This window comes from Actinomadura sp. 6K520, assembly GCF_004349245.1.
Classification (GTDB): Bacteria; Actinomycetota; Actinomycetes; order Streptosporangiales; family Streptosporangiaceae; genus Spirillospora.
This window is the reverse complement of the sequence record NZ_SMLC01000009.1, coordinates 1-57671: the sequence shown is the minus strand read 5'-3', so window position 1 is coordinate 57671 and position 57671 is coordinate 1. Positions and strand designations below refer to the sequence as shown.

Here is a 57671-nt window from a genome sequence, read left to right as displayed (position 1 = left end):
CGGCGAACACCCAGCCCGACCAGCCGACGTCGCCGAGGAACGTCGGCGACAGCAGCGCCCCGAACACCAGCAGCGCGGCGAGCTTGAGCAACTCGGCGACCAGCTCGCCGAACTCCTCGAACGACTCCTTGTACTGGTCGCCGACCGTCGCCACGGTGACACCGGCGGCGAACGCGGCCAGGAACAGGTTGCCGTGCGTGGCCTGCGCCAGCGCGAGCACCAGCAGCCCGATCGCGACGGCGTTCAGCGGCTTGTACTTGGGCGAGACCGCGAACAGCCGGGTGCGCTCCAGCGCGAGCGCGGCCAGCGGAACCAGCACGCCGATGGCGATCCCGACCGCCAGTTCGCTGGCGAGCGCGCCGATGTGCAGATCCTCCGAGCCCTGGGCGATCGCCAGGAACACGATGACGAACGGCAGAATGAGCCCGTCGTTGATGCCGGACTCCACGTTCAGCAGGTGCCGCAGTCGCGGCGGCACCTTCTCGTTGCCGACCAGCGCCGCCGCGAACACCGGGTCGGTCGGGGTCAGCACCGCCGCGATCAGCAGCGACTCGATCCAGCCGAGCCCCACCACGTAGTGCGCGAGCGCCGCCGTGATGAGGAGGGTCAGCGGCAGGCCCCAGCCCAGCGCCCGTCCCGGCAGCCGCCAGGCGCTGCGCACTTCTTTCCAGCCCGCGTGCATGCCGTCGGTGAAGAGGACCGCGAACAGCGCCAGCTCGGCGAGCGTGTTGACGATCTCGTCGTCCGGGCTGAGCGTGATGACGTCGCCCACGCCGTCACCGAGCAGGAAGCCGCCCACCAGGAAGAGCGCCGCGGTCGACAGGACGGTGCGGTGGGCCAGGCTCGACACCAGCACCGCCAGCAGCAGCATGGCGGCGAAGACCAGGAGGAGGTTCGTCATCACCGGGATCTTTCAGTAATCGACGGACGTTCATGCCGACCGGTTCCCCGGCGCATCGGCCCACGACTTTAACGGGCGCGATTCCCGCGACATAACTCCGGGTTCGTCCGTTCACCGGCCCGCATGGGCGGTCGGCGGCACGAGCGTCAGCGAGGTCCGGACCGGGGGCCCCGCTGCCACGCGGGGCGTGTGCCGCTGAGATGCCTGGCGGTGTTGACGAGGCCGACGTGGGAGTACGCCTGCGGGGTGTTCCCGACCTGCCGCCCGGCAGCGGTGTCGTACTCCTCGCTGAGCAGGCCCACGTCGTTGCGCAGGTCCAGCAGGCGCTCGAACAGCTCGGTGGCCTGCTCGGTCCGGCCGATGCCGTGCAGGGCGTCCGCGAACCAGAACGTGCAGGCCAGGAACGCTCCCTCGGCACCGGGAAGACCGTCGACGCCTCCGTCGGCCTCCGTGTCGTAGCGCAGCACGAAGCCGTCCCGGTACAGCTCCCGCCGCACGGCGTCGACGGTGCCGACCACGCGCGGGTCGTCCCAGGGCAGGAAGCCGACCTGCGGGATGAGCAGCAGCGCCGCGTCCACCCCGCGGGATCCGTAGAACTGGGTGAACGTGCCGCGGTCCGCGTCGTAGCCGTGCTCGCACACGTCGGCGTGGATCCGTTCCGACAGCGCCCTCCACCGGTCGGCGGGCCCGTCCAGCCCGAACCGCTCCACGGCCCGGACGGCACTTTTCGCCCCGGCCCACGCGAGCACCTTGGAGTGCACGAAGTGGCGGCGGGGACCCCGCACCTCCCACAGGCTGTTGTCGGGGTCGCTCCAGTGCCCCTCCAGGAAGTCCATCAGGGCGCGCTGGACGTCCCAGGCGTCGTCGTCCGCCTCGATGCCGGCCAGCCGTGCCAGGTGCAGCCCTTCGAGCACCTCTCCCCAGGTGTCGAGCTGGAACTGCCCGGACGCGGCGTTGCCGATCCGGACCGGCGACGACCCCTCGTAGCCCGCCAGCCAGTCCACCGTGAACTCGGGGAGCCGCCGCGTCCCGTCGATGCCGTACATGATCTGCAGGGAGGAGGGATCGCCGGCGACGGCGCGCAGCAGCCACTCCCGCCACGCCTTCGCCTCGGCGGCGAACCCGGTGCCGAGCAGCGCCTGCAGCGTGAACGTCGCGTCGCGCAGCCAGCAGAACCGGTAGTCCCAGTTGCGCGAGCCGCCGAGCCGCTCCGGCAGGGACGTGGTGGCGGCGGCGACGATGCCGCCGGTCGGGGCGTAGGTGAGCGCCTTCAGCGTGATCAGCGACCGGCGGACGGCCGCGTTCCACCGCCCCTCGTAGTCGCAGCCGCGCATCCACTCCGACCAGAACAGCTCCGTGTCCCTCAGGGCCCGCTCCGCCTCGACCGCCTTGGGACGCGGTTCGTGCGACGGCTTGTACGTCAGGACGAACGGGACCCGGTCCCCGGCGGACACCGTGAAGTCGCCGTACGTGGTCAGGTCCCGCCCGTGCAGTTCGACGGGCGTGTTCAGCCATGCGGCGTCCGGCCCCGCGATCGCGTTCCGCTCACCGTCCCGGTGCCGCACCCACGGCACGATGCGCCCGTAGTCGAAACGCAGCCGCAGCGCCATGCGCATCGGCACCCGCCCGCCGAGGCCCTCCACGATCCGGACGACGTCGGCGGCCTCCCCGCGCGGCGGCATGAAGTCGATGAGCCGGACGGCGCCCTCCGGCGTCTCCCACTCCGACTCCAGGACCAGCGTGTCCTCCCGGTACCGGCGCCGCGTGCACGTCCCGCCCGACGCGGGCGCCAGCCGCCAGAACCCGGCGTGCTCGTCACCGAGCAGCGACGCGAAGCACGCCGGGGAGTCGAAGCGCGGCAGGCACAGCCAGTCGATCGATCCGTCGCGCCCCACGAGCGCCGCCGTCTGCGTGTCCCCGAGCAGCCCGTAGTCCTCGATTCGCAGCGCCAACCCGACCCCTTGCACGTCGCCGTCGTTCCGGCTGCACGTACCCGTGGGAGCGGATCTACGCCTTGCCCGTGCGGCTTGTGGAACGGAAGCCGGCACGGCGACCTGGGAGCTGCCGCCGTGCCGGCCGTCCGTGGGGGGCGGGGATCAGGGGGTGCTGCAGGCGAGCGCCGGGTCGGAGACGTCGCCGTCCGGTGCGCTCGCCGTGAATCCGAACGAGGCGGACGCGCCCGCCGCCAGGTTCGAGTTCCAGCCGACCGGCTTGACCGTGACGACGTTGCCGTCCCTGGTCGGGGTCCCGTTCCAGAGGGCCTGGACGTCCTGGCCGGAGTTCATGGTCAGCACGGCCGTCCAGGAGCTGACCGCGCTGCTGCCGGCGGTGATGGTGACCTGGCCGTTGAAGCCGTCGTTCCACTGCGAGGTGCGGGTGTAGGTGCAGGTGACGCTGCCGTCACCGGGGTCTCCCGGGTCGCCCGGGTCGCCGGGGTCGCCGCCGAGGGCTTCGAGTGTCGCGTCGTACGCGGGCTTCTTGTTGTAGTTGTCGTCGAACAGCAGGGCCGCGCCCTCGCCCTCGAACACGTCGGGGACCCAGGAGTACTTGTCGGTCACGCCCCAGACGGTGATGCCCTTGCAGGCCGAGACCGCCAGGCACGCGGAGGTCACCGCGCGGTAGTCGCTCGCCTGCTGAGCCAGCTTCTGGCTGTCCGGCGGGGTCTGCATCCGGATGTCGAGCTCGGTGATGTAGACGTTCACGCCCAGGTCGGCGAAGCGCTGGATGTTGGCCTGGATGTCACCGGGGATGCTGCCCACGATCAGGTGCGCCTGGAGGCCGACGCAGTCGATCGGGACGCCGCGGCGCTTGAAGTCCTGGACCATGGCGTAGACGGCGTCGCTCTTCGCGTTGCGTCCGTCGATGTTGTAGTCGTTGTAGCAGAGCTCGGCGCCCGGGTCGGCCGCACGCGCCGCCCGGAAGGCCTCCTCGATGTAGCCGTCGCCGATGACGCGCTGGAAGACCGTGTCCCGCCGCGCGCCCGAGCCGTCCTGGAACGCCTCGTTGACGACGTCCCAGTACTCGATGTCGCCCCGGAAGTGGCCGGCGACGTTCGAGATGTGGTTGCGCATGACGTCCAGCAGCTCGGTACGCGAGGAGATGCCCTCGACCCAGTCCGGCAGCTGGCTGTGCCACACGAGGGTGTGGCCGCGCACCGCCATGCCCTGGGACTGCGCGTGGCTGACGAGCTGGTCGGCCGCGCCGTAGTTGAACGAGTCGCGGGACGGCTCGGTCGTCTCCCACTTCATCTCGTTCTCCGGCGTGAGCTGGTTGAACTCACGGTTGAGCGTGTTGACGTAGGCGGACTCGCCCATGTGGCTCTGCGCGGCGGCGGTGCCGAAGACGCGGCCGGTGGCGGCGGCCGCCTCCTTCAGCGTGCTCGCCGCCGAGGCGGGCGGCGCGCCGGCCACCAGGACGGCCAGGAGCAGTGTCGCCGCTCCGAGCACCGCGGTGAGGGCTCTTCTCATGGTTTCGTTCCTCCTTGGGGGTGGGCGGGGGGTTCAGCGAAACCCGGCCCTCCGGCTTTCGGGGGGCCCGAGATAAGAGGTCCTGAGTCCTCCGGTGTCGACCACGATCTTCTGCAGGACGACGGTCGGGTCGACCATCCAGAACTTCAGGGTGTGCGTCCCCGGTTCGGTGACGGTGTGCGTCGTGACGGTGCGGTTGACGTTGTCGGAGGTGTTCCTCTCCCATTGCTTGTTCATGGTCGTGTCGTTCGCGCCGGTCGCCTCGGTGATGTTCACGACCTGCGGTTCCTGGCCGTCGATCGAAACGGCGTACTTCAGGCCCCCGGTCGAAAGGACGCTGTTGCGCGGCGACAGGTACGCCCAGACCTGCACGGGCCCGGTGGTGGTCAGCGTCATGTCGTATTCGAGGCGCGGCCCCTTGCCCGGCTCCTGGCCGGGCGCGGTGACCGGGAACGGCTCCATTCCGGCGTCCGTCCGGCCGAGGCCGGGGATCCGCTTCCAGTGCGCGCCGCCCGCGCGGGTCGCGCGGGTGAAGCCGTCGGCGTCCATGGAGACGTAGCCGCCCGCTTCGACGAAGCCGCGCGCCTTGAACGATTTCGGCTTGTCGACGACGGCCTGGACGGTGACGGTCCGGCCGTCCGCACCCGTGATCTCGATCGGCACGCGCGTGGTCCCCGTGGGCGCCCGCCGCCAGTCGACCGACACGGTCGCCCGTACCTGCTTGTCCACCCGGCCCTTGGCGTGGGACACCTTCACCCAGGGCTTGCCGGGCGTGATCCGGTAGTCGAACGGGTCGGTGCCGCGGTTGAACACCTCGATGTACTGCGGGGGCGCGCTCTGGTACGGGCTGAACTCGGGCAGGACGGCCTCGGTCTCCGCCTTGGGCCACCACTCGTCGGAACCGTCGATGGCCACGCCCATCTCCGAGCCGTCCGGCACCTCGATCCGCTTGAGATGCGGGTAGATCTCGTCCGGCAGGGCCACGTGGTCCTTCTCGGGTTGCTGCCAGGGCGCGTTCGGGCCGTACCGCTCCACGTTCCCGTAGCCGATCTTCGGCTGGCTCTGGAAGCCCTCCCATTTCCCGCCGGCCAGTGCGTGGTCGTAGTAGTGCGACATCGCCTGGTCCTCGTCGAACCTGGCCTCGGCCTCGTCGGCGTAGTCGTTGGTGGCCGCCCGCCCCTGTTCCGCGTAGCGGATGTTCGTGAATTCGGCCTCGCGCAGCGCGTAAAGGTTGGCCGTCGCCTTCACCTGGTAGTACACGAGCTGGTAATAGGCGTCCTGTAGCTCGTCCGGTATGCGGCGGCGTATTCGTTCGGCCTTTGCGGCGAGCCGCTGCCAGCGTGCGGTGACGCCGTCCATTTCGCGGTACCGGTCGAGGTAGAAGGGTGTTTCCTCGTCGTCGTAGACGACGGCGCTCGGGTCGGTGGAAAGGTCCTTTTCCGGGTCGAGGGTGATGCGGCGGTTGAGCAGTTCCGGCTTGCGCAGCGCCTGCAGATTCCCGTACTCGCCGAGGACTTCGGCGATCTCCTTCGCGGGCCCGTTCCCGAAGTTCTGCGCAGCGTATTGCCGCTCCCACTCGCCCAGCCTGTGCAGCGGCCAGCGGTCCGGGTCCCATGCGTAGTCGAGGAAGAACTGGGTCGGCAGCTCGTTGCTCTTCATGTCGCCGACGTTCGCGACCCACAGGTTGCGGATGCCGTGCTGGTAGGACTGGTGGAGCTGCTCCCACGTGTTGCCGAGCTGCGCGGTGTCGACCCACTTGTAGTTGCGGCCGCCGCCCACGTAGTCGAAGTGGTAGTAGAGCCCGTATCCGCCGGCCCGCTCCGGCAGCCCCTGCGCGGGCATCTTGCGCATGTTGCCCCAGTTGTCGTCGGTGAAGACGACGGTCACGTCGTCGGGGACGCGCATGCCCCGGTCCCAGTACCGCTGGACCTCCTTGTAGAGCGTCCACACCTGCGGGGTCTCGGACGCCGCCTTCCCGGTGACGTCCGCCAGGATTCCGCGCTCGGCGGCGATGATGTTCTCCATCAGCTCGATGCCGTCGCCGTCCGGCAGGCTGACGTCGCCGTTGCCGCGCATGCCGATGGTGACGACGCCCTCGAAGTCCTCGTCGACCATCCGCTCGATGCCGTCCCGCCAGTACTTCTTGACGGCGTCGGCGTTGCGGCGGAAGCTCCACTCGCCCGTCCCGCCGTACGGGTCGCTGCCCGGCTTGGTGATCTCGCCGTCCGCGTCCCGCTCCGCCGGGGTGGCGTGCCGGTTCCACTCCTCGATGCCGCGCATCATCGGGGCCTCGTGGGACGTGCCCATGACGACGCCGTACTTCTTCGCGGTCGCGTGGTTGAGCGGGTCGTCCTCGGCGAAGGCGCGTCCCCACACCGCGGGCCACAGGTAGTTGGCCTTGAGCCGCAGCATGGTCTCGAAGATCTTGGCGTAGAACTCGTGGTTGAAGCCGTTGGGGTAGCCCTCGGCCTTCCCCGGCCCGAAGAACCGCGGCGCCCACCGGTTCAGCGCCGGGTTCTCGTCGTTGATGAAGAAGCCCCGGTACTTCACCGCCGGTGTGCCCTGCGTGTGCCGGCCCGGCTTCACGTAGATGTTCTCGTGCCGGGGGGACGGGACGTCGGCCCAGAAGTACCAGGGGGAGACGCCGATGTTCCTGGAGACGTCGTAGGCCCCGAAGATGGTGCCGCGCTGGTCGCTGCCGGCGATGACGAAGGCGCGCCGCACGCCCGGCATCGGGTGGTCCACCACCTGTTCGACGGTGGTCTCCCACTTGCCCTTGACGCCCCGCACGTCCAGCTTCCCGGACGAGACGAGCCGGTCGATGAGCGGGCTCTTGCCGATCGTGCCGATGATGACGACCGCGCTCGCGGCCGGGACCCTCCCGTCGGCCGACAGCGCGGGCCGCTCGCCGCTCACCCGCTCGATGTCGGCCCGCAGGTCCCCGGCGACCCGCACGACGCCCGGGTGGTCGGCGTCGCTGACGACCAGCGGCGCGGCCCTGCCGTCCGCGACGAGGGGGAAGTGCCCCCGGCCGTCCCGGAACGCGATGTAGGACGCGGGGTCCGGTTCGCCGTGGCCCTGCCCTCCGCGGCCGGCCGGGAGCGCGGCGGCGGGCGGGGCGGTGAAGGCGATGACGGTCGGGACCAGGGCCAGGAACAGCTTCGACTTCCACATCCGACGCGGTCTGCCCATCGGCTGTCTCCTCACTGCGGGAGCGGCACGGGCATCTCGAAACATTTCGATATTTTTCGAGAGCCGACTGGAAAATAGCCTCAGCCGTCTCTCGCGTCAACCACCTCTTTCCCTCGAATCAAGCCATGCGGTGTCTGATCTGGACGCATGCCGATGCGGGGATGGGTTCGAAACATTTCGATGTGACCGGAACGATCTTTCTGGGGCCGAGCGTGGCCAAGTCGGCACTTTTCACCACGCGGGGCCGTTGGAACGCAATATGGTTATGCGGGAACGGCTGCGACCCTCGCGGTGGTGGGCCGGCGAGCGCTAGAGAGGCCCGACTTTGACCCACGAGGACCCGGCCCGCATCGACCTGCACGTGGACGTCGCCCATCCCGCCCGGATGTACGACTACTACCTGGGCGGCAAGGACAACTACGAGGCCGATCGCGCGGCCGCCGAGGCCGCGCTCGACGCCGCCCCCGAGATCCGCGCCATCGCCCAGGAGAACCGCGCCTTCCTGCACCGCGCCGTCCGCCACCTGGTGGATTCCGGGGTCCGGCAGTTCCTCGACCTCGGCGCCGGGCTGCCGACCCAGCGCAACGTCCACGAGGTCGCCCAGGAGACCGCGCCCGACACGCGCGTCGTCTATGTCGACAACGACCCGATCGTCCTCGTGCACGCGCGGGCCCTGCTGAGCGGGCTGGGGCGGACGGCCGTCGTCCAGGCCGACGTCCGCGACCCCGAGCGGATCATCGCCGACGAGCAGGTCCGGTCGCTGATCGACTTCGACCAGCCGCTGGCGGTCATGCTGGTCTCGGTGCTGCAGTTCGTCCCCGACCGGGAGCCGCACGACATCGTCGCCCCGCTGCGGGACGCGATGCCCAGCGGCGGCTACCTCGTCCTGTCGCACCCCACCCAGGACTTCCGCACCAGCCAGGTGAACGAGGTCGCCAGCACCTACAACCGCGCCAAGGCCCCGGCCGTGGCGCGCCGCAAGTCCGAGATCGAGCGCATCTTCGACGGCTTCGAGCTGCTGGAGCCCGGCATCGTCCAGACCCCGCTCTGGCGGCCCGACGGCCCGGTCACGCCCAACCTCGATCTCATCTGGATGTACGGCGCCGTCGGCCGGAAACCCTGACCCCGGCCGCCCTTCCGACCCGACCTTTACCCCGGAGAGGTGACATGGACGTCATCGAGGCCATGAAGACAACGGGCACGTGCCGCTACTTCCGCGGCGACCCCGTACCGGACGAGGTCCTGATGACGGCGTTCGACGCCGCCCGGTTCGCGCCGCAGGGCGGCAACCGGCAGCCCGTCCGCTGGGTCGTCGTCCGGGACAAGGACCGCAAGCGGCAGCTCGCCGAGTGGTACCTCGGGCCCTGGAAGGCGTACCTGGACGGCATCGACACCGGCGAGATCGGCGTGGGCGCCCTGCCGAAGGCCGTCACCGACGCCGACCACTTCGCCGAGCACCTGCACGAGGTCCCGGCCATCGTCGTCCTGTGCGCCGAGATCGACGGCCTCCACCCCACCGACCTGGAGCTCGACCGGTTCAGCGTCGTGGGCGGCGGGTCCATCTACCCGACCGCGCAGAACTTCTGCCTCGCGCTGCGCGCCCAGGGCGTCGCCAGCGCCCTGACGACCCTCCTCGTCCACGCCGAGCCCAAGGTCAAGGAGCTGCTGGGCATCCCGGACGGCGTCATCACCGCCGCCCACATCGCGGTCGGCTACCCCGAGCACGGCTTCCCCGCCAAGCTGACCCGCACCCCGGTGGAGGAGATCGTCTTCGACGAGTCCTACGGCACCCCGATGCGCTGACCCGGTGCCGCGCCGACCCGGTGCCACGCTGCCGGTACCCTCATGCGGCGGGGCCGGGCGGCGGGGCGCGTGGTGCGCCCGCCGCCGCGCCGGGCCGTGGGGGATGCCGTGCGGACGCTGATCATCGACAACTACGACTCGTTCACCCACAACCTGCTCCAGTACGTGGCGGAGGCCGGTGCCGAGCCGGTCGTCGTCCGCAACGACGAGGTGGCGCGGACGTCGCGCCGCGCCCTGCGCCGCCTGCTGCGCCCGTTCGACAACGTGATCATCTCGCCCGGCCCCGGCTCGCCGGAGCACGACGGGGACTTCGGGATCTGCGCGGCGGTCATCGAGCACGCCCGGATCCCGGTCCTCGGCGTGTGCCTCGGCCACCAGGGGATCTGTCACGTGTTCGGCGGGCGTGTCCGGCCCGCGCCGCAGGTCCGGCACGGGCGGACGTCACCGGTGGAGCACACGGGCGCCGACCTGTTCCGGGGCCTGCCCTCCCCGTTCTCCGCGGTCCGCTACCACTCGCTCGCCGCCGCGGACCTCCCGCCGGTGCTGGAGACGGTGGCGTGGACGCCCGACGGCGTCCTGATGGGGGTCCGGCACACCCGGAGACCGATCTGGGGCGTCCAGTTCCACCCGGAGTCGGTGTGCACCGAGCACGGCCGCGCCATCATCGGCAACTTCCTCGACCTCACCCGCGAGCGCCTCGGCCGGAGACGGCCCGTCCGCGCCGCCGCGCCGTCCCCCGCCGCCCGGCCACCCGCACCGGCCGCCGAGCGGGACCGGACCGCGAGGTACCGGGTCATCGCGCGCCAGGTCAGCACACCGGCGGTGGCCGAGGACGTGTTCGGCGCGCTGTTCGCCGGGTCCGACCGGGCGTTCTGGCTCGACAGCAGCCGGACCGGTGAGCACGGCGGGCGCTTCTCGTTCATGGGGGACGCGGCCGGCCCGCTGGCGCGGGTCGCCACCTTCGACGTGGCGACCGGGGGCCTGACCGTCGAGTCGGCGGGCGGGACCACGCGGCTGGAGCGGGCGTCCTTCTTCGACTGGATCGACGCCGACCTGCGCGCCCACGCGGCCGAGACCCCCGACCTGCCGTTCGGCTTCCGGCTCGGCTGGGTCGGCTACCTCGGCTACGAGCTCAAGGCCGAGTGCGGCGGGGCGCGGGCGCACCGCTCCCCGCATCCCGACGCCGCCATGATCTTCGCCGACCGGGCCGTGGCGTTCGACCACCGGGACGGGAGCGTCCACCTGCTGGCCCTGTGCCGGCAGGTGGACGGTGCCGGCGACGAGCGCGCGGCGCGGGCCTGGCTGGACGCCGTCGAAACCCGCCTGGCCGGGCTGCCCGCCCGGTCACCGGGCACGCCGGCCCCCGCCGTCGACCCGCCGGTGCCCGGCGGGCTCGCGCTGCGGCACGGCCGGCGCCGCTACCTCGACAAGATCGCCGCCTGCCGCCGGGAGATCATCGCCGGGCAGACCTACGAGGTCTGCCTGACCAACATGCTCACCGCGCGGGTGCGCGCGGACCCGTGGGACTTCTACCGGCTGCTGCGCAGGCGCGACCCGGTGCCGTTCGGGGCGCTGCTGCGGTTCGGCGGCCTGTCGGTGCTGAGCGCCTCCCCCGAGCGCTTCCTGCGCGTCTCGGCGGACGGGCGGGCCGAGTCCAAGCCGATCAAGGGCACCCGGCCGCGTTCCGCCGACCCCGCCGAGGACCGGCGGCTGCGCGCCGAACTGGCGGCGAGCGTCAAGGACCGCGCCGAGAACCTCATGATCGTCGACCTGGTCCGGCACGACCTCGGCGGCGTCGCCGAGACCGGGTCGGTCGAGGTCGACCCGATCTTCGACGTGGAGAGCTACACCACCGTCCACCAGCTGGTGAGCACGGTCCGCGCCACCCTCCGCCCGGACGTCTCGGCCGTGCGGTGCGTGCGGTCGGCGTTCCCCGGCGGCTCGATGACGGGGGCGCCGAAGATCCGCACCATGCAGCTCATCGACCGCCTGGAGGAAGGCCCGCGCGGCGTGTACTCCGGTGCCCTCGGCTACTTCTCGCTGTCGGGCGCGGCCGACTTCAGCATCGTGATCCGCACGGCCGTGGCGTCCGCCGGGCGCGTCGAGTTCGGCGTCGGCGGCGCCATCACCGCCCTGTCGGACCCGGACGCCGAGTTCGCGGAGACCGCGGTCAAGGCCGCGCCCCTGCTCCGCCTGCTCGACGCGGCGTTCCCCGCGGATCAGCCGGCGGCGAAGTGGCGGTTCGCCCAGGCGGACAGTTCGGCGCGGGCCGCGGCCAGCTGAGCGGGCGTCACCGGCGTCCCGGTCGTGGTGTTGGCGACGAGCGCGAAGTGCACCGCCGCGGGCGAGTCGCCGGCCGGGGTCAGCTGCAGCCGGTGCGCCGAGGACGAGCCGGGTTCCGGCGTGGCCTTCACCGGGCCGGAGGCGGGCACGCCGGTGAGCGCGCCGAGATCGCTGACGACGGTGGTCCCGCCGGGGGCGAAGGACCGCGGGAGGTGCAGGTCGGTGGGCGCGCCCGTCGCCGACCCCCGCCACACGAGGACGCCGTACTGGCGGCCCTCGACCAGGGCGGCGACACCGGGCATCGAGGACGGGACGGTGAGCCAGGGCTGCTGCCGCCCCGTCCCGCCGTATCCGGAGCGGGCCAGGTCCTCGAACGCGAACGCCAGGGTGTCGCCGTTCACCGCGGCCGGGTAGAGCCTGTCGAGGACACGCTGGTCCAGTCGGAGCGTGACGGTGCCCGCGTCGTCGGCGGTGACGACGGAGTGGTCCTCGTCGTTCCACGCGTCGCCCTCGGTCTGCACCTTGCGGGGGTTGCCGTTCATCAACTCGTGGTGGCGGCCGCTGTAGACGTCCCAGTGCCACTGGAGCGCCGACAGCACGGCCCCGCCGCCGGACGGCCCGTTCCACCAGCCGCGGCCGGGAACGCCGTAGTCCATCGCCTGGTACATCCCGCGGACCATCCACGGGGTGCGGCCGTCGTCGAGCTTGTTGCCGAACTCGGAGACGATCGGCGCGGTGCCCAGTTCGGCGGCGCGCCGCCGGATCTCGTTCATCGGCGCGGCATAGGTCCCGTCGGACGCGGGGGAGGGGTCGAGCGTCATCCGCGCCCCGTCGTAGTAGTGGGTGTTGAAGACCATCCGGGTGCCGAGCCGCCCGACCGACGTCATGCCGCCCTGCTCGAAGAATCCGGTGTTCCAGAAGACCAGCGGTTCCACGAAGGCGGGTTTGGCCGCCCAGCCCGCCTCGTCCATCGCGGCGCGGAACCGGTGGTAGAAGGGCATCAGGTGGTTCTTCTCCCAGTCCAGGCCGGAGCCGCCGTCCAGGCCGCCGTCGAACGGCTCGTTGAAGGGGTCGAACCCGATGATGGCGTCGAACGCCGGCCGGGGGAGTTCCCGTTCGAGGTGGGTCATGGTCGCCTTCGCCTGCGCGAGGAAGGCGTCCTGGACGCCGATGGGCCCGGCCTCCGTGGCGAGGACCCGGTTGCGCCAGAAGTCGTGGGCGGCCTGGCGCACGGCGCCGTTGTTCATCATGTTCTGCCCCCACAGCAGGCAGATCCCGCACGACTCGCGCGGGTAGTCCCCGGCCTCGATCACCCATTCCGGGGCGCCGTCCCCGGTGTACCAGCTGCCCTCGTGGAACAGGTGCGAGGAGTACAGGTCCTGGTGGTAGTCGAGCAGGACGCGGATCCCGCGGTCGGTGAACTCCCTGATCTGCGCCGCGACCCTGTCGAGGTAGGCGTGGTCGATCCGGTCGGGCGCGGGCTGGACCCCTTCCCAGCTGATCAGGAAGCGGATCGCGTTGGCGCCGGTCAGATCCCGCATCGCCTGCGCCGACCGGGCGGCGTCCGCGGTGGTGCGGAACGGCAGGAGGTCGTTCTCGTAGAGCTTGGTGCTGCCCGAGACGTTGAAGCCGCGCAGCGTCACCTCGCGTCCCTCGCCGTCGCGGAACTCCCAGGCGCCGTCGTCCGGCGCGACGACGATCGCCCCCGGCGGGTCCATCGCCGCCGCGGGGGTCGCGGTGACGGCGGGCAGGCCGGCCACCGCCAGCAGGACCGCGGACAGGAGCCGGACGGGGACGCGGGACGCGCGGAACGCGGGCATGGCGGGGGCCTTTCGTCGCCGGGGCCCTCCACTGTGCAAGAAGGTTCTTGCATGCGCAAGAGCTATCTTGCATCCGTGTCATCCACCACGCGTGAGCGCATCCTCGACGCGGCCCTGGAGCTGATCCAGCGGCGCGGCTTCGGCGGCACGACCGTCACCGACATCGAGGAGCTGGCCGGGCTCTCCCCCGGGAGCGGCAGCTTCTACCGGCATTTCGGTTCCAAGGAGGACGTGTTCGGCGAGGTCTTCGAGCGGGAACTGGGCCGCGCCCAGGAGCACCGCCGCGCCTTCGAGCGCGGACCCGTCACCGGCGACCCGCGCGAGGCGCTCACCCGCCGCCTCCTGCAGCAGCTCGACTACCTGACGCGGGTCAGGCCGCTGATCACGCTGCTGGCCCGCGAGCACGGCCGGTTCCCCGAGCTGACCCGCAAGGTCCGCGGCGCGCTGCTGGACGAGGGCATCGCCGAGGAGGCCGAGCACCTCACCCGGGACCTGCCGGCGCTGCCCGGCGAGGAGGACGCGCACGCGCTCCTCGCGGTCGTCGTCTCCGCCCTGTCCGGATACCACCTGTCCCGGGAGTTCTTCGGCCGGCCCCCGGCCGACGTCGACCCCGCCCGGTTCGCGGCGGCCCTGGCGGCGCTCCTCACCGCACCCCGCGACTGAGCGTCGAGCGTCAGCCGGGGAGCTTCGCGAGGCCGCCGTAGGCCGACACCGCGGCCGGGTCGGGGGCCGGCGGATCGTCCGGATCGCGGCGCCACCGCGACACGAGCACCACGCCGGGCGGGACGAGTTCGAGCCCGTGGCCGGCGAAGACGAGCCGCTCGAACTCCGCGGCGGTCCGCGCGAGAGTGCGCACGCCGTCGTCGCGGTACCCCGCGGACGCCCAGCGCAGTCGCGGCTCGTGCTCGTCGGTCACGTGGCTGGCGAGGACGTAGCTGCCCGGCGGGAGGGCCTCGACGAACGTCCGGATGATCTCCGCGGGCCGCTCCTCGTCCGGGATGAAATGCAGAATGGCGCTGAGTATCAGCGCGATCGGCTCGTCGAAATCCAGGACCTGGTGCACGAGATCGCTGCCGACGATGGCCTCCGGAGCGCGGATGTCGGCGTCCAGGTAACCGACGTTCCCCCGGGGGTCGGAGACCATCAGGGCGCGGGCGTGCGCCAGCACGACCGGGTCGTTGTCGACGTAGGCGATGCGCGCCTCCGGCGTGACGCCCTGCGCGACCTCGTGCACGTTCGGCGAGGTCGGGATGCCGGTCCCGATGTCGAGGAACTGCCGGACGCCGGCCTCGGCGGCGAGGTACCGGACGCCGCGGAGCAGGAATCTGCGGTTCTCCTGGGCGCCCACCCGGATGGCCGGGAAAGCCTCCTCGATGTTGTCCGCGGCCCTTCGGTCGGTGGCGAAATTGTCCTTTCCGCCCAGCAGATAGTCGTACACCCGGGCCGACGACGGATGGGTCGCGTCGACGAGGGGCCGCCGGGGATCGCGCGCCATGCTCTCGGCCGGCGCGGCTCTGTCTTCTCCTGGGGATGACACGTTCCGGTAACTCCACGCTCCTGACGGCGGCAGAGGGGAGTAGCTTAACGTGGCGGACAATGCCGGAAGGGAAACTCCGGGTACCGTCGCCTCCCGTAATCGGACGATCGGGGAACGTGATGAGGATCGCCATAGCCGGCGCGTCCGGCCGGCTCGCGCGGGCCACCGCGGAATACGTGCTGGAAAAGGTCTCCCCCGATGACGTCGTCCTGGTCACCAGGAATGTGGACGCCCTCGCCGGGTTCGCGGGCAACGGGGTGACCGTGCGGTACGGCGACTACGACCGGCCGGAGTCGCTCCCCGCCGCGTTCGAGGGGGCGGACCGGCTGTTCCTGGTCAGCCTGCACGAGCTCGGCCGCCGCGTCACCCAGCACCGCAACGCCATCGACGCGGCAGTCGCGGCCGGGGTGCGGCACATCGTGTACACCTCCTACATCATGGCCGACCCGGCCGACCCGGACTGCCCGTCCACGGTCGTGCCCGACCACCTGCGCACCCACGAGCTGCTGGACGCCTCCGGCCTGGAGGTGACCTACCTGCGCATGGGCCTGTTCGCGGAGACGCCCGTCACGCAGATCCTCCCCCCGGCGATCGCCCGCGGCATGCTGGTGGACAACACCGGCCACGCCAAGGGCGCCTTCGTGCACCGCGACGACTGCGCGGCCGCCGCCGCCGCGGTCCTGGCGTCCGCCGGCCACGAGGGCAGGACGTACGACGTCACCGGGCCCGAGCTGCTCGGCTTCGACGACCTCACCGCGCTCGCCGCCAAGATCTCCGGCCGACCCGTCGGGTACCGCAGCGTGCCCGACGACGAGTTCGACGCGCAGTTGCGCGCCGCGGGCGTGCCCGACGACGTGCGGGGCATGATCGTCTCCTTCGGGGTGTCGCTGCGCGCCGGCTACGGGGAGCCGCTCACCGACACGGTGCGGCGGCTCACCGGCCGCCCGGCCCGCCCCGTCAGCGACCTCATGGAACGGCACCGCGACCTGCTCGCGGGTTCCTGACGCGAGGTTCCCGACGCGAAGGCGCAGCTCCCGGCGCCGCCCCGCTGAAACGACGTGGGCGGGGTATTGACAGCGCCCATTGTTAGCGCAAACATCGGCGAAACGGCCAGCGAGCGCCCGCCCCGGCAAGCATCCCGCGGGCATTTCCGGCCTGCTATTGAAAGCGCTTCCAAGCCGGAGGGTGAGGAGAAATCCGTGGACGACCCGAGAGCATTCGACCGCCGTACCGTCCTGCGGACGCTGGCCGCGGTGCCGGTCGCCGCCGCCGGCGTCGCGGCCTGGCCGGGCACGGCCGCGGCGGCCCCCGCCTCGCCCGGTGTCCGCTACACGAACCCGCTGATCCGGCAGCGCGCCGACCCGCACATCGTCCGGCACTCCGACGGCCACTACTACTTCACGGCGACCGTGCCGGAGTACGACCGGATCATCCTGCGCCGCGCCACGGGCATCCAGGGCCTGGCCGGCGCGAGCGAACGGGTGATCTGGCGCAGGCACGCGTCCGGTGAGATGGCGGCGCACATCTGGGCGCCCGAGATCCACTTCATCGACGGCCGGTGGTACGTCTACTTCGCCGCCGGGCGGTCCGACGACATCTGGCGCATCCGCATGTACGTCCTGCGGAGCTCCGGCGCCGACCCGTTCACCTCCACCTGGACGGAGATGGGCCGCCTGGTCACCCCGTGGGACACCTTCTCCCTGGACGCGACCACCTTCACCCACAACGGGACGCGCTACCTGGTCTGGGCACAGAGCCCACCGGGCAGCGACGTCAACTCCAGCCTCTACATCGCCCGCATGAGCAGCCCGTGGACCATCACCGGGACGCCCACACTGCTGAGCACGCCGACGCTGCCGTGGGAGACGATCGGATACAAGGTCAACGAGGGCGCCGCCGTCCTCGTGCGCAACGGGCGCGTGTTCATGACGTACTCGGCGAGCGCCACCGACGCCAACTACTGCATGGGCCTGCTCACCGCCCCGGCCTCGGCGGACCCGCTGAACGCCTCGTCCTGGAGCAAGAGCCCCGACCCCGTCTTCACCAGCAACGACGCGACGAGCCAGTACGGCCCGGGGCACAACTCCTTCACCGTCTCAGAGGACGGCCGGAGCGACATCCTCGTCTACCACGACCGTGACTACCGCGACATCAGCGGCGATCCGCTGAACGACCCGAACCGGCGCACGCGCGTCCAGAAGCTCTACTGGAACGCCGACGGCACGCCCAACTTCGGCATCCCGGTGAGCGACGGCGTGACCCCCTACCGGCTGTCGTCCTACAGCAGCCCCGGACGCTACGTCCGCCACTACGACTTCCGCGCCAGGCTCGACGCGGACGTCGCCATGCTCGCCGACTCGCAGTTCAGGATCGTCCCCGGGCTCCACGGCGACGGGACGGTGTCGCTCGAATCCGCCAACTACCCCGGCCACTACCTGAGGCACCGCAACTACGAACTGTGGGTCGACCGCGCCGACGCGACCGCGCTGTTCGGGGCCGACTCCTCCTTCCGGCAGCGGACCGGGCTCGCCGACGCGGCCGGGATCTCGCTGGAGGCGGTCAACTTCGCCGGCCGGTACGTCCGGCAGCGCTCGTCCCTCCTCTACCTGGAGACCGCCGACACCGCCGCGGCCCGCGGCGACGCGACCTTCTACCTCGAATAGGACCCCGCCCCCCAAAGGCCCGCCCCTCCGGGCGGGACGTGGTGGGCCGGGACGCCCCGATCGCCGTGAACAGGTGACAACCGGGCGGATCGGCTGCCAGGCTTTCCTCGGTGCGGTGAAGGGGACTTCGAGGAGGCGACGGCTGTGACCGTCTCGATGGTGAAGGGCCAGCGGATCTCGCTGGAGAAGCCCGGCGGTGTGCTGAGCATGGTCCGGATGGGGCTGGGCTGGGACGCGGTGAAGAAGAAGGGCTTCTTCGGCTCGCGGGAACGGGAGATCGACCTCGACGCGTCCTGCGTGCTCTTCGCCGACGGGAGCATCGCCGACGTGGTCTACTTCGGCAAGCTCGTCAGCGACGACGGCTCGGTCCGGCACACCGGCGACAACCTGACCGGGGCGGGCGACGGTGACGACGAGTCGGTGATCGTCGATCTGAGCAGGCTTCCGGTGCACGTCACGTCGCTGGTGTTCACGGTCAGCTCCTTCAACGGGCAGACGTTCGACGAGGTCGAGAACGCCTTCTGCCGGCTCGTGAACGAGCAGGACGGCGCCGAGATGGCCCGGTACACGCTGACCGGCGGCGGCGCCCACACCGCGATGGTGATGGCCCGCGTCTACCGGCACGGCGACGGCTGGAAGATGAACGCGATCGGCGAGCCGTGCCACGGGCGCACGTTCGAGGACATGCTGCCGACGATCGCCGGTCTCGCCTGACCGCCGATGACCGAACTCGCCCCGGGCGCCAACGTCGCCCTGCCCGCCCGGCGGGTGACCGCCACGGTGTCCTGCGCCGTCCCCGTGGACGTCAGCGCCCTGCTCGTCGGCCCTGACCTGCGCGTCCGCTCCGATTCCGACCTGGTGTTCTTCAACGCCCCGGAGGCGCCGGGCGTGCGGTGGGCCGACGGCGGGGGCCGCCAGCGCGTGCGGCTCGACCTGGACGCGGTGCCCTCCGACGTCCACGCGGTGCTGGTCGCGGTGAGCCTGTCCGGGGCCGGGTCGTTCGGGTCGATGCCGCCGCCGCAGGTCAGATTGGCGGGGGACGGCGACGCACCGGCGGCCCTGTTCACCGTCCCGGGGCTGGGCCCGGAGAAGGCGATCATCGGACTGGAGATCTACCGCAGGTCCGGGCAGTGGAAGGTGCGCGCCGTCGGGCAGGGCTACGCGGGCGGGCTCGCCGAGCTGGTCGAGGCGCACGGCGTCGAGGTGGACGACCCGGGGGAGGAGACGGGCATGGGCACCGCCCCGGCGGGCCCCGCCGTCGGCGCACCGCCGCCCGCGCAGCCGCCGCCCGCGCAGCCGCCGCCCGCGCAGCCGCCACCCGCGCAGCCACTGCCCGTACCGCCGCCGCGCACGCAGCCGCCCCCGGCCCAGCCGCCGCCGCAGCGGGCCCCCGCGCCGCAGCCGCCGTCCTCCTCGGAGGTCGGCTACCTCGAACGGTGCTGGCTGATCTGGGAGGACGCCAGCCGCTCGCTGGCCTCGTTCCGCGCCGCCACCGAGCACGCGCTGCGGCTTCGCAACGAGGAGATCGCCGGCCGGGCGCCGCGCGGCCGGTTCGAGGAGCTGATGAGGGCGGCGGACGAGCGGCTGCGCACCGACGCCGCCCAGCTGCGCGACGAGCTGGCCCGGGTGGAGCCGCACGTCACCGCGGAGGTCGCGCCGTTCGACGCGCCGTCGTGGCTGACCTGGCGGCCGGGCACCGACCTGGCCGAGGGGATGCTGGTGGGGCGGCTGACCACCGAGGAACTGCCCGGCCTGCGGATACCGCTCGTCCTGCGGATGCCCTGGCGGCGCGGCGTGTGGATCGCGCGCGGCACGATGCCCGGCGACTCGGCCGGCTACGCCTGGTCGCTGGTGACCCGGTTCCTGGCCGCCGTCCCGCCCGGCCTGGCCGGCCTGGAGGTCATCGACGCGGCGGGACTGTCGGGCGCGGGCTGGCTGCACGGGTTCGACCCGGTCACCAGCGCCCGCCTGCTGGGCGGCGGGGTGGCCACCGGCCCGGCGGCGTCCGAGCGGCTCCGCCGCCTGCTCGACCTGGTGGACCTGCGGCGGATCGGCGGCGACCTGCCCGCCGCGGCCGCGGACGGCCCCCCGGTGCGGCTCGTGGTGATCCTCGACGCGGGCGCCGCGGTCGCTGGGGAGGAGGCGCACCAGGTGCTGCGCCTCGTGGAGGACGGCCCGCTCGCCGGCGTCCCGGTGCTGCTCGTGGAGACCGACACCCCCGCCGCGGAGACGGTGCGCGCCATCCGCGTCCGGCAGTCCTGCAACGACCTCCCGTCCAGCGAAGGCATGATCGGCGACTCATGGGTCGGCGCGGGCTGGACCCTCACCCCGGAGGTCCTCCCGGACACCGCCGCTGGCACCCGCGCCCCGGCCCTCCTGACCCACGTCCTCACCGCCCACGCCCGCACCATCGCCGCCCACGACTAGCTGTACTGACCACAGAGGTCCAACGGCTTGGCGGCCCGGTGGACGTCCGTGGAAACCGCACGCGTGGCTGGACCGGCCGGCGGGCCGGGGCGGACATCACATCCGGTCAGCCGATGGAGCAGGTGTTGGCCACGTCACCGGAGGTCTGGCGCGGGATGGTGGCGCTCGGCGGGGGTGCCTGGCCGCCGTGCGGGGCCGTCCAGCGTTCGAGGGCGTCGAACGCCGTCCGCATGCACGGCAGCAGCGGCCGCATCCGGTCGGAGAACATGTCGTACTCCAGGTCCAGGTGCGAGGCGCCCTCGATCCGGTAGTAGCGGTGCAGCTCGCCCCGCCCCTGCTCGCGGATCCTCGCCGCGTACGCGTCGCCGTGGACCTTGATCGGCAGCAGCGAGTCCAGCGTCCCGTGCACCGTGATCATCGGCTTGCCGATGCGGCCGGTGTGGCCCTGCTTCCGCACGGTCCGGTGCACGCTTCTGGGGCGCTCGTGGTAGCGGTAGTCGGTGTCGCAGTTCGGCGTTCCGCTCTCGCAGTACGGGATGCCCGCCTGCAGGTCGCCGTCGTAGGTGGGGTCGATCTCCTCGCGGTAGATGCGCTGCGTGTTGTCCCAGATGACCGTGTAGTTGAAGTCCCAGAGGAACTCCGAGCCGGGCGCGAAACCGGCCTCGATCATTCGGGCGTGCGCCCGGGGGTCGCCCGTTTCCTTGTACTCGGGGTAGTTGCGCAGCGCCGTCGGCAGGTAGGTGAGCGCGTTCGGCCCGTTGTCGCGCGGCCAGTACGTGCCTTCGTTGTCGATTCCGCCGTCGTAGAGCTCGGGGTGGTTCTCCAGTGCCCAGCGGACCAGCTGGCCGCCGTTGGAGATGCCGGCCGCGTAGGTCCGGCGCGGGGCCTTGCCGTAGTGGCGGGCCACGGTCACTTTGGCGGCGACGGTGAGCTGGGTCATCCGGCGGTACCACTCCCGGATGGCGTCCCCGGGGCGCCTGCCGTCCTTGAAGAACTCGTTGCCGTTGTTGCCCTTGTCGGTCGAGGCGAACGCGTACCCCTTGGCGAGCACCCAGTCGGAGATGGTGAAGTCGTTGGCGTACTGGCGGCGGGTGCCCGGTGCCCCCGAGACTACGAGCCCGCCGTTCCAGTTCTCCGGAAGGCGGATCACGAACTGGGAGTCGTGGTTCCAGCCGTGGGTGGTGTTGAACGTGGAGCTGTCCGGAAAGTAGCCGTCGACCTGGATGCCCGGGATGCCGCTCGGATTCCGGGTGGCGGCGGCGTGCAGTCCCGTCCACTGGGCGGGGTCGGTGTGGCCGGACGTGACCGTGCCGGTGGTGGTGAGGTCGTCCAGGCAGGCGGCGACCTGCTTCTGTGCGCCGGAGACCTCGATCCTGTCCATGCGGTGGCAGCGGGTGTCCGCTTGGGCGGCCGGGACGGCGGCCGCCGGCGGGGCCGCCAAGAGCGTCACCACCGCGGCCGAGAAGACGGATGATCTGCGGAGAATGGACATGTGCGGCTCCCTGGGGTGGGGAACGGATTGATCGGTCGGTCCGTGATGGACGCCATGCTGTGTGACTGCTGACGGGCCCGGCCACGTCGCCGGGCACCACTCTTGACCGGCGCCCTGTGGTGAGCGCCTCCATGCCCGCGGGCGGTGGATGCGGCCCGCTCGCGCCCACGACGGGCCGGCCCCCGTTTTTCTGCCGCGGGCCTTCCGCGCGGTGTGGAAGTCATTCATATGAGCCCGGCCGAATGTGTGTTTCGGTCGCCTGGTCGCTCACCTGGCCGCCACCTAGCGTTCACGTCCACGGCGTTCCGAACGTGTCTCGGATCACCGCATGGCGCACGAGGAGGTCGCATGACAGGAGGGCCCACGGAGACCGGGCACGGCGCCGGCGCCGGTTCCGTCCCCGTCCTGAAGGCGCGGGGCCTGGTCAGGGAGTTTCGCGGCTTCCGGGCCGTGGACGGCGTGGATCTGGACGTGGCCGAGGGCGGCGTGCACGCGCTGGTCGGCCCCAACGGCGCCGGCAAGACCACCCTGTTCAACCTGCTCACCGGCTTCCTGAAGCCGACCGCCGGCAGCGTGCTGCTGGCGGACCGCGAGGAACTGGCCGGGCGCAGTCCCGAGGCGATCAGCCGGCTCGGCGTGGCGCGCTCGTTCCAGATCACCAGCCTGTTCGCCGAGCTGACCCCGCACCAGCACGTGGGTCTGGCGCTGGCGAGCCGCACCGGGCTGGGCTGGCGGTTCTGGCTCTCGGACCGCAAGCTCGACCGCTTCGCCGACCGCGCGGAGGAACTTCTCGACCAGGTCGGGCTCGCCGACCAGGGGACCGTCCCGGCGGGCTCGCTGTCGTACGGCCGCAAACGCGCGCTGGAGCTGGCCCTGGCCCTCGCCCTCGACCCGACGGTACTGCTGCTCGACGAGCCGACCGCCGGGATGGGCGTGGAGGACGTGGACCGCACCATCGAGCTCGTCCGCAAGATCCGCGCGGGCCGCACCGTCGTGCTCGTCGAGCACAACATGAACGTCGTCGCCAGCCTCGCCGACCGGGTGACCGTTCTGCAGCACGGCAAGGTGCTCGCCGAGGGCCCGTACGCCGAGATCCGCCACGACCCCCGGGTCGTCACCGCCTACCTCGGAGACGCCCATGCTGCGCGTTGATCGCCTGTCGGCCTGGTACGGGGAGGCGCAAGCCCTGCGCGAGGTGTCGATGCGGGTCGACGAGGGCGAGATCGTCACGCTCGTCGGCCGCAACGGCGCCGGCAAGACCACGCTGCTGCGCTGCCTGATGGGACTGCACGGCTCCTATGGCCGGACCACGGGCACCGTCTCGCTGTCCGGCGAGGACGTCACCGGCCTCGCCCCCCACCGCAGGGCCCGCCGCGGCCTGGGCTTCGTCCCGGACGATCGGGGTGTCTACGCCACCCTCTCGGTCGAGGAGAACCTGCTGCTCCCGCCGAGGAGGAAGGTCGGCGGGCCGGGCGGTCCGGAGGCATGGCCGCTGGAGCGGGTGTACGAGACGTTCCCGATGCTGCGGGAGCGGCGCCGGTTCCCCGGGACGAAGCTGTCGGGCGGCGAGCAGCAGATGCTCGCGCTGGCGCGGGTGCTGCGGACGGGCGCCCGGCTGCTGCTGTGCGACGAGCCCACCGAGGGCCTGTCGCCCCTGATCGTCGCCCAGATCGGCGACATCCTCCGCGAGGTCAAGGCCGCGGGAGTGACCGTCCTGCTGATCGAGCAGAACGTGCACTTCGCCGTGACCGTCGCCGACCGCCACTACCTGCTCGCCGAGGGCCGCATCGTCGAGTCCCTCGGCAACGACCAGGTCCGCGAACGCGAGCACGAACTACTCGACTACCTCGGACTGTGACCGTCCTCCGGGCGAAGCACCGGGGTCTGGGGTGCGCCCCCCGAAACGACTCTGACGACGATCGGCAGCATGGAACAGAGGAGACCTGATGAGACTCGTGGGCTGGACCGGCGGCCTCGCCGCCGCAGGGCTGTTGCTGGCCGGGTGCGGGGGCGGACCGGCCGGCGGCGGGGGCGCGATCAGCGACGACAAGGTGGTGCTGGCCGTCCTGAACGACCAGTCGGGCATCTACGCCGACACCTCGGGCACCAAGACGGTCGAGGCCGTGCAGATGGCGGTGGCCGACTTCAAGGCCAAGTACGGGGACAAGGCGGTGACCGACGAGATCGAGGTCCTCTCCGCCGACCACCAGAACAAGCCGGAGATCGCCAACTCCAAGGCGCAGGAGCTCTACGACCGGCAGCGGGCCGACGTGATCCTGGACGTGCCGACCTCCTCGGCGGCGTTCGCCGTCGCCAACATCGCCAAGAACAAGAAGAAGGTGTTCATCGACGTCGGTGCCGCGAGCACCGAGCTGGAAGGCGAGCAGTGCAACAAGTACACCTTCCACTACGGCTACAACAGCTACATGCTGGCCCACGGGACCGGTACCGAGGTGACCAAGGACGGCGCCGACAACTGGTACATCATCTACCCGGACTACGCGTTCGGGGAGGACATGCAGAAGACCTTCACGAAGGCGATCGAGGCCGCCGGCGGCGGCGTGGTCGACACCGACCCGACGAAGTTCCCCAACGACAACTTCGCCACGTTCCTGCTCAAGGCGCCGGACCTCGACCCGAAGCCGAAGGTGCTCGGCACCATGCACGCCGGCGGTGACCTGATCAACCTGGTGAAGCAGTACAACGAGTACAAGCTCAAGGACAAGGGCATCGATCTGGCGGTCGGGCTCCTGGTCATCACCGACATCGAGTCGCTCGGACCCGACGCGCTGGCCGGGACCCGCTACACCGACATGTGGTACTGGAACCTCGACGACAAGGCCCGTGCCTGGGCCGACGAGTTCCAGGCGAAGGCCGGCCAGCGTCCCACCGCCAACATGGCGGGCAACTACTCGGCGGCCATGCAGTACCTGGAGGCCGTGCAGCGGGGCGGCACCGACGACTCCGACAAGGTGGTCGCGCAGCTGGAGGGCCACGAGTTCGAGGACATGTTCGCCCGCAACGCCTCCATCCGCGCCGAGGACCACCTGCTGCTGCACGACGCGTACCTGGGGGAGGTCAAGCCGTCCGGCGAGGTCAAGGAGGAATGGGACTTCGTCGAGATCCTCAAGACCATCCCGGCGGCGGAGGCGTTCCAGCCGCGGCCCGACGCGGCCTGCAAGCTGTAGGGGCCCGGCGTGCTCCAGCAGGCGTTCAACGGGTTGGTGGGCGGGGCGTTCTACGCCCTGCTCGCCCTCGGCCTCGCCGTCATCTTCGGGATGCTCGGCGTGGTCAACCTCGCGCACGGCGCGTTCTACATGCTAGGCGCCTTCGGCGCGTTCATCGCGCTCGACACGTTCGGGTTGAGCTTCTGGGTGTCCCTGGTGCTCGTCCCGCCGCTGCTGGGGGTCGCGGGGATCGTCCTGGAACGGTTGTTCATCCGGCGGCTGACGCCGCTGGATCCGCTGTACAACCTCCTTTTCACCTTCGGGCTGGGCCTGATCCTGCAGGACCTGGTGAAGCGGGAGTACGGGGTGAACTCCCAGCCGTACCGCAGGCCGTCCGGACTGGACGGCACGATCGACCTCGGGCTGTTCACCTATCCCGCCTACCAGGTGTTCGTGCTCGGGACGGCGGTGGTGGTGTGCCTCGGGGTGTGGCTGGTGCTCACCCGTACCCGTGTCGGGATGATCGTCCGGGCCGCCACCGAGCGGCCCGAGCTGGCCCGGGCGCTGGGCATCGACGTCGGCCGGTGGGTGACGCCGGTGTTCGGGTTCGGTGTCGCGCTGGCCGCGTTCGCCGGGGTACTGGCCGCGCCGATGCGGGCGATCAACCCGCTGATGGGCGCCGACCTGATCATCACCGTGTTCGCGGTGGTGGTGATCGGCGGGCTGGGCTCGGTGTTCGGCTCGGTCGTCGCGGGCTTCGCCATCGGGGTGGTGTCGGCGCTCGGCAACCTGTACGTGCCGGCGCTCTCGCAGACCCTGGTGTTCATCCTCATGGCCGCCGTGCTGCTGTGGCGTCCGGCGGGGCTGTTCGGACGTGAGGAGGCGTTCAGATGATCCTGTCCAGGCTGGCCCGCTCGGGCCGCGGCGGGACGGTGCTGCTGGTGATCGGGCTCTTCGCCGCCCTGGCCCTGCCCTGGCTGATCTACCCGCCGGTGGCGCTGGACATCGCCTGCTGGGCGCTGTTCGCCGCGTCGGTGGACCTGCTGCTCGGCTTCACCGGGCTGCTGTCGTTCGGGCACGCCGCGTTCTGGGGCGGGTCGGCCTACTGCACCGGCCTGATCGCGCTGCACACCGGCATGCCGTTCCCCGTCGCCATCGCGGGCGGCGCGGCGTTCGCGGCGCTGTTGGCACTGCCCATCGGCTTCCTGTCGGTGCGGCTGACCGGCATCTACTTCGCCATGGTCACCCTGGCCTTCGCCCAGATGATCTACTTCATCGCCAACCAGTGGCGGGACGTCACAGGCGGCGAGAACGGGTTGCAGGGCATTCCTCGGGAGCTGTTCGGCCTCGACCTGTCCGACCCGTTCTACTTCTACTACGCGGGCCTGCCGTTCGCGCTGGCCGGGCTGTTCGCCGCCTGGCGCATCGTCCGCTCCCCGTTCGGCCGGGTGCTGGTGTCGATCCGCGACAACCCCGCTCGCGCACGCGCCCTGGGCTACCCCGTCGACCGCTACAGGCTCGTGGCGTTCGTCCTGTCCGCCGCGCTCGCCGGGACGGCCGGGGGCGTGTTCGCCATCGGCCACGGCTTCGCCTCGCTGGAAGGGGTCTACTGGACCACCTCCGGGCAGGTCGTGATGATGGTCATCCTCGGCGGCATCGGCACGCTGTGGGGCGGAGCCGTCGGGGCGGCCCTGATCGTCCAGCTCCAGGACTACCTGGCCGGCGCCGGGTTCCAGGAGACCGGGATCGTCACGGGCACGATCTTCATCGTGATCGTGCTGCTGTTCCGCCGGGGCATCTGGGGGACGGCCGCCGACCTGCCGGTCTTCCGGCGCGCGGCCGCCCCGTCCGGCGGCGCGGCGGAGGAGCCGAGGAAGCCCGTCGACACGCCGGCCTGACCCGGCCCGTCGCGATCCCGGCCACCCCCCGCTCTCTTGACCGGCCCTCGCTTGTTGACCGGGTCAGCCCCGGGGGCCCGGGCTCTGGAGATGGTGCAGGCGCAGCGCCAGCTGGATCTCCAGGGCCCGGTCGGGCTCCTGCCAGCCGTCGCCGAGCAGGCGGCCGACGCGGTTGAGTCGCTGGGTGACGGTGTTGACGTGGATGTGCAGGCGCTCGGCGGTCCTGGACAGGCTGCCCCCGGCGCCGAAGTAGCCCTCCATGGTCCGGACGAGGGACGTCCCGCGGCGGGCGTCGTAGTCGAGCACCGGGCCGAGCGTCGCCCGCAGGAAGCCGCCGACGTCGCGGTCCGCGCCGATCAGCAGGCCGACGAACCCCAGCTCGCGGGCGGCCGCGCCGCCGTCGCCGCGGCCGAGGGCCAGCAGCGCGTCGGCGCAGCGCTGCGCCTCCCGGTGGGCGGCGGGAAACCCGGCGGGGTCGCGCACCGGCCCTGCCGCGCCGACCGTGACGGGCACCGCGAGCGTGGCACCCAGCTCCCTGGAGATCCGCTGTGCCGTCTCGCCTGGCTCGTCCCCCGGCAGCAGGAGCACGACCTCCTCGCTGTGGGCCGCCGCCAGCCCGTGCGACACGGCGGCGTGCGACGCCGCCCAGAACGCGGCGCGCCTGCGCTGCTCGGGCGAGGCGCAGCGGACCGCGAGCACGACATGGGAGGCGTCGAGGTCCACGTTCACCCGGCGGGCCCGCGCTTCGAACGCCTCGGTCCCGTCCGCCCGGCCGCTCAGCAGGTCGTCCAGCAGCTCGCCCCGCACCCGCCCCTCCGCCTCGGTCGCGCTGCGCCGCAGCAGCAACAGCAGCGCGGTGACCAGGGCGGCGCGTTCCAGGATGCGCCGATCCGCGTCGGAGACCTCCTCCGCCGTGCGCAGCGCCAGTGTGCCGAGCACCTCGTCTCCGGTGGATATCGGGGCGATCCACAGGTCGCCCCGCCGCACCGTGCGGCCCCTGGCCCGCGCGGAGTGCGCGGCGGCCATGACACCGGAGAACTCGTCCTCGGTGAGCGGGGCCGGGTCGCCGGAGGCGGCCAGCGGACGGCCGTCGGCGTCCAGGACGTGCAGCGACCCGCCCAGAACCTCGGTGACCACCGCGGCCACCTCCCCGGCGCCGCCGCCGCGCACCACCAGGGCGGTGATGCGGTCGTGCGCCTGGGCCGCCCGCTCCACGGCCGCGCTGCGCGCCCTGACCTTCGCGCCGGCCGTGTTCAGCTCCTCCAGCGCCCTGCGGTTCTCCGCCAGCAGCCGGGCGTTGTCGATGGCCACGGCGGCGTGCGCGGCCAGCGAGCCCAGCAGCACCGCCTTCTCCTGGTCGAACGGACGCTCGCTGCGGTTGGCCGCGTACAGCACGCCGATCACCCGGCTGCCGAGCCGCATCGGCACGCCCAGGATCGCGACAAGACCCTCCTCGGCCACCGCCTCGTCGATGAAGGTGCGGTGCCGGAACTGCGGGTCCTTCAGGTAGTGGTCGCTGCTGTAGGGCATCGCCGTCTGTGCCACCAGCCCGCCGAGCCCGTCGCCCAGCGGGACCCGCAGTCGCCGGAACGCCGCCGAGACCGCGCCGTCGGTCACCCTCATGCGGGTGTCGCCGGGCTCGTCGTCGTTCAGCGTCATGTAGGCGACGTCGGCGTTCAGCAGCCGCCGGGCGCGGTGCACGATCGCCTCCAGGATCGCGTCGTGGTCGCGCAGCGCGGCCAGCTCGCCGGCGGTGTCGAAAAGCGCGGCCAGCTCGGCCTCGCGGCAGGCGTACCGCTGCATGATGGCGCGGACGCGCAGCGCCGCGAGCTGGGCGGCCTCCAGTTCCGCCAGCGCCTCGGGGCCGGCGCCCGCCGCGCGGGCCGCCACCAGCGGCCCCTCGAACTCGGCGGGGGAGGCCTCGCGGGCCAGCAGGTCGAGGAAGACGGTGGGCGGCGTCGGGGTCATGGTCGGGTGCAGCGTCACTGCCCAGTTCATCGGTGCTCCGTCCGTCCGTGTCCGTACGTCAGCGGCTGGTGGGCGTCACAACGAGATGCCTCCGTCGACGGGCAGCACGACGCCGGTGATGTAGGAGGCCTCCTCCGAGGCCAGGAACGCCACGGCGCCGGCTATCTCCGACGGGTCGGCGAAGCGGCCCAGCGGGGTCTCGGCGGTCAGCTGCGCGAGCTTCTCCGGGGGGATGGAGGCGATCATGCGGGTCTGCGCGTTGGGCGAGATCGCGTTCACCGTGACGCCGAACCGTGCGAGCTCCTTGGCCGCCGTCTTGGTGAACCCGATGATCCCGGCCTTGGCCATGGCGTAGTTCGACTGGCCCGGGTTGCCGCGCAGGCCGGTGTAGGAGGTGACGTTGATGATCCGTCCCCCGCCCTGCCGCCGGAAATGGGGTACCGCGGCGCGGGTGAACCGGAAGGTCCCGCCGGCGTGGACCGCCATGACGGCCTCGTAGTCCTCGTCCGACAGCTTCCACAGCACGCCGTCGCGCAGGATGCCCGCGTTGTTGACCAGCACGTCGATGCGGCCCGCGCTCGCCACGACCCGCTCCACCACGTCGGTGACCTGGGCGGTGTCGGAGACGTCGGCGACCAGGCCGACCGCGCCGGTCTCGCTCTCGGCGACCCTGACCTCCGCCGCGTCGGAGTCGACCAGGTACACCTTCGCGCCGGCGTTGTGGAAGTGCTCCCCGATGGCCCGGCCGACGCCGCGGGCCGCGCCGGTGACGACGACGATCCGCCCGGCGAAGTCGAACGTCAGATTCGCCATCTCTCTCCTTCGGCCGCTGGACCGCAACTAACTAAGCGCATAGTCAGGTCTGCGGGGTGTTCTTGTCAACAAGCCGGCCCGGCGGCCGGGTCTCTCACGGCCGGGCGCGGTCCTGCTCCTGGTAGCCGGACGCCTGGAGCCGGAACAGCCGCGCGTACCGCCCGCCCGCGGCCAGCAGCGCGTCGTGCGGGCCGTGCTCGGCCACCCGCCCGTCGGCCAGCACGACGATCGTGTCCGCGTCCCGCACGGTGCTGAGCCGGTGCGAGATGAGCAGGCCCGCCCGCCCGGCGCGGTGCTCGCGCATCCGCCCGTGCAGCTCGGCCTCGGCCGCGGCGTCCAGGCCCGCGCTCGGCTCGTCCAGGATCAGCAGGTCGGTCCGGTCGCGGAGGAGGGCGCGGGCGAGCGCGACCCGCTGCCACTGCCCGCCGGAGAGCAGCACCCCCGTGCCGGGATCGTCGTAGGCGGGCACGTCGAAGGCGCGCGAGAGCATGGTGTCGTAGCCGCGCGGCAGCGCGGCGAGGGCCTCGTGGATCCCGGCGCGGCGCGCGGCGGCCACGATGCGGTCCCGGTCGCCGAGCGCCGCGGGGTCGCCGAGGCCGATGTTGTCGGCGGCGGTGAGGTCGTAGCACACGTAGTCCTGGAAGATCCCGCCGATGCGGCGCCGCAGTTCCTCGACCGGCAGCTCGCGCAGGTCGACGCCGTCCCACAGCACCGCGCCGCGGGTCGGGTCGTAGAACCGGCACAGCAGCTTGACCAGCGTGCTCTTCCCCGCGCCGTTCGCCCCGACCAGCGCGGCCGTCCCGCCCGCCGGGATCGTCAGCGACACGCCCCGCAGCACCCACGGCAGGTCGTCGCCGTAGCGGAACCAGACGTCCCGCAGCTCGACGCCCTCGCGGAGCGGCCGGACGGTGCGGGCCCGTCCCCGCGGTGCCGCCAGGTCGGGTTCGGCCTCGACGACGTGGCGGTAGTGGCCGAACAGCAGCATCGCCTCGTGCGTGCGGCCCGCGCTGCTGATCATGATGGCCAGGCCGTCCTGGACGCCCGCGACGGCCGCGACGAACATCGCCACGTCCCCCACGGTCAGCCGGCCGTTCCGCGCGGCGTCCACCGCCCACACCAGCCCCGCCCCGGCGACCACGGCGCCCAGCGCGCCGTGCAGGCCCTGGACGAGCAGCTCCCGGCGGTCCATCCGGCGGCGCTGCGCGTTGATCCAGCGCAGCTCCGCCAGCATCCGCGCGCCGAACAGCCCGCCCAGCCCGTACAGGCGGACCTCCTTGGCGGCGCTCGTGCTGTTCAGCAACTGGGCGTAGAAGAACTCGCGCCGGGTGGCGTGCCCGAGCCGTCCGTGGACGCGGGCCCGGTAGCGGCTCAGCCGGACCTGCCCGTGCAGCGCGACCAGCCCCGCGAGGCCGACGGGCAGCAGCATCCACGCGTTCAGCACGGCGAGGGTGCCGAGGAAGCCGCCGAGCATGAGCGTCCCCTGCAGGCCCGCGAGCGTCCCGCCGACCACCTCCGCCGGCCCGGACGACCCGGTCTCCCCGGCGAGCGCGAGCCGGTCCTGGAACCGCGGGTTCTCCAGGTGCCGCAGCCCGGGCAGCCGCGCCACCGCCGCGTAGAGGCGCCGTCGGCACAGCAGGTCGATGGCCCGCTGCAGCTCCGCCTCGACGTAGGGGACCGCGTGCGGCAGGACGGCCGCCGCCACACCCGCCAGGGCCAGCAGCAGGACGGGTACCAGCAGCGGGCGCCCCGGCTCGGCCAGCCCGTCCAGGATCGTCTTGGTCAGCCAGGCCAGCGTCACCGGGACCGCGCTCGCCACGACGGCCAGGACGACCCGGAGCAGCAGCCGTCCGCGCCCGGCCGACCAGGCGAGCTCCGCCACCGCCCGCAGCGAGCCCGCCGCGTACCGGGGCCGTTCCTCGTTCATGCGGGTGCCCGGCTCACGCGGGCGTGTCGTCCGCGACCGGGAGCTGCTCGGGGAGCGCGTAGCTGGCCACCACCACGTCCCCGGCCAGGACGGCGAACGCGGGAAGCGCGCCGACGCCGAACGCCTGGACGAGCGGCCCGCCCTCCTCGTCCTCGGTCAGCACCCGCGCCACCGGCGCCAGCTTCGCGCACAGCTCGTCCCGTCCCGGGCCCTTGCCGAGCACCACCGCGAGGACGCCGTCCCGGCCGCCGGGGGCCGCGCCGGCGCGGGCGAGGAACTCCGGCAGGCTGTGCTCGCACGACTGGCATCCGGGCGCCATGAACGCCAGCAGGGTGGTGTCCCGCAGGCCGGCCCTGGAGACCGGTTCGCCGTCCACGGTGGCGACGGCGAAGTCCCCGACCCGCTCGCCGGGCGCGATCTCCAGCGGCGGGGGATAGCCCCGCCCGGCCGGCGCCCGGCCCGGTTCGGCCAGCAGCCGGCCCTGCTCGTTGAGCCGCCGGATCACCGCGAGCGTGAGCGCGATGTCGACCAGGCACAGCACACCGACGACCATGATCGCGGCCGTGGACACCGTCATGGGGCCTCCTCGCTGGTAACGGCCAGGGGCCGGACGAGATCGGCGATCTCCTCCAGCTCGGTCAGCAGCAGCGCGGTCGCCGCGCCGGCGACCGCGGCGAGCACCGCCGCCGCGTCGAACGGCGGCGGCCCGTCCCCGGCCACCGCCGTCACCGCGCCGCAGGCCGCGGCCGCCAGCAGCACCAGGTTCCGCGCGACGTGCGGGACGCCCGGCGGCCGGCGGCCGGCGCCGAAGCACCGGCACGGCACCCGCACCCGGCGGCGGATCATCGACACCACCGCCGCGGTGAAGCCGGCCAGCAGCAGGGCGGCGGCCAGGAAGCCGGCCGGGACGAGCGGCGGGACCAGCAGCGCCGCCGCGGTGGCCGCCTCGGCGGCGACCGCTCCGGCGGCGGCCGGGGCGGCGAGCGGCGCCGGAACCCGCACGGCGCCGGACAGCCAGCGCCGGAAGTCGGCGAAGGCGGCCCGGCCGGCGGCCTTCGCGGCGCAGGAGCGGGCGAACGCGACCGCGACGACCGCCTGGCACCCGATCGTCAGATACGGCATCGCCCCGGCCACGCCGCCCGCTCCCTTCTCCGGTGCACTCAGTACCCGACCTGCACCGCGTCCCCGCGCCGGAACGGCCCGCCCCGCTCCAGCAGGTCGGCCATCCGCGCGGCGAGCGGCAGGCCCAGGTCATGCTCCATCCACATGAACTGGCCGGCCGGGTTGACCTCCAGGAACACGTGCTCGCCGTCGGGCGTGACGATGAAGTCGACCGCGGCGTACACCGCGTTCAGCTCCGCGAGCAGCGCCTGGGTCCGCTTGACGACCTCCTCCGGCAGCGGGTGGTACTCGCCGTAGGGCAGGACGGCGACCTCGCCCGCCTCGCCCCGCCAGTCCACCCTGGTGGAATCCATTTCCTGCGAATTGATCGTCACCGGGAAATAGGTGTTCCCGATGACGGTGAGCCGGACCTCGTACGCCTTTTCGATGTACTCCTGGAACATGCACATCGTGTGGCCCACCCGGTCCAGATTCTCCTTGATCTCGTCGCCGACGACCGCGGTGAGGAGCCCGCCCGGGAATGCGCCCGGGTAATGGATCACCCCGCCTATCTGCGATTTGTAGACGATCGGGGCGCCGGCCCGCTCCAGCAGGTCCGCCACCTCCCGCGGATCATTGGTGAGCAGCGTCCGCGGCACGCGGAACCCGAGCCGCTTGGCGAGCTCCAGCTGGTACGGCTTGAGCTCCCCGATCGCGTCGATGTCCGGCCGGTTGACCCAGAGGCAGTCGGTCGCGCGCAGGATGCCGCCGATGGCCTGCATGGCCTCCTTGCGCGCGAACAACCGCTCCGGTTCCGGCATGTCCGGCCCGAAGTCGAAGCCGGTGGGCCGGCGGTACCACACCCCCGAGAGCCGGTCGAGGTCCAGCTCCCGGTCCCGGTGGCGCAGTATCCGCCGGCCGCCGTCGCCGAAGTCCGAGGTGGTGAACGTCAGCCGGCGCGGGAAGTAGCTCAGGTCCACGCGCACGACCTCGGTGCCCCGTTCGGACAGGGTCGTGATGACCGGATCGACCGTCGGGTCGAACTCCTGGGTCAGGATGAGGACCCGGGGATCGGATGCCGTCATCGGGTCACTGGCACGTGTCGTCCCGGCAGCGGTCCGATCCCGCATAGCAGCTGGTGTTGGTGTAGGTGGCGATGCCCGCCGTCGGCATGCCGGGAGGCGCGACCCAGGTCTGGGTCTTCTCGTCGTAGTGGCCGGGCATCCGGTCGGCGGCCTGGCCCTCCCAGTCGGCGGAGTAGAGGTAGGCGAGCGGCTGGAGGCGCGGGTCGGCCGGCTCCTGCGGCTCGACGTGCACCCCTTCGAGGAAGGAGAGCGCGGTGTGCAGCGGCTCTCGGGTCAGGGTGTCGGACATGGACCAACCTCCTTCGTCACCGCGTGCGCGGCGACCTTCGGCCTCCCGTCATGGCGCGGGTGCCACGACGGAGCTCAAGGGGCGGGGCGTGCCGCCGGAACCGTGCGCTCAGGGCGGAACCGCGTCGGACGGTTCGGTGATGCCGGGAATCCCCGTCACCTCCCCGGAGAACCGCCACACGAGGCCGGCCTCGTCGAAATGGCCGGCCGTGAAGACGAGGTCGTGCTCGGGCTCCCCCTCGGAGACCACCTCGTACAGGTAGGCGAGCGGCGTGCCGCGCGCCTGCCTGCGGTGCGCGCGGACGTCCGCCGGAACGGCCCGCACCACCAGCGAGCCCTCCTGGATCTCCGGGCGATCGAAGCGGAGGAACGCCGGGCCGCCCGGCAGCGGGTGCTCGTCGTGGGCGCCCGCGCGGGGGTCCCCGGGACCTGGGCCTTCGATCACGGACGCATGGTGACCGATGACCGCTCTCAGTCCGCTCTCAGTCCGCTCTCACCCGCTGCGCGACGCCGATTCGGCGGCGGCCGTGCATTACGTCCGCCAGCCGCTCGCCGAGGTCGTGGAGACCGTGCGCCGCGGCCTGCTCGACGACCGTCGCGAGCGCCTCGTCCTCCGCCTCGAACCAGGCGGCCGCCCAGGGCGCGGGGCCGGGTGCGCGGGCGGCCAGCTCGGCGCGGTGCAGCCAGCCGCCGTACGCGCTGCGCAGCGCCGCCTCCCGCGTCCGGGGCCGCTCCGCCGCCAGCGCCAGCTCCCGCGCGTGGAGCGCGAGCAGGCCGGGCATGCCGTACCGGACCTGGCCCGCCGCGTCCTCGCCCAGCGGGTCCAGCAGCGCGGCGTCCGCCAGGGCCTCCAGGTGGGCGCGCGCCGCGTCGGGGCCGGTGCCGAGGGCCGCGGAGGCCGCCCACTCCGGGAAGGTCGCCGTGCGCAGCAGCCCGAGCAGCCGGAACGCGCGCCGGTGGGCCGGGTCGAGGTCCCGGTAGTTCTCGTGCAGCCGGGGCCGCACCGCGATGCCGCGGACGGCCAGCTCGTCCATCCTGCGGTGCTCCGGCCGCAGCCGCTCGGCGAGCCGGGCCGGGCTCGCCCCCGGCCGGCGCGCGAGCCGCGTCCCGGCGATCCGCACCGCCAGCGGCAGCCGGCCGCACATCCGGACGATGTCCGCCGCGGCGGGATCGGCGGTCACCCCCTCCCGTCCCGCGGCGCGGCCGAGCAGCGTCAGGGCGTCGGCGCGGGGCGGCGCGTCCAGCCGGAGCGTGCGCGCGCCGGTCAGCCCGGCGAGCGGGGCGCGGCCGGTGACCAGCACCGCGCAGCCGGGCGTTCCGGGGATGAGGGGGTGCAGTTGCGCGTCGTCCATGGCGTCGTCGAGGAGCAGCAGGATGCGGCGGCCGGCGGCGCGGGAGCGGAACAGCGACGATCTCTCGTGCAGGGAGCGCGGGATGCGGGCGTCGGCGACGCCCAGGGTCCGCAGGAAGGCCGCCAGCACCTCCGCGGGGTCCACGGGCCGGGAGCCGGGGCCGCGCAGCACCGCGTACAGCTGCCCGTCCTCGAACCGCGCCGCGGCGCGGTGGGCCACGTGGACGGCCAGTGCCGTCTTGCCGACGCCGGCCGTTCCGTGGATCACCAGCAGCAGCGGACCGCAGCGGTCGCGGCCGGACCCGAGCGAGGCGCACAGCACGGCGAGCTCGTCCCGGCGGCCGGTGAAGTCGCAGAGCGTCGCGGGCAGCTGCCGCGGCACCGGGGCGAGCTCGCCGTGGCCGTCCAGCGCCGCCGCGTGCGCGTCCAGCACCTCGCGGGACGGCGGCACGCCCAGTTCGTCGGCCAGCCGCCGCCGCACCCGCTCGACCTGGCGGAGCGCCGCCGCGTTCCGGCCGCAGGCCGCCAGCAGCCGGATGAGCCGCGCCTGTAACGGCTCGTCGTAGGGGGCCCCGGCCGCGGCGTCCGCCACCGGCGCGAGCGCGGCGCCCGGCCGGCCGAGCCGGAGCGCCAGGTCGGCCAGCGCGCCCGCGCAGTCGATCCGCGCCTGCTCCAGTTCCCGCACGGCCGGGTCGGCGGCGACGGGCTCCGGGCGGCCGCCCAGCACCGGCCCGCGCCATTCCCGCAGCGCGCCGGCCAGCAGGGCGAGCCCGCGCTCCGGATCGTCGGTGCGGGCGTGCGCGGCGACCAGGGCGCGGAACCGGCCGACGTCGACGGACCCGGCGGGGACCGCGAGCCGGTAGCCCGATCCCGCGTGCTCGAGCCGTGCGTCCGGTCCCACGGCGGTGCGCAGCCACGTCCGGAGCCGGGTGGCGGCGCACTGGAGGGCGCGGCGGCTGCCCCGGTCCGCGCCCCAGGCCAGTGTGAGCAGCCGGTCCTCGCCCACGATGTCGCCGGGGGTGAGCAGGAGCGCGCTCAGCAGGGCCCGGACGCTCGGCCCGGGCAGCGGCACGAGGCGCCCGCGGGAGCGCACGGCGAGTTCCCCGAGAACGAGGAATTCCACGTCCTCCGGATCAATGCCGCCTGGATCCGGGTCGCCAGGGTTTCCGGTCAGAAGGTCGTCGGCGGGGTCGGCCATCGACAGCGCCCTTCGTCGTCCCAATCGAGATCGACGCTAGTACGGTGCCCGATGGCGATCCAGGCTTTTGAGTCGCCATTTCTTTTTATGTCTCCGGCGCATGGGAATGAGTGATCCGCCGTGCGCAAGGAGTGGCCTTCCGGAAAATGCCGGACGCGCCGCACTGATTTCGCGGTGAAGACGGTTTCAGCGGGCCGTGTCGGGGGCCACCAGCTTCAGTGCGAGGTCGGCGTAGAACTCGCCGAGCTGCTCGGGCGAGTCGGCGCCGTCGAGCCGGTACCAGCGGACGAGGTCGATGCTCAGCGACAGCATCGCCCGCGTGACCCGCTTGACGTCGACCTGCGCGAACGAGCCGTCGGCGACCCCGCGGACGACGGCGTCGCGGAAGAACTCGTTCGTCCGGTGGCGCAGTTCCAGCACCTCGTCGTAGTGCTCGGCCGTCAGGCCGGCGAGCTCCATCTGGCAGACGCGCGCGACCACGTGGTGGCGGGCGTGCCACGCGGTGTACGCGGCGATGATGGCGCGGAGCCGGTCCGCCGAGTCCGCCACGGCCAGGATGGACGGGTTCTGGACGCTCGCGAGGGCACTCTCGTGGCCGACGCGGATGATCTCGTAGAGCACCAGCTCTTTCGACGGGAAATGCACGTACAGCGCGGCCGGGCTGAGGCCCACGCCCTCGGCGATGTCGCGCGTGGTCGTGGCGTGGAAGCCATTGGCGGCGAAGCAGCGCACAGCCGAGGTCAGAAGGCCGCGTTGAACCTCCCCCAGCTCCCCCCTCCAGAGGTCGGGGGAGTGGTCCCGCAGCCTGGGGTCTTCTGCCAGGTCCTGTGCGGTGAATCGGGCCTGCCGTCTGGCCATCCGCCCCCTCGCCTTCTTCGAAGTGCCGACGATGTGCATGGTCCCAGAAGCGGTTCACGGTGGCGTCGTCGCACGTCGCCGCCACGGTGAGTATTCGTCGTGACCCTTGACACCGAGCATCCTACTTGGTGACTATGCGCTTATTCACTGTATCGGCGACCCCGATGAGCGTTCAGGAGACCCCCAGGAGCAGCGCGAGACCCGGCGACTTCGAGACCGATTCTCAAGGGAGGACGACAATGACGGAGATCACCACCGTTGCCGAGGGGTTCCGGTTCCTGGAGTCGCCGCGCTGGCGCGACGGGCGGCTCTGGTTCTCCGACTTCTACACCCACGAGGTCACGTCCATGCGCGAGGACGGATCCGACCCGCGCGTGGAGGCCCGCGTCCCTGAGCAGCCCTCCGGGCTCGGCTGGCTCCCCGACGGGCGGCTGCTGATCGTCTCCATGCGCGACCGCAAGGTCCTGCGCAGGGAGCCCGACGGGACGCTCGCCGTCCACGCCGACCTCGCCGAGCACGCGACCGGGCACGTCAACGACATGGTCGTGGACGCCCGGGGCCGCGCCTACGTGGGCAACTTCGGCTTCGACCTGATGGGCGGCGATCCGCTGGAGACGGCCGCCCTGCACCGGGTCGACCCCGACGGCGGCGTCACGCAGGTGGCCGACGACCTCTGGTTCCCCAACGGCGCCGTCATCACCCCGGACAACGTGCTGGTGGTGGCGGAGACCTTCGGCAACCGCATCACCGCGTTCGACGTCACCGGCGACGGCGAGCTCGCCAACCGGCGGACGTGGGCGGAGTTCGGGCCGCTCCCGTCCGACCGGGGGGTCGCCGAGATGCTCGCCCGGTTGCAGGCCGCGGGCGACGGCGTCTGCCTCGACGCCGAAGGCGGGCTCTGGGTGGCCGACGCCATCGGCGACCGGCTCGTGCGGGTGCTCGACGGCGGGGAGATCACCGACGAGATCAAGCCGGGTACCCCGGTCTACGCGTGCGGCCTCGGCGGCGCCGACGGCAGGACCCTGTACGCCTGCGCCGCGCCCGACTTCCACGAGCACGCCCGCATGGCGGCGACCGAGGCCCGCATGCTCGCCATCCGCGTAGCGGTCCCCGCCGCGTCCTAGCCGTCGACCTGCGGCGTGTTTCGGCGACCGGCGTGTTTCGGCGACCCCGCCCGGGTGTTCCGCCGGCTGTGCCGCGGTGCTCGTCCAGCCGGAAGGCGGGGGCGGCCGGAACCGCCCCCGCCTCTCGTGCCGCGGCTACCGGGCGAACGCCTGGAGCTCGGCGGCGCGGACGAGACCGGCCCACCGGGCGGCGGCGCCGCAGTCGGTGTCGGAACGCGGGTCGTTGTCCTGCTCACCCGCGTACGCCGGGGCGCCGGTGCACTGGCTGGAGACCACCTGCAGCCGCAGGTGCGTCGCCTTGACGTCCCTCAGGTCGAACGACCGGAGGTTGATGTCGGGTGCCGTCGGCCGCGGCCGGTCGGCGGGGAACGCGTCGGACGGGCTCGTGTAGACGGTGCGGTACGCCCCGTCCTCCGCGCAGTCGGCCCGGGTGGAGTCGCAGGCCAGCAGCCGGAACGCGCGCAGCGCCGTGAACCGGTTCTGGGCGGTGTTCGCGCCCTCCGGGTCATCGGCCACCGTCGGCCGCAGCATCGCGCTGACCTGGACCCGGCCGACCTTCACCGGGCGGTCGCCCGCCAGGTCGACGGTCACCTGGCGGTCGGCGACCGGGGCCTCGACCGACTGCCAGTTGGTCGCCTCGGTCTCGTCCAGCAGGGCCCCGTGGGACTGGCCGTCGCCGGCGGCGGTCGCGCCGTTGGCGCTCGCGGCGAGGTTGCGGTCCATCGTCACCGGCAGGGACTTCCGCCCCGTGCCGATCGTCGCGGTGAACTTCCGGTGCCCGAAGCCGGCGCCCACCGCGACGAAGGAGTAGCGGCCGGGCGCGATGGCGAACGTGGCTCCGAGCGGCGTCGCCGGGTCGGTGTCGGCCACCGGGACGGCGCGGGCCTCGTAGTCGCCCACGTAGAGCCGGACCGCCCCGTCCTTGGCGGCACCGCGCGGCTTGAGGGTGACGTCGGCGTTGCGCGACATCGGGGACGCGAAGCTCGGCACCGGGTCGGCGTCGGCCGGTCCCGCGCTGGACGCCGCCGCCCCCAGGCCGTGCCGGGCGAAGACCTTCCACATCAGCTCGTGGTTCTTCCCGCCGAAGCGGATGGTGTCCGCGGCGAGCAGGGCGTCGCGGTGGTCGACGAAGCTGACCGCCCCGCCGGCCATCAGCAGCAGCGCGTCGAACGACAGCTGCGCCCACCGCCGGTTGCCCGGGCACTTGGCGACCGCGACCTCGCCGTCGGCGCACTTGCGCTGCAGCGCGGGGCTGCCGTCGCCGTACCGCCGGACGAACGCCTCGCGCAGGTCGAACTGGGTGGCGCTCCAGATCTCGCCGTCCGCGTGGACCTGCGTCCCGACGAGGTCGTAGCCGATGTCGCCGTAGTTGAGCGGGCTGCGGCTCATGTCGTAGTTGCGGATCCCGGCGCGCGGCTCACCGGTGACGTAGGCGCCGATGACGTTCGGGGTCCGGCCGGGCGGGCGGAACCCGTACTCGCTGAGGTACTCCATGGCGAGCAGGTCGGAGGTGCTCTCGTTCATCGCCCCGGCCTGCGGGCCGCTCCACCCGGCGTCCGGGCCGGCGACCATGCGGCCGGAGATGGCGTGGGAGTACTCGTGCCCGATGACGGTCATGTCGAAGTCGCCGTCCACGCACGGCGGGTAGAACGCGCCCGCGATCGGCTGCCACAGGTACATGTTGGTGATCGGGGCGATGCCGTCGGGGAACGTGATCTGGTTCGCGTTGTCCCGGATGCTGGGGAACCTCGCCCCGGCCTGCGCGTTGCCCTGCTCGGGGTCGCCGCCGAGGCCGCCGCGGTCGCCGTTGTCGGCCTGCATGTTCCACGCCGACTCGGTGAAGCCGAGGCGGTAGGACCAGTCGTGCATGCGGTTGTGCTGGCCGAAGAGGTTGGAGATCGCCGCTTCGAGGTCGGCCTCCTGCGGGCTGTCCAGCGTCGCCGGGTCGCACTTGCTCCGGTACCACTGGTTGCCCCAGCGGTAGGTGTACGCGCGGTCCGGGCGGGGGGCGTTGGTGCGGGTCCCGACGGTGAAGGGGTCGTCGCTCGCGCGGTTGTCGTACGTGCGGGCCGCGTTCCCCAGGCTGGTGTGGGTCGGCTCCCCGGTCGCCGGGTCGACGTCCCAGGCGTTCCCGTTCGACGGGTCGCCGCCGACGACGAAGGCGCATCCGGGTGCGGGCTTGTAGCACCACGTCCGCCGGGTGTCGCGGGACGAGTAGTCGCCGGGCGGCGTGGCCGGGAACACCGACCAGCGCGGGTCGTCGCTGTCGTGGTCGACGAGGTTCTCCCGGACCAGCACCGCACCGGACCGGGCGTCGACGTGGGACGTGACGGCCTTCGGCTCCGCGTCCGCGTCCGAGGTGTCCATGAGCGTGACCTGGTAGGCGCTGCGGACGCCGTCGGCGGTGGGCACCGCGACGAGCCGGACCCGGCGGGTGGCGTCCGCGGAGACCGTGATGCCCGCGTCCCGGCCCGCCGCGGCGACCGCGTCGGCCTCGGTGAGCGTGGCGGGCGGCGGGGCGCCGCCGTCCCGGGACAGCGTCGACGTGACCGAGACGACCTCGTCGCCGCGCACGCCGACGGCCACCAGCCCGTCGTGGCCGGCGGGCAGGTCGCCGAAGCGCTGGCGCAGCAGCACGGCGGCGCCGTCGCCGATCGGGTTGACCGCGACCTTCTCCAGCGCGGTGACGGCGGCCGTGTCCAGGCCGAACAGGTCCCGGTTGCCGGCCAGGTAGGCGCGTGCCACCTTCTCCGGCCCGCCGGACAGGCCGCCGGCCAGGGCGCCCGTGCCGGTCACCGAGGCGGGGGTGCCGAGCCTGTTCCACCGGACGGTCACGTCGCGGGCTGCGCTCTTCTGCCGGGTGGTGGGGGCGAGGGCGCCGCCGCGCGCGTCCTTGTCGGGCAGCTCCGTGTGCTCGCCCGGCGGCTCCGGCCGGGGGGACGATCGTTCGGCCTGGGCGGGGGTCGCGAGCCCGATGGTCAGGAGAGTTCCAGTGACCGCCACGGCTGTCGCGGCGGTCCAGCGGGTCCTGGGCACCATTGCCTCCTGGGGGACGGGCGGATGGCCCGTGGAGGGGCGGCCGGTCGATCGCCCGGCCGCTCAAGAGACAAGCAGCGCCCCGGAAACGCAACTATGGCGAATCAGCACATTAACCCCTGGTAACCGGAAGTCGGTGTTCGCCCTTGACAGCGGCCATTTCCCGTGGTTGCCGAGCGCAGGGGACCGGGAACACGTGATCGGCGCACCGGCGCTGGAGATTCGGTGGAAGGAACCGGCCAGGCCCTCGGTGCGGAGCGTGCGGCCGGCCTGCCCACGGGAGGTCAATGGCGACCGGAGTGTGATCACATGGCTACGCCGCGCACGTAACCCTTACGGTTCGGTTAGGGCGTGCAGGTCACCAGACATAGAACGTGTTCTTGTGCCCGTCGCGGTAAGCAAGTTGTTCCTTGCACGGGGTGATCATCGGAATAACCATGGCGCTGGGTGCTGAGAATCTCATGATTCGGAAGGTGGTGAACGGGCCGCTGTTGCGGAGTGACTCGGACCTCGGAATGCTCGTGATCCACCGCACTTGATCGACTTCCCCCTGCACTGCACGGCCGACCCGTGAAAGCGGACACCATGACGGATGATTTGCTGTCCCTGTCGACGGACGAGTTCATCGCCGGCATCGACGCGGTCGCGTCAAAATTCGATTCGGCGGCCTATCCGCAGCAGTACCTTCCCGCCGAGGACTGGGCGCTCCTGGTCAGGGCGGGAATACTGCTGCCGACCCTGCCCGCGCGGTACGGAGGCCGCGACAGCCACGTCGAGATGTGCCGCGCCGTCGAGACCGCGGCCGAGTGGAACCTGGCGCTCGGCGTGTACGTGATAGTCAACACCGCGCTCGCGCTCCTGCCGGTCGTGAAATGGGCCGGCGAAGAGGCCAAGGCGGAGATGCTGCCGCCGTTCACCAGCGGCGATCCGCTGATGGCGGGGCTCGCCGCCACCGAACCGGGGGCCGGGTCGGCGCTGTCCGCCATGACGACCGTCTTCGAGGAGGTCGACGGAGGCTACCGGATCCGCGGCCGCAAGCACTGGCAGGCGCTCAGCTCCTCCGCGCACTGGTGGCTGGTCGTCGCGAAGCACGCGCACCGCCGCGAGTACGGCTACTTCATCGTCAGGCGCGACGAAGGATTCCGCACCGTCCAGCTCTACGAGGCACTCGGCCTGAAACTGCTCGACTACGGGGTCAACGACATCGACGTGACCGTTCCGCGGCACCGGCGGATCGACGCCGAGGAGATGGGCGTGACCTCGGTCGACCTGTTCCTGGCCTCGCGGTCGCTGCTGGCGGCGGCGGGAGCCGGATTCCTGCGGCGCATCAGCCGCGAGGCGCACGCCTACGCGGACGGCCGCCGGATCGGGCGGAAACAGCAGTCCAGGATCGGCTTCGTCCGCTACCGGCTCGCCGCCATCGACGCCTCCGCCACCATCTGCGAGGCGTTGAGCCATTACCTGCGGACGGAGCTGGACATCAAGGGCGACATGGCGCCCGCGTTCCCGGCCGTCCAGGCCCTCAAGACCGTGGCCACCGAGCGGATCGTCCGGGCGGCACAGAACTACCAGCAGCTGAGCGGCGGCGAAGGGTACCGCTGCGGGTCGCCCACCAACATCGCCGGCCAGGCGTTCCTGGATTCGCGGGTCTTCACCGTTTTCGACGGCAACAACGACATGCTCAGCCAGCAGCTCGCCGCACACTGCCTGACCCGGCGGGGCGGCCGGCCCCTCAGCGAGTTCCTGGCCGGCTGGCCGCTCACGGCGCCCGCCGTCGACACGCTCAAGACGGACCTGGGTTTCCTCGACGGGCCGCTGGACCAGTCGCACCAGGTCCTCGCGGGCCGCGCCATCGGCTACCTCTTCGCGGTGACGAGGGTCCTGAAGTGGGCCGAGGAGACCGGTGCCGCCCCCGGAAGGCTCTGGCCCGCCGTCGAGTTCCTCAGGCACGACATCGCCGGAGTCGCCGCGGAATTCCGGCTGATGGCCACCGGGATCATCGGAGACGAGGGCCTGGCGGAGCCGGTCGGCGCCGGGTCCGGCCGCCCGTCCCCGTTCCCCGGTCCGGCCTGACGGGGAACGGGGCGCGGTCCCGGCCGCCCGCCGGCCGCCCGCCCGGTCAGCCCGGCAGGCCCTCGCGGAGGTTGATCCGGGCGCCCAGTTCGGCCGCCCTCCGCTTCATGAGGTCCAGTCCGGCCTTGCCCCACGGGCGCGGTTCGCTGTCCACGACGCAGACCGTGCCGAGGACCGTGCCCGTGCGGTCCGTCAGCGGAGCGCCGGCGTAGCTGCGGACCATGAGCCTGTCGACGATGGGATTCCCGGCGAAACGCGGATAGTCGAGAACGTCGTCGAGGATCAGCGCCTTGCGCCGGACGACGACGTGCGGGCAGTAGCCGGCGTTGAGCGGGATTCTCGTATCCAGAATCCCCTCCACGAGGTCGGCGGCGGCCGGGGGCGTGAAGACGCCGGCCACGAACTGGTCCTCGCCGATGAGGTTCACGAAGGCCACCGGCGTGGCCGCGAGGCCGGTGAGCTGCTGCGCCTCCACCGCGAGCTCGTGGGCGAACCTGTCGAACTCGCTCTCCCGGGCCTGTCCCAGCCCGAGTTCGCGCAGCCGCGCCGCCCGCCTGGGCGCCTCATGGTCGGGCGGCAGCAGGGGCCGGTCGTAGATCTCGGGCGCCTGGTCACTGAACTGATGTGTCACGGGGGACCTCCGGGTGGGGGCGAGTGTGCGATGGCGGACGGATGAGGGTTGCCGGGTCCGGGCCCCGGCGTGCCCGCGTCAGACGGGCGCGGGCGGTGCGGTGGCGAGAAGGTGCAGGATCAAAGAGCGCAGCGCCGCGGTCGCCGAGGAGGGGTCGCGTGCGTCGCAGAGCACGATCGGCACGTGCGGGTGGAGTTCGAGGGCGGCGCGCACCTCGTCCGGGGCGTAGCGGAACGAGCCGTCGAACTCGTTCACGGCGACGAGGAACCGGACGCCCCGGTTCTCGAAGAAGTCGACGGCCTCGAAGCAGTCCTCCAGGCGGCGGGTGTCGGCGAGCACGACGGCGCCGAGGGCCCCGGCGGCGAGCTCGTCCCACAGGAACCAGAAGCGCCGCTGCCCGGGAGTGCCGAACAGGTAGAGCACGATCCCGTGCTGCTCGATCGTGATCCTGCCGAAGTCGAGCGCGACGGTGGTGGTGGTCTTCCCCTCCACCCCGCCGAGATCGTCGATGCCGACGCTCTCCGAGGTGATGAGCTCCTCGGTGCTCAGCGGCTCGATCTCGCTGGCCGCGCCGACGAACGTCGTCTTCCCGACGCCGAAACCGCCCGCCACCAGGATCTTCACCTGGGTCGGGAGCGGCTCAGACTCGTTGTAGGCCATCGAGCAGCGCCTCCAGTAGGGCTCGGTCGGTGGGGTCGGCCGCGATCCGCGCCTCCTGGACGGCCATCACGCCGCGTTCCACCAGATCGGAGAGAAGTACTTTGGTGACGACCGCGGGGAGCCGCAGGTGGGCCGCGACCTCGGCGACCGAGGTCGGCGTCCGGCACAGTTCGAGCGCCCTGGTGTACTCCACGTCCAGGGCGGGGGAGAGCCGGACGGACACCATCAGGGTCAGCAGGTCCAGGTCGACGGTCGGGCGGGTGCGCCCGGCGGTCACCGTGTAGGGGCGTACGAGCCGCCCGGCGTCGTCGTCGAGCCAGACCTCGTCGTCCTCGGGGCGGACCTCGTCTCCGGACGTCATATCGGCCGGTCTCGTTCGACCGTCGTGGCCGCCGGCCGGGCCGCGGTGTGCAGGAACGGCCGGACGGACCTGATGAGCCGGGCCATCTCGAAACCGACGACGGCGGGGTCGGCCTCCGCGCCCGCCAGCACCGCGAGCACCGAATTGTAGCCCGCCCAGGAGATGAACAGCTGGCTGGAATTGAGCTCCGCCACCACCTGCCGCACCTCGTTGCTGTTGTCGAATTTCGCTCCGGTGCTGCGCGCTATGGAGAACAGCCCGGAAGCGAGCGCGGAAAGCTGCTCCGCGCTCGTGCGGTCGAAACCGTGGGCGGCTTTCAGCATGCCGTCCGCGGAGAGCAGCACGCTGCCGCGGATGACCGGAACCTCTTCGCCCAGCCCCCGCAGCAGCCAAGCAAGATCTTGAGCCTGGTTCGGGGCGACGCCACTCAATGAACGCTCCTTATCATGAGTCCTGCCTCGCTAGTTGACGCTGTCCGGCTCCTCCGCGGAAATGCCCTCTTCCCGGGCGCTGCGCATTCCCCGCTGGAAAGCCGCCATCAGTCCGGAGTTGTGCACGACCTCGCGGTCCTCTTCTTCTTCCTCCAGCGCGGGTGCGGGCACATCGGCCAATTCGGGCGCGAGGTGCGTCTGCGCCTGGCGGCGCGGCAGCGGCGGCCGCTCCCCGGCCGGCAGGACCGGCGGTTCGGCCGGGCGCGGGAGTTGCTCGGCCTCCGGCCGGGCGGGCGGCGGCTCCTCGGGGGCGCCGCGCTCCTCCGGGGCGGGTTCCGGACGGGGGGCGGACGCCGGGGACGGCCGAGGCTGCTCCCCGGCGTCCTCCGGCTGCCCGCCGTCCAGTTCCGCCGGCACGACGACGATGGCCTGCGTGCCGCCGAAGACGTTGCCCTGCAGCTGGACGCGGATCTTGTGCCGCCGGGCGAGCGCGGAGACGACGAGAAGCCCGATCCGCCCGTCCTTCAGCAGATCATGGGTGTCGCCCCGGTCCTCGTCGGCGAGCAGGGCGTTCAGCCGGCGCTGCTCGCCCCGGGGGATGCCGAGGCCGCGGTCCTCGACCTCGATCGCCAGGCCCGCGCTGACCCGCTCGACGCGGATGAGGACCTGCGTCTGCGGCGGGGAGAACCTGGTCGCGTTCTCGATGAGCTCGGCCAGCAGGTGGACGACGTCCGCCACCGCGCCGCCGTGCAGGTGCCCGTCGGCCGGCGGCACCACCTTCACCCGGTTGTACTGCTCCACCTCGGCGATCGCCGAGCGCAGCACCTCGTAGACCGTCACCGGCCTGGTCCAGCGGCGGCGCGACGAGGCACCGCCGATGACGGCGAGGCTCTCGGCCTGGCGGCGGGTGCGGGTCGTGAGGTGGTCGACCTTGAACAGTCCCTTGAGCAGGTCCGGGTCCTCGACCTGGTTCTCCAGCTCGTCGAGGCCCTGGATGGCACGGTGGGACAGCGTCTGCATCCGCCGCGCGAGGTTGACGAAGACGTCCACCCGCCGGCCGGACTCGGCCGCGGGCTCGCGGCGCGCGGCGCTCACCACGGCGTTCCAGGCCGCGGCCTGCGCCCGCTGCAGCTCGTACGCGAGCTGCGCGACGGAGTCGTCGCCCTCCGGGGCCGGGAAGTCCTCGCGGCACGGCTTGGCCGTCTCGCCCGCGCGCAGCCCCGCGGTCAGCCGCCGCAGATCGCGCCTGCCGCGGGCGACCAAGAACCCGAGCTCGCCGAGCCGCCGCCGTAGCTGCTCGTGCTCGCGGGCGTGCCGCCGGGCCAGCCGCCGGGACGCCGACTCCGCCCCCGCCACCGCGGCCAGCAGCGTGACGGCGGCTCCGACGGCCACCATGGCGAGGATCAGCCGCGTCTCCCGGTCCACGGCGTCGTCGCTGTACAGCGTGGTCACGGCGACAAGCCCGAGAAGACCCATAATCGCCGCGGGGAGCACGGAAATGGTTCGGTGGCAGGCGCGCATTCCGTCCCGTCCGCGCCGCCCGCGGGCGGGCGCTCCGCCGGTTTGCCGGACGTCCGGGGGTGCGGCTGCTGCGGCGGGTTCGAAATAGTCAGGCATCGGGGTCCTCGGCGTCGACAGCGAGATCACGATACTGGGTGATACATGCTCCTATGAGCACAGCTCGTGTCCAGGCTGTCACAACGTCTTATCGGGGTAACCAGGATTGCCGAGATTCGTCGCCCCGGGACCGGCAACGCGACTATCGGCCCGAAATGTCCATTTCCCCCGATTTTGGCATCGACCTCCGTTGGCGGAGGTGCACGTTAGACCGTGCCATTCGCTAACGAGGACGACCAGAAATGCCCTCAACGGACATCTGCTAATACCGGAAGGCCCGGTGGCCACGACCACGGGCCGACCAGCACCCGTCCATCGGCGGCCCCGCCCGGAACCCCCGGACCCGGCCTGGCGGTCGAACTCGCGGCCGGCCCCGTGCTGTGCGCGCGCGAGCCACCTGACCTGTATCGATATAACTCTGATATTGATTCTCAATCAGTATCAATATTGGACAGAGTGCGCCCGGGTGTGGTCACTTGGGGCGCGTGATCAAACTCTCTTCCCGAGTTCTCCGTGCACGGCTGGGTGCGGCGGCGCTCGCCGCGGCCACCCTCTTCGGCGCCGCCGCCTGCGGTGCGTCCGGCCATGACGCCGCCCCGCGCGGGGCCACCGCGGTCGCGGCGGACGAGCGGCTCCGGCCCGGCACGATCGTGCGCGACGACCTGCGCGCGGTGTTCGACGCGGCGGGCGTGCGCGGCACGTTCGCGCTGCTGGACGTGCGGACCCGGAGCACGACCGTCGTGGACCGGCGCCGCGCCGAGACCCGGCTGGTGCCCGCCTCGACCTTCAAGGTCCCGCATGCCCTGGTCGCCCTGGAAACCGGGGCGGTCAAGAGCCCCGACGAGGTGATCCCGTGGGACGGGACGCCTCAGCCGTTCCCCGACTGGGAGCGGGACATGACCATGCGGGAGGCCGTCCGGGTCTCCAACGCCGCCGCCTTCCAGGTGATCGCCCGCCGCATCGGTCCCAGGTCCGAACGGCAGTGGCTGCACCGGTTCCGCTACGGCAACCGCCGGATCGGCACCGCGGCCGACCGCTTCTGGCTGGACGGCCCGCTGCGGATCTCCGCGGTGGAGCAGACCCGGTTCCTGGAGCGGCTCGCGGCCCGGCGGCTGCCCGCCTCGCGCGAGCACCAGCGCACGGTCCGCGAACTGATCAAGCAGGAGGAGGGGGACGGGTACGCGCTGTTCGCCAAGTCCGGCTGGGAGAACGCCCCCGGGCCCGGCACCGGCTGGTGGGTCGGGTGGGTCGAGCGCGGCGGACACGTCCACACCTTCGCGCTCAACATCGACGTCACCCAGGCGAACGACGCCGGAGAACGCGCCACCGTGGCGCGTGAGCTGCTGCGACGCCTGCACGTGCTGCCCGCGTGACCGTTCCCGCATCCGACCACGGCGACCGCCGCACGGTCGCCGTGGTCGTCGCCGTCCAGGCGGCCATCTCCCTCGGCTACTTCTCCGCGATGGCGCACCTCGTCGTCCACCTCAGGGACGACCTGGGGCTGGCGGCCGGGCTGATCGGCCTCGTCCTGGCGCTGCGCAACCTGGTCCAGCACACGCTCTCCCTGCCGGTCGGGGCGCTGGTGGACGTGCTCGACCCCGTCCGGGCGGGCATGCTCGCCTGCGTCCTGCGCGCGACCGGGTTCGTCCTCCTGGGCACCGTGTCCGCCACCCCGGGGCTGGTCGTCGCGGCGCTGCTGCTGGGCATGGGCGGCGCCCTCTTCCACCCGGCGGCGCAGTCGCTGCTGGCGGGCCTCGCCGACCGGCGCCGCGCCCGCGGCTACGCGGCGTACACGATGACGCTGCAGGCGGCGGCGGTCCTGGGCCCGGCGCTGGGCCTGGCCCTGCTGAACGTCGGCTACTGGCTGGTGGCCCTGGTGTCGGGAGGGCTCTGGCTGCTGGCGGCGTTCCTGTTCTCGCTGCTGAAGCAGGCCCCGCGCCTCCCGCCCGGAAGCGGGGCCGTCGCCGGGGTGCGGACGGCGCTGCGGGACCGGATCTTCATGTGGTTCGTCGTGGTGTCGATGCCCGCGATGCTGCTGGCGAACCAGGCGGCGGTGGTGGTCCCGCTCGGCGGCGCGTCCGCCGGCGCGGTGACCGTGTTCTCCTGCGTCCTGGCGATGGTGTCGGCGGCGGTCCAGCCGTGGTGCGCGCCGCGCGCCGAACGTCCCGGCGTCCTGCGCGCCGGCCTCCTGTGCGCCGGCGCCGGCTACCTGCTGCTGGCGACCGGCGCGGGGGGCGGGGGACCGGGCCTGATCGCGGTGGCCGTCCTCCACGGCCTCGCGGGCGGCCTGCTGCAACCGGCGGTGTTCCAGACCGTCGCCAGGCTCGCGCGGCCGTCGCGCTACGGGACGTACCTCGGGGTACGCGCGTTCTTCGCGGGCCTGCTCGCGTTCGCCGGCGGCATCGCCGTGAGCCGCGCATTCGAAAGCGGCCCCCGCGGAGCGACGACCGCCCTGGCCGCCCTGGCCGCCCTGGCGCTGCTCGCCTGCGCCGCGGCGGCCGCCACGACGAGGCGCCCGTCAGCGACGGCGATGATCCGGCGCCGCCGGGCCCGGCCCGCCGGGGACCCGCTCGGCGCCGACCGCCGGGAGCGTGAGCTCGAATCGGCACCCCACGCCGGTGTTGCGGACTGAGACCCGGCCGGCGTGGGCTTCCACGATGCCGCGGACGATCGCCAGTCCCAGTCCCGCGCCGGTGTCGCCGAGGCGCCGCTGCCGCGCGCCGAGGTCGCCTTCCGCGGCCGGGCCGGACGCCGGGGTGCGGGCCTGGCCGTCGCGCCAGCCGGTGTCGAACAGCCGGGGCAGGTCCTGTTCGGGGATGCCGCCGCACGTGTCGTCGACCGCGAGGACGACCCGGTCGCCGTCCCGGTGCGCGCTCACCGCGACGGTGCCGTCGGCCGGTGTCGCGCGGATGGCGTTGACCAGCAGATTCCCCAGCACCCGCGTGATGCCCTGGCCGTCGACCCGCACGGGGAGGCGCGCGATGCCGCCGTCGCGCAGCCGCACCCCGCGCTGTTCCGCCAGTGGCCGGGCGGTGGCGATGGCGTCGTCCACCAGGTCGTAGACCGAGATCCGGGCCAGGGTCAGCTCCAGGGAGCCGGCCTGGATGCGGGACAGCTCGAACAGGTCGTCGACCATGTCGGACAGCCGCTCGACCTCGGCCCGGATGCGGGTGTGGTACCGGCCGGGCTCGGTGACGACGCCGTCCTCCAGCGCCTCGGCCATGGCGCGGAGCCCCGCCAGCGGGGTGCGCAGATCGTGGGAGATCCACGCGACCAGGTCCCGCCGGGAGGCGTCCAGCGCCCGTTCCCGCTCCTGCGCCGCCCGGAGCCGGGCGCCGGTCTCCTCCAGCGCGGTGGCGAGCGCGGCGAGTTCGGCGATCGGCGGGTCCGCGGGGGCGACGAACCCCGCCTCGCTGCCGACGGCCCGTGCCGCCACCGCCAGTTCCCGGCTGCCCGCGGCGATCCGGCGTCCGAACAGCAGCGCGGCGCCGAGCGAGGCCCCGCCCGACACGGCGACCACGATCAGCACCACCTGGAAGTCGTGCGGGGACAGGAACATCTCCACCGCCACCGCGATCGTGCCCGCGGCCATCGCGGCCACGGCGAGCGCGGCGACCGCGAACATCGACAGCACCACCGGGCGGCGGCGCAGCAGGGTGACGGCGGGGGCGGCGAGCAGCCCGGCGAACAGGGCGCCCAGCGCCGCCAGCCCCACGATGACCAGTATCTCGTTCATGCGGGCGGCACCTCCCCGGGCGGGTCGAACCGGTAGCCCGCACTCCACACGGTGCTGATGAGCCTGGGGGCGGCCGGGTCGTCCTCGATCTTCTCCCGCAGGCGCCGCACATGGACGGTGACCGTCGAGGTGTCGCCGAAGTCCCATCCCCAGACGTGCCGCAGCAGTTCCTCGCGTGCGAACACCCGGCCGGGATGGCGCAGCAGGAAGACCAGCAGGTCGAACTCGCGGGCCGTGAGGGCCAGCGGCCGGTCGCCGCGCTCGGCGCGCCGGGCCGCCGGATCGACGACCAGGTCACCGGCCCGCAGCGTCGCCGAGGCCGGCGCGGGCGGTGGCGCTTCGGCGCGGCGCAGCACGGAGGCCACCCGCAGCACCAGTTCGCGGGGGCTGAACGGCTTGGTGATGTAGTCGTCCGCGCCCAGTTCCAGGCCCAGGATCCGATCGGCCTCGTCGTTGCGTGCGGTGAGCATCACCAGCGGCACGGGCGGCCCGTCCCCCGTCCGCAGCCGGCGGCACACCTGCAGGCCGTCCAGGCCGGGCAGCATCAGGTCCAGCACGATCAGCCTGGGCCGCAGCGCCGCGGCCAGCTCCAGGGCGGCCAGGCCGTCGGCGGCGTGCGCGACCCGGTGTCCGGCGCGGGTGAGGTAGCCGGTGACGACCTCGGCGACGGTCGGATCGTCCTCCACGACCAGTATGTGGCCGCCGGCGGCAGCGGGACTCAACGATCAACCCTTCCCTGGGGTGAGGTCGGCGGCTCCGAAGGAGACGGAGAACCGCTTGCACCAGATCACGGCGCTGCGGAACCCGGACACATCGGTATCGGCGGGGACGGTGTAGTTCTGGTCGCCGAGGTTGCCCTTGAGCTTGCCCAGGTCGACCGCGCCCTTCCCCAGTCCCTCCCGCACCGCGTCGGCGGACCGGCGGGACAGGTAGACCCGCAGGTCCGGCCCATCGGAGGTGCTGAGGTCCTCAAGGCGCAGGAGCCGGTCACCGTTCGCGAGCCGTACCGCGAGGGCCATGCCGCTGGTGCCGTGCTCGTGGGTGACGAACTTCCCTTCCGCGAGCCGCCGGGGCCCCGTGTCCTGCCCCGGCGCGGCCGCGGGCGCGCTCGGCAGCGCCTCGGTCACCGTGGTGTCGGTGAACGCCTTCCACGGCTGGAAGAGGTAGAGCCCGGCACCGGCGGCGACCACCAGGACCGCCAGGACGGCAACGACTGGACGACGGGACATCAGATCTCCAGGCGAGGATGAACGGACGACCGCGACCGGCCGCCCCGGACATCCCCACCCAACACCCGCTCCCCACTCCTGGCCAGCACGAACAGCGTCCCGTAAGACACCGGTAAGGCACCTCCGGCCGGCGCCCCACGACATGAGATCCTCGGCCACGGCCCCAAAACGAACAAGGCGCACGCCGACGACCGGCATACGCCTTGATGATTGCGGGTGCGCCGTCAGGGACTTGAACCCCGAACCCGCGGATTAAGAGTCCGCTGCTCTGCCAATTGAGCTAACGGCGCCTGTCGATGGGGGGACCGGCCCTCGGCCGGGGCCCTTGCGACAGGAAGAACAGTATCAGGAGCGATGGACCTGTGCGAATCGGTTTAGTCGCGGGCGGGAAGGACGCTCACCATGCCGCGCCAGAGGGCGATGGCGGTGGCGCGGGAGCTGACGCCGAGCTTGGCGTAGATGCGGTTGACGTGGTTCTTGACCGTCTTCTCGCTGAGGAAGAGCTGGCGGGCGATCTCGCCGTTGGAGCGGCCGGTGGCGATGAGGTCCATGACCTCGGATTCGCGGGCGGACAGGCCGAGGGTGGTGCGGGATGCCTGGCGGACGCCGCGGATGAGGTCGGGGGCGGTGAAGGAGCCGGGGACGAGGTGGCCGCAGGCGCCGGCGTGGAGGGCGTCCTGGACGGCGGGGTCTCCGGGTTCGGCGAGGACGAAGACGCGGGAGGTGCGGCTGAGGGGCTTGGTGTGCTCGGCCGAGGCGGCGTCGAGGAGGACGATGTCGGGGCGCAGGCGTTCGGCGAGGGGAAGGGCCGCCGCGGAGTCGGGGGCGTCGGCGACGACGCGGAGTTCGTCGCTGGCGTCGAGGAGGGTGATCGTGTCCGCTCGGATCCGGGGGTCGCCGTCCACCACGAGGACGCGCAGGGGGGCCGTCTCGTCGACGCTCATCCGTTGCCCTTGACCTGTCGTTGACATTTATAGGGTCGGAGCATAACGGGCCGATCTTCCAGAGTCGATGGAGACGGCGAAAGGCCCCGGCCGCCGGGCCGGGGCCCTGCTCAGCGGGTGAGCGAGGGGACTTGAACCCCGGCATCTTGCACCACGACAGGACTGACACCTATACGGGCGCTATGGCGTGGGTCGACCACAACGGATTCTCCTGAGGACTGCGGTCGCCGACGGGCAGCGTGAGATGCCCGTCACGTGAAGCGCCAGCGGGTGGGCATGAATTCCGCCGCCGACGGCAGGGCGAACACCTTGCTCGGCCTGATCTGGTAGACGCGGTATGGGGGGCCGCCAGAGGTCGGCGCGCCGTAGTCGGCGTCGAGTTCGGCGTCGGCGATCGTGGTCGGCCACCCGTAGACCCGCTCGAACGCGGCGGAGGCGCGCGTGAGCGTCTCCTCATCCAGGACCTGGCTCGCCTCGCCCTCGACGATCAGATGCGCGCCTTCGACGTCGGTGGACAGGACGCAGCGCCCGTCCGCGTCGAGGTTGCGGCTCTTGCGCGCGGTGGCCTTGGACGCGATGAACAAGACCGACTCCGACCACACACCGAAAACCGGCATGACGTGCGGTGCCCCGTCTGGGCGCACCGTCGCCAGCCAGCGCCAGCCGTCCCGGGTGAAGCGGCGCTCCACCTCGGACCAGTCCAGGACATCGGCCCCCGGAGTCACGCCGGTGCCCTTGCCGGTAGGTGTGAGCGCCTCTGCCACCGGTGCTCGCCGTGCCATGCTGCCTCCCCCGTCCAGTGACTGCTTACCTTTCAACAGCAGTCGAGCCTACGGTAGAGTGCTTTATAAAAGCAACCAGTGTGATAAAGGAAGCATAGATGGCAGCCACCAACCGCTCCGAGTGTCCGGTCAACCTGGCGGTCGAGGTGCTCGGGGACCGCTGGTCACTGCTGGTGCTCCGCGACATCATGTTCGCCGGCAAGCGGCACTACCGAGAGCTGCTCGCCTCGGACGAGGGCATCTCGACGAAGGTCCTCGCCGAACGCCTTCGCAGCCTCACCGACACCGGGTTGCTCACCAGAAGCGAGGACCCCACCCACAAGCAGAAGGCGATCTACAGCCTCACCGAGCGCTCCATCGCCCTGGTTCCCGTGCTCGTCCAGCTCGGCGTCTGGGGGCATCGCGAACTGGGTGCCGACGATCGGCTCAGTCGCTACGCCGAGACGCTTGACCAGGGCGGGCGGCCGCTACGGGAGGCTTTCATGGACGACCTCAGGGAGGCCCACCTGGGTCCGCGGGCGCGCCACCGCCCTCGCGGCGAGCGGCCGACACTCCAACTCACCGACTGAAGGCACCGCGCGTGGGACGCCCCTCTCCGAGGCGTGTGAGGCAGAGAGCGCGCCGGCGGATGGCTGCGAACGTCGGCCAGCAGGTCGCACATCGATGCCGGCGGGACGGGCGCGTAGGGAGCTACGTCGTACCTGGGGAACGTGTTGCTCCCAGAATCGGACGTCTGAGAGTGGGAGCCTGGGGCAGGATGCGGAGAAGCCCCGGTCATCCTTGCGGTGACCAGGGCTTCTGCTGTTTCTAGCCTGGGGTGAGTGAGGGGACTTGAACCCCCGACATCTTGGACCACAACCAAGTGCTCTGCCAACTGAGCTACACCCACCGTGGCCGGGGTCGCGGCCCCGGCTCCCAGTAGTGTAGCGGCTCCGGAGGCGTGGGTCAGCCTGAGGCGACCTTGGCGGCGACGGCGCGGGCCGTCTCGGAGTCCGGGCCGGGCTGGGGGACGAAGACCGCGGCGCGGTAGTAGCGCAGTTCCTGGATGCTCTCGGTGATGTCGGCGAGGGCCCGGTGCCCGCCCTTTTTCTCGGGGCTGGCGAAGTAGACGCGCGGGTACCAGCGGCGGGCCAGTTCCTTGATGGACGAGACGTCCACCATGCGGTAGTGGAGGTGGCCGTCGAGGGCGGGCATGTCGCGGGCGAGGAACGAGCGGTCCGTGGCGATGGAGTTGCCGCAGAGGGGGGCCTTCTTGGTTTCCTTGACGTGGCCCTTGATGTACTTGAGGACGATGTCCTCGGCCTCGGCGAGGGTGACGCCGCCGGGGAGCGCTTCGAGGAGGCCCGACGCCGTGTGCATGTCGCGGACGACCTGCGACATCTGCGTGATGGACTCCTGCGGGGGCTTGATGACGACGTCGACGCCCTCGTCGAGGATGTTGAGTTCGCTGTCGGTGACCAGTGCGGCTATCTCGATGAGCGCGTCGTTGCGCAGGTCGAGTCCAGTCATCTCGCAGTCAATCCAGACCAGCCGCTCGTTCATGTGCTTCACCCTACGGCCACGGACGACTGCGCGGGGCCCCGAGTCATATCGGATCAGGAGGTCACACGGCGGGCGATGTGGCCGGGAACGGCGACGCCGGGGCGCAGGACGGGGTCGGGGGACGGTGCGCCGAAAGCCTGGTGGACGGGGATGACGCCCGCCCAGATGTCGAGCGCGTAGTCCTCGTCGTCGTCGCTCGGGGGACCCTGGCGGATCTTGACGGACGCCTCCGCCAGCGGAATCGCCAGGACGGAGGTGGCGGCGAGTTCCTTGCGGGTGGGCTGGCGGGCCACGTCCCACTGGCCCGGGGCCAGATGCTCGGTGATGGTGCGGATGCCCGTCAGCTTCTCGTCAGGGTCGGTGAGGGGACGGGGCCTCCCGAAGACGACGGCGCTGCGGTAGTTGACGGAGTGGTGGAACAGGGACCGGGCGATGACGATCCCGTCGAGGTGGGTGACGGTCACGCAGACGTCCTGGGACGGCCCGGCCATGAGGCTGCTCGCGCCCGTGGAGCCGTGGACGTAGAGGGTGTCGTCCAGGCGTCCGTAGCCGGTGGGGAGGACGCGGGGCGAGCCGTCGACGATCAGGCCGAGGTGGCAGATCAGGCCGGCGTCGAGGATCTCGTAGAGGACGGCGCGGTCACCGCGGGCGCGGTCCGGGTTTCTGCCGAGCCGGGTCCGGCCGGTCGAGGAGAGTGCGGTCATGGACGTTTACGCTAGAAAGAGAGTGGCCTGGCCGGTAGGGCCACTTGATGCGGATATCGGGAGACCACTTTGTCGGTAGACCTGCCCCTCACCGTCGACCGGGACACCGGTCGGCCGCTGAGCGCCCAGCTCGTCGCCCAGTTGCGCGCCGCGATGGGGGAGGGGCGGCTGGCGGCCGGTGAGCGGCTTCCCGCGAGCCGGGCGCTGGCGGGGCTCCTCGGGGTGAGCCGCACCGTGGTGACCGAGGCGTACGAGCAGCTGTACGCGGAGGGCTGGCTGGAAGGCCGACATGGGTCGGGGACGTACGTGACCGAAGGCGTCGCCGCTCCGCCTGCGCCCGAATCACGCCCGGTCACGGTCGAGACGGCGTTCCGGACGGCGGGCCAAGGCGAGATCGACCTGACGCCGGGCGCCCCCTGGGTCGGGGCACTGGACACTCCGGCGTGGCGGCGCGCGTGGCGGATCGCGGCCGGGATGCCGCCCCAGCAGCGCCAGGACCCGCACGGTCTGCCCGGGCTCCGTGTCGCGCTGGCCGACTACGTCAGGCGCAGCCGCGGGGTGACGTGCCACGCGGACGGGCTTCTCGTCACGCGGGGGGCGACGAACGGGCTCGACCTGCTGGCGGCGACGGTGCTGCGTCCGGGCGACCGGGTCGGGGTGGAGGAGCCCGGGTACCGGCGGGCGCGGGCGGTGCTGGCCGGGCGCGGCGCCGAGCTGGTGCCGTGCCCGGTCGACGAGCACGGCCTCGTCGTCGACGGCCTGCCCGACGGGCTGCGCCTCATCTGCACCACGCCCTCGCACCAGTTCCCGATGGGCGGCGTCCTGCCGGTTCCGCGCCGCCAGGCCCTGCTGGCGTGGGCGCGGCGCAACGGGGCGCTCGTCGCCGAGGACGACTACGACGGCGAGTTCCGCTACGACGTCGCGCCCCTGCCCGCCCTCTACGGCCTGGACCCGGACGTCGTGGTCTACCTCGGCACGACCGCCAAGATCCTCACCGCGGATCTGGCGGTCGGCTGGCTCGTGGCCCGTCCCGACCTGGTGGGGCGGATCGCGCGGTGCCGCAGGGAGCTGAACGACCGGACGGCGGTCGTGCCGCAGGACGCGCTGCGGCTCCTGCTGGAACGCGGTGATCTGGAGCGTCATGTCCGCCGGATGCGCGGGGAGTACGCGCGGCGGCGCGACGTGGCCGTCCGGGCGCTGGAGGGGCTGCCGCTGCGCGGCGACACGGCCGGCCTGCACCTGGTGGTGGACGTCCCGGCGGAGGTGGCGGGCCGCGTCGTCCGCGGGGCGCGGCGGCGGGGCGTGCTCGTGGAGACGCTCGACCGCCATCACGCGGGTGCACCGCGGGCGTCCGGCCTGGTGATCGGGTACGGCTCGGCCGCGAGCCGCGAGGAGCTCCGGAAGGGGTGCGAGATCGTCCGGCGGCTCGCGCGGACGGGCTGAGCCGGCCTGCCGGACCGGGGGAGGAGGCGGTCAGTTGGACATCGCGGACGGCCCGACCGGTACGGGTGCCGGGGCGGAGGGCAGGGGAGCGGGCAGCCCCGGCACCCGTACCGGTCGGGCCG

General features: G+C 72.4%; 49 protein-coding genes and 2 tRNA genes (1 of these 51 running past the window's edge). 19 read left to right on the top strand and 32 right to left on the bottom strand.

Going from position 1 to position 57671, the window contains the following annotated elements; translation table 11 throughout:
* From E1289_RS04685 to E1289_RS04670, 4 genes are all read right to left on the bottom strand, one after another.
* Positions 1-901 carry the 5' portion of a cation:proton antiporter gene (locus E1289_RS04685; RefSeq protein WP_131975618.1) on the bottom strand. It extends 383 nt beyond the left edge of the window, so 901 of the gene's 1284 nt are visible here — the first part of the coding sequence; the start codon lies at positions 899-901; the stop codon falls past the left edge of the window.
* A gap of 146 nt (positions 902-1047) precedes the next feature.
* Positions 1048-2853, bottom strand: coding sequence for a glycoside hydrolase family 15 protein (locus E1289_RS04680; protein WP_131975616.1), 1806 nt, complete (start codon positions 2851-2853; stop codon positions 1048-1050).
* A 144-nt stretch (positions 2854-2997) separates the two neighbouring features.
* A complete protein-coding gene (locus E1289_RS04675; RefSeq protein ID WP_131975614.1) occupies positions 2998-4368 on the bottom strand; it encodes an endo-1,4-beta-xylanase in 1371 nt (456 codons plus the stop codon).
* Between the two features lie 33 nt (positions 4369-4401).
* Positions 4402-7560 carry a glycosyl hydrolase 115 family protein gene (locus tag E1289_RS04670; protein WP_131975612.1) on the bottom strand — a complete coding sequence of 1053 codons (3159 nt, stop codon included), beginning with the start codon at positions 7558-7560 and terminating at the stop codon, positions 4402-4404.
* A gap of 325 nt (positions 7561-7885) precedes the next feature.
* Here E1289_RS04670 and E1289_RS04665 point away from each other — a divergent pair, with 325 nt between their 5' ends.
* The 3 genes from E1289_RS04665 to pabB all read left to right on the top strand — a co-directional run bounded on the left by E1289_RS04665 (position 7886) and on the right by pabB (position 11646).
* Positions 7886-8683, top strand: a complete 798-nt coding sequence (locus E1289_RS04665) for an SAM-dependent methyltransferase (RefSeq protein WP_243712606.1) — start codon at positions 7886-7888, stop codon at positions 8681-8683.
* Between the two features lie 44 nt (positions 8684-8727).
* Entirely contained in the window at positions 8728-9363 is a 636-nt protein-coding gene (locus E1289_RS04660; protein WP_131975610.1) for a nitroreductase family protein, read from the top strand.
* 108 nt (positions 9364-9471) lie between these two features.
* Positions 9472-11646, top strand: coding sequence for an aminodeoxychorismate synthase component I (gene pabB / locus E1289_RS04655; protein WP_131975608.1), 2175 nt, complete (start codon positions 9472-9474; stop codon positions 11644-11646).
* Here the strand turns inward: pabB and E1289_RS04650 are convergent.
* Positions 11583-13466 (bottom strand): cellulase family glycosylhydrolase, encoded by a 1884-nt coding sequence (locus tag E1289_RS04650; protein ID WP_131975606.1) that lies wholly within the window; start codon positions 13464-13466, stop codon positions 11583-11585. The genes pabB and E1289_RS04650 overlap by 64 nt on opposite strands.
* 75 nt (positions 13467-13541) lie before the next feature.
* Between E1289_RS04650 and E1289_RS04645 the strand changes: the two genes are divergently transcribed.
* Positions 13542-14129, top strand: coding sequence for a TetR/AcrR family transcriptional regulator (locus tag E1289_RS04645; protein WP_165970339.1), 588 nt, complete (start codon positions 13542-13544; stop codon positions 14127-14129).
* Positions 14130-14139: 10 nt separating this feature from the next.
* On the opposite strand, the gene E1289_RS04640 is transcribed toward E1289_RS04645, so the two are convergent.
* Complete coding sequence (locus E1289_RS04640) at positions 14140-14961, bottom strand: SAM-dependent methyltransferase (RefSeq protein WP_131975602.1); 822 nt, start codon at positions 14959-14961, stop codon at positions 14140-14142.
* A gap of 161 nt (positions 14962-15122) precedes the next feature.
* Here E1289_RS04640 and E1289_RS04635 point away from each other — a divergent pair, with 161 nt between their 5' ends.
* The 4 genes from E1289_RS04635 (at position 15123) to E1289_RS04620 (ending at position 20093) form a co-directional block, all read left to right on the top strand.
* Positions 15123-16007, top strand: coding sequence for an SDR family oxidoreductase (locus tag E1289_RS04635; protein ID WP_165970338.1), 885 nt, complete (start codon positions 15123-15125; stop codon positions 16005-16007).
* A 195-nt stretch (positions 16008-16202) separates the two neighbouring features.
* Positions 16203-17666, top strand: a complete 1464-nt coding sequence (locus E1289_RS04630) for a family 43 glycosylhydrolase (RefSeq protein ID WP_131975598.1) — start codon at positions 16203-16205, stop codon at positions 17664-17666.
* Positions 17667-17810: 144 nt separating this feature from the next.
* Entirely contained in the window at positions 17811-18380 is a 570-nt protein-coding gene (locus tag E1289_RS04625; protein ID WP_131975596.1) for a TerD family protein, read from the top strand.
* A 6-nt stretch (positions 18381-18386) separates the two neighbouring features.
* A complete protein-coding gene (locus tag E1289_RS04620; protein WP_131975594.1) occupies positions 18387-20093 on the top strand; it encodes a TerD family protein in 1707 nt (568 codons plus the stop codon).
* Positions 20094-20199: 106 nt separating this feature from the next.
* On the opposite strand, the gene E1289_RS04615 is transcribed toward E1289_RS04620, so the two are convergent.
* A complete protein-coding gene (locus tag E1289_RS04615; RefSeq protein WP_131975592.1) occupies positions 20200-21585 on the bottom strand; it encodes a tannase/feruloyl esterase family alpha/beta hydrolase in 1386 nt (461 codons plus the stop codon).
* A gap of 348 nt (positions 21586-21933) precedes the next feature.
* Between E1289_RS04615 and E1289_RS04610 the strand changes: the two genes are divergently transcribed.
* The 5 genes from E1289_RS04610 (at position 21934) to E1289_RS04590 (ending at position 26650) form a co-directional block, all read left to right on the top strand.
* Positions 21934-22737: an ABC transporter ATP-binding protein gene (locus tag E1289_RS04610; protein WP_131975590.1), complete on the top strand. Its 804-nt coding sequence runs from the start codon at positions 21934-21936 to the stop codon at positions 22735-22737.
* Positions 22724-23443: an ABC transporter ATP-binding protein gene (locus E1289_RS04605; protein ID WP_131975588.1), complete on the top strand. Its 720-nt coding sequence runs from the start codon at positions 22724-22726 to the stop codon at positions 23441-23443. Before E1289_RS04610 ends, E1289_RS04605 begins: the two co-directional genes overlap by 14 nt.
* A gap of 88 nt (positions 23444-23531) precedes the next feature.
* Positions 23532-24773 carry an ABC transporter substrate-binding protein gene (locus E1289_RS04600; protein WP_131975586.1) on the top strand — a complete coding sequence of 414 codons (1242 nt, stop codon included), beginning with the start codon at positions 23532-23534 and terminating at the stop codon, positions 24771-24773.
* A 9-nt stretch (positions 24774-24782) separates the two neighbouring features.
* Positions 24783-25646: a branched-chain amino acid ABC transporter permease gene (locus tag E1289_RS04595; protein WP_131975584.1), complete on the top strand. Its 864-nt coding sequence runs from the start codon at positions 24783-24785 to the stop codon at positions 25644-25646.
* On the top strand, positions 25643-26650 hold the full coding sequence (locus E1289_RS04590; RefSeq protein WP_131975582.1) for a branched-chain amino acid ABC transporter permease: 1008 nt from the start codon (positions 25643-25645) through the stop codon (positions 26648-26650). The genes E1289_RS04595 and E1289_RS04590 overlap by 4 nt, the downstream gene beginning before the upstream one ends.
* Positions 26651-26713: 63 nt before the next feature.
* Here the strand turns inward: E1289_RS04590 and E1289_RS04585 are convergent, their stop codons facing one another.
* The 10 genes from E1289_RS04585 to E1289_RS04540 all read right to left on the bottom strand — a co-directional run bounded on the left by E1289_RS04585 (position 26714) and on the right by E1289_RS04540 (position 37236).
* Positions 26714-28648: a GAF domain-containing protein gene (locus E1289_RS04585; protein WP_243712605.1), complete on the bottom strand. Its 1935-nt coding sequence runs from the start codon at positions 28646-28648 to the stop codon at positions 26714-26716.
* Positions 28649-28693: 45 nt separating this feature from the next.
* A complete protein-coding gene (locus E1289_RS04580) occupies positions 28694-29431 on the bottom strand; it encodes an SDR family oxidoreductase (RefSeq protein ID WP_131975580.1) in 738 nt (245 codons plus the stop codon).
* A gap of 94 nt (positions 29432-29525) precedes the next feature.
* The gene (locus tag E1289_RS04575; RefSeq protein ID WP_131975578.1) at positions 29526-31355 is read right to left on the bottom strand and encodes an ABC transporter ATP-binding protein; all 1830 of its coding nucleotides are present in this window, start codon (positions 31353-31355) and stop codon (positions 29526-29528) included.
* A 13-nt stretch (positions 31356-31368) separates the two neighbouring features.
* Entirely contained in the window at positions 31369-31932 is a 564-nt protein-coding gene (locus E1289_RS04570) for a hypothetical protein (protein ID WP_131975576.1), read from the bottom strand.
* Positions 31929-32489 (bottom strand): MauE/DoxX family redox-associated membrane protein, encoded by a 561-nt coding sequence (locus E1289_RS04565; RefSeq protein WP_131975574.1) that lies wholly within the window; start codon positions 32487-32489, stop codon positions 31929-31931. Before E1289_RS04565 ends, E1289_RS04570 begins: the two co-directional genes overlap by 4 nt.
* A gap of 26 nt (positions 32490-32515) precedes the next feature.
* Complete coding sequence (locus tag E1289_RS04560) at positions 32516-33541, bottom strand: MvdC/MvdD family ATP grasp protein (protein ID WP_131975572.1); 1026 nt, start codon at positions 33539-33541, stop codon at positions 32516-32518.
* A 4-nt stretch (positions 33542-33545) separates the two neighbouring features.
* Positions 33546-33830, bottom strand: coding sequence for a hypothetical protein (locus E1289_RS04555; RefSeq protein ID WP_131975570.1), 285 nt, complete (start codon positions 33828-33830; stop codon positions 33546-33548).
* A 108-nt stretch (positions 33831-33938) separates the two neighbouring features.
* Positions 33939-34274: a hypothetical protein gene (locus E1289_RS04550; RefSeq protein ID WP_131975568.1), complete on the bottom strand. Its 336-nt coding sequence runs from the start codon at positions 34272-34274 to the stop codon at positions 33939-33941.
* A gap of 37 nt (positions 34275-34311) precedes the next feature.
* Positions 34312-36402 carry an AfsR/SARP family transcriptional regulator gene (locus E1289_RS04545; protein ID WP_131975566.1) on the bottom strand — a complete coding sequence of 697 codons (2091 nt, stop codon included), beginning with the start codon at positions 36400-36402 and terminating at the stop codon, positions 34312-34314.
* A gap of 162 nt (positions 36403-36564) precedes the next feature.
* On the bottom strand, positions 36565-37236 hold the full coding sequence (locus tag E1289_RS04540) for a TetR/AcrR family transcriptional regulator (protein WP_131975564.1): 672 nt from the start codon (positions 37234-37236) through the stop codon (positions 36565-36567).
* Between the two features lie 239 nt (positions 37237-37475).
* Between E1289_RS04540 and E1289_RS04535 the strand changes: the two genes are divergently transcribed.
* A complete protein-coding gene (locus E1289_RS04535; protein WP_131975562.1) occupies positions 37476-38360 on the top strand; it encodes an SMP-30/gluconolactonase/LRE family protein in 885 nt (294 codons plus the stop codon).
* Positions 38361-38495: 135 nt separating this feature from the next.
* On the opposite strand, the gene E1289_RS04530 is transcribed toward E1289_RS04535, so the two are convergent.
* On the bottom strand, positions 38496-41399 hold the full coding sequence (locus tag E1289_RS04530; protein WP_131975560.1) for a M36 family metallopeptidase: 2904 nt from the start codon (positions 41397-41399) through the stop codon (positions 38496-38498).
* A 582-nt stretch (positions 41400-41981) separates the two neighbouring features.
* Here E1289_RS04530 and E1289_RS04525 point away from each other — a divergent pair.
* Positions 41982-43469 carry an acyl-CoA dehydrogenase family protein gene (locus E1289_RS04525; protein ID WP_131975558.1) on the top strand — a complete coding sequence of 496 codons (1488 nt, stop codon included), beginning with the start codon at positions 41982-41984 and terminating at the stop codon, positions 43467-43469.
* A gap of 46 nt (positions 43470-43515) precedes the next feature.
* Here E1289_RS04525 and E1289_RS04520 read toward each other — a convergent pair whose 3' ends face one another.
* The 5 genes from E1289_RS04520 to E1289_RS04500 form a co-directional block, all read right to left on the bottom strand.
* A complete protein-coding gene (locus E1289_RS04520; protein WP_243712604.1) occupies positions 43516-44100 on the bottom strand; it encodes a GAF domain-containing protein in 585 nt (194 codons plus the stop codon).
* A gap of 78 nt (positions 44101-44178) precedes the next feature.
* A complete protein-coding gene (locus tag E1289_RS04515) occupies positions 44179-44760 on the bottom strand; it encodes an ATP/GTP-binding protein (RefSeq protein WP_131975556.1) in 582 nt (193 codons plus the stop codon).
* Positions 44741-45121 (bottom strand): DUF742 domain-containing protein, encoded by a 381-nt coding sequence (locus tag E1289_RS04510; protein ID WP_131975554.1) that lies wholly within the window; start codon positions 45119-45121, stop codon positions 44741-44743. Before E1289_RS04510 ends, E1289_RS04515 begins: the two co-directional genes overlap by 20 nt.
* On the bottom strand, positions 45118-45552 hold the full coding sequence (locus E1289_RS04505; RefSeq protein ID WP_131975552.1) for a roadblock/LC7 domain-containing protein: 435 nt from the start codon (positions 45550-45552) through the stop codon (positions 45118-45120). The genes E1289_RS04510 and E1289_RS04505 overlap by 4 nt, the downstream gene beginning before the upstream one ends.
* Before the next feature lie 30 nt (positions 45553-45582).
* Entirely contained in the window at positions 45583-47004 is a 1422-nt protein-coding gene (locus tag E1289_RS04500; protein WP_243712603.1) for an ATP-binding protein, read from the bottom strand.
* Between the two features lie 650 nt (positions 47005-47654).
* On the opposite strand from E1289_RS04500, the gene blaOXA reads away from it, so the two are divergent.
* Entirely contained in the window at positions 47655-48542 is an 888-nt protein-coding gene (gene blaOXA, locus E1289_RS04495; protein ID WP_243712602.1) for a class D beta-lactamase, read from the top strand.
* A complete protein-coding gene (locus E1289_RS04490) occupies positions 48539-49801 on the top strand; it encodes an MFS transporter (RefSeq protein ID WP_131975548.1) in 1263 nt (420 codons plus the stop codon). The genes blaOXA and E1289_RS04490 overlap by 4 nt, the downstream gene beginning before the upstream one ends.
* Here the strand turns inward: E1289_RS04490 and E1289_RS04485 are convergent.
* The 6 genes from E1289_RS04485 to E1289_RS04460 all read right to left on the bottom strand — a co-directional run bounded on the left by E1289_RS04485 (position 49688) and on the right by E1289_RS04460 (position 53860).
* Complete coding sequence (locus tag E1289_RS04485; protein WP_131975546.1) at positions 49688-50905, bottom strand: HAMP domain-containing sensor histidine kinase; 1218 nt, start codon at positions 50903-50905, stop codon at positions 49688-49690. The genes E1289_RS04490 and E1289_RS04485 overlap by 114 nt on opposite strands.
* On the bottom strand, positions 50902-51627 hold the full coding sequence (locus tag E1289_RS04480; protein ID WP_131975544.1) for a response regulator transcription factor: 726 nt from the start codon (positions 51625-51627) through the stop codon (positions 50902-50904). The genes E1289_RS04485 and E1289_RS04480 overlap by 4 nt, the downstream gene beginning before the upstream one ends.
* A 3-nt stretch (positions 51628-51630) precedes the next feature.
* Positions 51631-52134 (bottom strand): DM13 domain-containing protein, encoded by a 504-nt coding sequence (locus tag E1289_RS04475; protein WP_131975542.1) that lies wholly within the window; start codon positions 52132-52134, stop codon positions 51631-51633.
* Between the two features lie 217 nt (positions 52135-52351).
* Positions 52352-52424 (bottom strand) — tRNA-Lys (locus tag E1289_RS04470).
* An 84-nt stretch (positions 52425-52508) separates the two neighbouring features.
* Positions 52509-53078, bottom strand: a complete 570-nt coding sequence (locus E1289_RS04465; RefSeq protein WP_131975540.1) for a response regulator transcription factor — start codon at positions 53076-53078, stop codon at positions 52509-52511.
* Between the two features lie 251 nt (positions 53079-53329).
* The gene (locus tag E1289_RS04460; protein WP_131975538.1) at positions 53330-53860 is read right to left on the bottom strand and encodes a pyridoxamine 5'-phosphate oxidase family protein; all 531 of its coding nucleotides are present in this window, start codon (positions 53858-53860) and stop codon (positions 53330-53332) included.
* Positions 53861-53958: 98 nt separating this feature from the next.
* Between E1289_RS04460 and E1289_RS04455 the strand changes: the two genes are divergently transcribed.
* The gene (locus tag E1289_RS04455) at positions 53959-54429 is read left to right on the top strand and encodes a helix-turn-helix domain-containing protein (RefSeq protein WP_131975536.1); all 471 of its coding nucleotides are present in this window, start codon (positions 53959-53961) and stop codon (positions 54427-54429) included.
* Between the two features lie 244 nt (positions 54430-54673).
* Here the strand turns inward: E1289_RS04455 and E1289_RS04450 are convergent.
* The 3 genes from E1289_RS04450 to E1289_RS04440 form a co-directional block, all read right to left on the bottom strand.
* A tRNA-His gene (locus tag E1289_RS04450) sits at positions 54674-54749 on the bottom strand.
* 56 nt (positions 54750-54805) lie between these two features.
* Positions 54806-55402 (bottom strand): oligoribonuclease, encoded by a 597-nt coding sequence (gene orn, locus E1289_RS04445; RefSeq protein ID WP_131975534.1) that lies wholly within the window; start codon positions 55400-55402, stop codon positions 54806-54808.
* Positions 55403-55455: 53 nt separating this feature from the next.
* On the bottom strand, positions 55456-56106 hold the full coding sequence (locus tag E1289_RS04440; protein ID WP_131975532.1) for a pyridoxamine 5'-phosphate oxidase family protein: 651 nt from the start codon (positions 56104-56106) through the stop codon (positions 55456-55458).
* Between the two features lie 69 nt (positions 56107-56175).
* On the opposite strand from E1289_RS04440, the gene E1289_RS04435 reads away from it, so the two are divergent.
* The gene (locus tag E1289_RS04435; RefSeq protein ID WP_243712601.1) at positions 56176-57549 is read left to right on the top strand and encodes a PLP-dependent aminotransferase family protein; all 1374 of its coding nucleotides are present in this window, start codon (positions 56176-56178) and stop codon (positions 57547-57549) included.
* The last annotated feature ends 122 nt before the right edge of the window (positions 57550-57671 follow it).

Coding starts and splice junctions, on each gene's coding strand:
- E1289_RS04675 (WP_131975614.1), bottom strand. CDS start 4,368: ATGAGAAGAGCCCTCACCGCGGTGCTCGGAGCGGCGACACTGCTCCTG.
- E1289_RS04670 (WP_131975612.1), bottom strand. CDS start 7,560: ATGGGCAGACCGCGTCGGATGTGGAAGTCGAAGCTGTTCCTGGCCCTG.
- E1289_RS04660 (WP_131975610.1), top strand. CDS start 8,728: ATGGACGTCATCGAGGCCATGAAGACAACGGGCACGTGCCGCTACTTC.
- E1289_RS04650 (WP_131975606.1), bottom strand. CDS start 13,466: ATGCCCGCGTTCCGCGCGTCCCGCGTCCCCGTCCGGCTCCTGTCCGCG.
- E1289_RS04640 (WP_131975602.1), bottom strand. CDS start 14,961: ATGGCGCGCGATCCCCGGCGGCCCCTCGTCGACGCGACCCATCCGTCG.
- E1289_RS04635 (WP_165970338.1), top strand. CDS start 15,123: ATGAGGATCGCCATAGCCGGCGCGTCCGGCCGGCTCGCGCGGGCCACC.
- E1289_RS04620 (WP_131975594.1), top strand. CDS start 18,387: ATGACCGAACTCGCCCCGGGCGCCAACGTCGCCCTGCCCGCCCGGCGG.
- E1289_RS04615 (WP_131975592.1), bottom strand. CDS start 21,585: ATGTCCATTCTCCGCAGATCATCCGTCTTCTCGGCCGCGGTGGTGACG.
- E1289_RS04610 (WP_131975590.1), top strand. CDS start 21,934: ATGACAGGAGGGCCCACGGAGACCGGGCACGGCGCCGGCGCCGGTTCC.
- E1289_RS04605 (WP_131975588.1), top strand. CDS start 22,724: ATGCTGCGCGTTGATCGCCTGTCGGCCTGGTACGGGGAGGCGCAAGCC.
- E1289_RS04600 (WP_131975586.1), top strand. CDS start 23,532: ATGAGACTCGTGGGCTGGACCGGCGGCCTCGCCGCCGCAGGGCTGTTG.
- E1289_RS04590 (WP_131975582.1), top strand. CDS start 25,643: ATGATCCTGTCCAGGCTGGCCCGCTCGGGCCGCGGCGGGACGGTGCTG.
- E1289_RS04585 (WP_243712605.1), bottom strand. CDS start 28,648: ATGAACTGGGCAGTGACGCTGCACCCGACCATGACCCCGACGCCGCCC.
- E1289_RS04580 (WP_131975580.1), bottom strand. CDS start 29,431: ATGGCGAATCTGACGTTCGACTTCGCCGGGCGGATCGTCGTCGTCACC.
- E1289_RS04575 (WP_131975578.1), bottom strand. CDS start 31,355: ATGAACGAGGAACGGCCCCGGTACGCGGCGGGCTCGCTGCGGGCGGTG.
- E1289_RS04570 (WP_131975576.1), bottom strand. CDS start 31,932: ATGACGGTGTCCACGGCCGCGATCATGGTCGTCGGTGTGCTGTGCCTG.
- E1289_RS04560 (WP_131975572.1), bottom strand. CDS start 33,541: ATGACGGCATCCGATCCCCGGGTCCTCATCCTGACCCAGGAGTTCGAC.
- E1289_RS04555 (WP_131975570.1), bottom strand. CDS start 33,830: ATGTCCGACACCCTGACCCGAGAGCCGCTGCACACCGCGCTCTCCTTC.
- E1289_RS04540 (WP_131975564.1), bottom strand. CDS start 37,236: ATGGCCAGACGGCAGGCCCGATTCACCGCACAGGACCTGGCAGAAGAC.
- E1289_RS04535 (WP_131975562.1), top strand. CDS start 37,476: ATGACGGAGATCACCACCGTTGCCGAGGGGTTCCGGTTCCTGGAGTCG.
- E1289_RS04530 (WP_131975560.1), bottom strand. CDS start 41,399: ATGGTGCCCAGGACCCGCTGGACCGCCGCGACAGCCGTGGCGGTCACT.
- E1289_RS04525 (WP_131975558.1), top strand. CDS start 41,982: ATGACGGATGATTTGCTGTCCCTGTCGACGGACGAGTTCATCGCCGGC.
- E1289_RS04515 (WP_131975556.1), bottom strand. CDS start 44,760: ATGGCCTACAACGAGTCTGAGCCGCTCCCGACCCAGGTGAAGATCCTG.
- E1289_RS04510 (WP_131975554.1), bottom strand. CDS start 45,121: ATGACGTCCGGAGACGAGGTCCGCCCCGAGGACGACGAGGTCTGGCTC.
- E1289_RS04485 (WP_131975546.1), bottom strand. CDS start 50,905: ATGAACGAGATACTGGTCATCGTGGGGCTGGCGGCGCTGGGCGCCCTG.
- E1289_RS04475 (WP_131975542.1), bottom strand. CDS start 52,134: ATGTCCCGTCGTCCAGTCGTTGCCGTCCTGGCGGTCCTGGTGGTCGCC.
- E1289_RS04465 (WP_131975540.1), bottom strand. CDS start 53,078: ATGAGCGTCGACGAGACGGCCCCCCTGCGCGTCCTCGTGGTGGACGGC.
- E1289_RS04460 (WP_131975538.1), bottom strand. CDS start 53,860: ATGGCACGGCGAGCACCGGTGGCAGAGGCGCTCACACCTACCGGCAAG.
- E1289_RS04455 (WP_131975536.1), top strand. CDS start 53,959: ATGGCAGCCACCAACCGCTCCGAGTGTCCGGTCAACCTGGCGGTCGAG.
- orn (WP_131975534.1), bottom strand. CDS start 55,402: ATGAACGAGCGGCTGGTCTGGATTGACTGCGAGATGACTGGACTCGAC.
- E1289_RS04440 (WP_131975532.1), bottom strand. CDS start 56,106: ATGACCGCACTCTCCTCGACCGGCCGGACCCGGCTCGGCAGAAACCCG.